The organism is Spirosoma aerophilum, from assembly GCF_054782495.1.
The window spans coordinates 57672-114945 of record NZ_BAAGSJ010000027.1 but is presented as its reverse complement, the minus strand read 5'-3'; the positions used below and the strand labels follow the sequence as shown (position 1 = coordinate 114945).

General features: G+C 50.6%; 50 protein-coding genes and 1 tRNA gene (1 of these 51 running past the window's edge). 27 read left to right on the top strand and 24 right to left on the bottom strand.

Annotation, left to right across the window (positions count from 1 at the left end; translation table 11 throughout):
* On the top strand, positions 1 to 209 hold a 209-nt coding region (locus tag ACYVK4_RS26705), incomplete at its 5' end, for a hypothetical protein (protein ID WP_461130626.1).
* Positions 164 to 2455 carry a GH92 family glycosyl hydrolase gene (locus tag ACYVK4_RS26700; RefSeq protein WP_461130625.1) on the top strand — a complete coding sequence of 764 codons (2292 nt, stop codon included), beginning with the start codon at positions 164 to 166 and terminating at the stop codon, positions 2453 to 2455. The genes ACYVK4_RS26705 and ACYVK4_RS26700, both read left to right, overlap by 46 nt.
* 233 nt (positions 2456 to 2688) lie before the next feature.
* Here ACYVK4_RS26700 and ACYVK4_RS26695 read toward each other — a convergent pair whose 3' ends face one another.
* On the bottom strand, positions 2689 to 3240 hold the full coding sequence (locus ACYVK4_RS26695; RefSeq protein ID WP_461130624.1) for an LOG family protein: 552 nt from the start codon (positions 3238 to 3240) through the stop codon (positions 2689 to 2691).
* 55 nt (positions 3241 to 3295) lie between these two features.
* On the bottom strand, positions 3296 to 4657 hold the full coding sequence (locus tag ACYVK4_RS26690) for a UDP-N-acetylmuramate--L-alanine ligase (protein ID WP_461130623.1): 1362 nt from the start codon (positions 4655 to 4657) through the stop codon (positions 3296 to 3298).
* A 262-nt stretch (positions 4658 to 4919) separates the two neighbouring features.
* Here ACYVK4_RS26690 and ACYVK4_RS26685 point away from each other — a divergent pair, with 262 nt between their 5' ends.
* On the top strand, positions 4920 to 6404 hold the full coding sequence (locus tag ACYVK4_RS26685; protein ID WP_461130622.1) for a type III PLP-dependent enzyme domain-containing protein: 1485 nt from the start codon (positions 4920 to 4922) through the stop codon (positions 6402 to 6404).
* Between the two features lie 374 nt (positions 6405 to 6778).
* Here the strand turns inward: ACYVK4_RS26685 and ACYVK4_RS26680 are convergent, their stop codons facing one another.
* Together ACYVK4_RS26680 and ACYVK4_RS26675 are read right to left on the bottom strand one after the other, a co-directional pair.
* On the bottom strand, positions 6779 to 7297 hold the full coding sequence (locus ACYVK4_RS26680) for a D-glycero-alpha-D-manno-heptose-1,7-bisphosphate 7-phosphatase (protein WP_461130621.1): 519 nt from the start codon (positions 7295 to 7297) through the stop codon (positions 6779 to 6781).
* 145 nt (positions 7298 to 7442) lie between these two features.
* Entirely contained in the window at positions 7443 to 10193 is a 2751-nt protein-coding gene (locus tag ACYVK4_RS26675) for a valine--tRNA ligase (protein WP_461130620.1), read from the bottom strand.
* A 154-nt stretch (positions 10194 to 10347) separates the two neighbouring features.
* On the opposite strand from ACYVK4_RS26675, the gene ACYVK4_RS26670 reads away from it, so the two are divergent.
* From ACYVK4_RS26670 to hisF, 6 genes are all read left to right on the top strand, one after another.
* Positions 10348 to 11274, top strand: coding sequence for a DUF72 domain-containing protein (locus ACYVK4_RS26670; protein WP_461130619.1), 927 nt, complete (start codon positions 10348 to 10350; stop codon positions 11272 to 11274).
* Positions 11275 to 11583: 309 nt separating this feature from the next.
* Positions 11584 to 12192 (top strand): transposase, encoded by a 609-nt coding sequence (locus ACYVK4_RS26665; RefSeq protein WP_461130618.1) that lies wholly within the window; start codon positions 11584 to 11586, stop codon positions 12190 to 12192.
* A gap of 181 nt (positions 12193 to 12373) precedes the next feature.
* A complete protein-coding gene (gene hisH, locus ACYVK4_RS26660) occupies positions 12374 to 12961 on the top strand; it encodes an imidazole glycerol phosphate synthase subunit HisH (protein WP_461130617.1) in 588 nt (195 codons plus the stop codon).
* Positions 12962 to 13082: 121 nt separating this feature from the next.
* Positions 13083 to 13805 (top strand): 1-(5-phosphoribosyl)-5-[(5-phosphoribosylamino)methylideneamino]imidazole-4-carboxamide isomerase, encoded by a 723-nt coding sequence (gene hisA, locus ACYVK4_RS26655; protein ID WP_461130616.1) that lies wholly within the window; start codon positions 13083 to 13085, stop codon positions 13803 to 13805.
* Entirely contained in the window at positions 13802 to 14224 is a 423-nt protein-coding gene (locus ACYVK4_RS26650; RefSeq protein ID WP_461130615.1) for a GNAT family N-acetyltransferase, read from the top strand. The genes hisA and ACYVK4_RS26650 overlap by 4 nt, the downstream gene beginning before the upstream one ends.
* Positions 14224 to 14979 (top strand): imidazole glycerol phosphate synthase subunit HisF, encoded by a 756-nt coding sequence (gene hisF, locus ACYVK4_RS26645; protein ID WP_461130614.1) that lies wholly within the window; start codon positions 14224 to 14226, stop codon positions 14977 to 14979. Before ACYVK4_RS26650 ends, hisF begins: the two co-directional genes overlap by 1 nt.
* A 74-nt stretch (positions 14980 to 15053) precedes the next feature.
* Here hisF and ACYVK4_RS26640 read toward each other — a convergent pair whose 3' ends face one another.
* Positions 15054 to 15956: a porin family protein gene (locus ACYVK4_RS26640; RefSeq protein WP_461130613.1), complete on the bottom strand. Its 903-nt coding sequence runs from the start codon at positions 15954 to 15956 to the stop codon at positions 15054 to 15056.
* 39 nt (positions 15957 to 15995) lie between these two features.
* On the opposite strand from ACYVK4_RS26640, the gene gldB reads away from it, so the two are divergent.
* From gldB to ACYVK4_RS26620, 4 genes are all read left to right on the top strand, one after another.
* Positions 15996 to 16985, top strand: coding sequence for a gliding motility lipoprotein GldB (gene gldB / locus ACYVK4_RS26635; RefSeq protein WP_461130612.1), 990 nt, complete (start codon positions 15996 to 15998; stop codon positions 16983 to 16985).
* 91 nt (positions 16986 to 17076) lie between these two features.
* The gene (locus ACYVK4_RS26630) at positions 17077 to 18882 is read left to right on the top strand and encodes an ABC transporter ATP-binding protein (protein WP_461130611.1); all 1806 of its coding nucleotides are present in this window, start codon (positions 17077 to 17079) and stop codon (positions 18880 to 18882) included.
* A gap of 71 nt (positions 18883 to 18953) precedes the next feature.
* Complete coding sequence (locus tag ACYVK4_RS26625; RefSeq protein WP_461130610.1) at positions 18954 to 19370, top strand: Fur family transcriptional regulator; 417 nt, start codon at positions 18954 to 18956, stop codon at positions 19368 to 19370.
* A 118-nt stretch (positions 19371 to 19488) separates the two neighbouring features.
* Positions 19489 to 21321: a MutS-related protein gene (locus ACYVK4_RS26620; RefSeq protein ID WP_461130609.1), complete on the top strand. Its 1833-nt coding sequence runs from the start codon at positions 19489 to 19491 to the stop codon at positions 21319 to 21321.
* Positions 21322 to 21669: 348 nt separating this feature from the next.
* Here ACYVK4_RS26620 and ACYVK4_RS26615 read toward each other — a convergent pair.
* A tRNA-Phe gene (locus ACYVK4_RS26615) sits at positions 21670 to 21745 on the bottom strand.
* A gap of 128 nt (positions 21746 to 21873) precedes the next feature.
* Between ACYVK4_RS26615 and ACYVK4_RS26610 the strand changes: the two genes are divergently transcribed.
* The 7 genes from ACYVK4_RS26610 to nadD all read left to right on the top strand — a co-directional run bounded on the left by ACYVK4_RS26610 (position 21874) and on the right by nadD (position 27357).
* Entirely contained in the window at positions 21874 to 23244 is a 1371-nt protein-coding gene (locus ACYVK4_RS26610; RefSeq protein WP_461130608.1) for a 4Fe-4S dicluster domain-containing protein, read from the top strand.
* 27 nt (positions 23245 to 23271) lie between these two features.
* The gene (locus tag ACYVK4_RS26605) at positions 23272 to 24072 is read left to right on the top strand and encodes a (Fe-S)-binding protein (protein ID WP_461130607.1); all 801 of its coding nucleotides are present in this window, start codon (positions 23272 to 23274) and stop codon (positions 24070 to 24072) included.
* 76 nt (positions 24073 to 24148) lie between these two features.
* The gene (locus ACYVK4_RS26600) at positions 24149 to 24646 is read left to right on the top strand and encodes a hypothetical protein (RefSeq protein ID WP_461130606.1); all 498 of its coding nucleotides are present in this window, start codon (positions 24149 to 24151) and stop codon (positions 24644 to 24646) included.
* A gap of 250 nt (positions 24647 to 24896) precedes the next feature.
* Positions 24897 to 25607: a sigma-70 family RNA polymerase sigma factor gene (locus ACYVK4_RS26595; protein ID WP_461130605.1), complete on the top strand. Its 711-nt coding sequence runs from the start codon at positions 24897 to 24899 to the stop codon at positions 25605 to 25607.
* A 131-nt stretch (positions 25608 to 25738) separates the two neighbouring features.
* Complete coding sequence (locus ACYVK4_RS26590) at positions 25739 to 25981, top strand: hypothetical protein (RefSeq protein ID WP_461130631.1); 243 nt, start codon at positions 25739 to 25741, stop codon at positions 25979 to 25981.
* Positions 25982 to 26081: 100 nt separating this feature from the next.
* The gene (gene gmk / locus ACYVK4_RS26585) at positions 26082 to 26681 is read left to right on the top strand and encodes a guanylate kinase (protein WP_461130604.1); all 600 of its coding nucleotides are present in this window, start codon (positions 26082 to 26084) and stop codon (positions 26679 to 26681) included.
* A gap of 103 nt (positions 26682 to 26784) precedes the next feature.
* Positions 26785 to 27357 (top strand): nicotinate (nicotinamide) nucleotide adenylyltransferase, encoded by a 573-nt coding sequence (nadD, locus tag ACYVK4_RS26580; protein WP_461130603.1) that lies wholly within the window; start codon positions 26785 to 26787, stop codon positions 27355 to 27357.
* Positions 27358 to 27435: 78 nt separating this feature from the next.
* Here nadD and ACYVK4_RS26575 read toward each other — a convergent pair whose 3' ends face one another.
* From ACYVK4_RS26575 to cysS, 3 genes are all read right to left on the bottom strand, one after another.
* A complete protein-coding gene (locus tag ACYVK4_RS26575) occupies positions 27436 to 27816 on the bottom strand; it encodes a hypothetical protein (RefSeq protein ID WP_461130602.1) in 381 nt (126 codons plus the stop codon).
* Positions 27817 to 27871: 55 nt separating this feature from the next.
* A complete protein-coding gene (locus ACYVK4_RS26570; RefSeq protein ID WP_461130601.1) occupies positions 27872 to 28900 on the bottom strand; it encodes a M28 family peptidase in 1029 nt (342 codons plus the stop codon).
* Positions 28901 to 28981: 81 nt separating this feature from the next.
* A complete protein-coding gene (cysS, locus tag ACYVK4_RS26565; protein WP_461130600.1) occupies positions 28982 to 30466 on the bottom strand; it encodes a cysteine--tRNA ligase in 1485 nt (494 codons plus the stop codon).
* 221 nt (positions 30467 to 30687) lie between these two features.
* On the opposite strand from cysS, the gene ACYVK4_RS26560 reads away from it, so the two are divergent.
* Positions 30688 to 31884 carry a hypothetical protein gene (locus tag ACYVK4_RS26560; RefSeq protein WP_461130630.1) on the top strand — a complete coding sequence of 399 codons (1197 nt, stop codon included), beginning with the start codon at positions 30688 to 30690 and terminating at the stop codon, positions 31882 to 31884.
* A gap of 96 nt (positions 31885 to 31980) precedes the next feature.
* Positions 31981 to 32901, top strand: coding sequence for a PfkB family carbohydrate kinase (locus ACYVK4_RS26555; RefSeq protein WP_461130599.1), 921 nt, complete (start codon positions 31981 to 31983; stop codon positions 32899 to 32901).
* An 85-nt stretch (positions 32902 to 32986) separates the two neighbouring features.
* Here the strand turns inward: ACYVK4_RS26555 and ACYVK4_RS26550 are convergent, their stop codons facing one another.
* Together ACYVK4_RS26550 and ACYVK4_RS26545 are read right to left on the bottom strand one after the other, a co-directional pair.
* A complete protein-coding gene (locus ACYVK4_RS26550; RefSeq protein WP_461130598.1) occupies positions 32987 to 33796 on the bottom strand; it encodes a ferritin-like domain-containing protein in 810 nt (269 codons plus the stop codon).
* Positions 33797 to 33810: 14 nt separating this feature from the next.
* The gene (locus ACYVK4_RS26545) at positions 33811 to 34545 is read right to left on the bottom strand and encodes a ferritin-like domain-containing protein (RefSeq protein ID WP_461130597.1); all 735 of its coding nucleotides are present in this window, start codon (positions 34543 to 34545) and stop codon (positions 33811 to 33813) included.
* Between the two features lie 469 nt (positions 34546 to 35014).
* Here ACYVK4_RS26545 and ACYVK4_RS26540 point away from each other — a divergent pair, with 469 nt between their 5' ends.
* Positions 35015 to 35713: an SDR family NAD(P)-dependent oxidoreductase gene (locus ACYVK4_RS26540; RefSeq protein ID WP_461130629.1), complete on the top strand. Its 699-nt coding sequence runs from the start codon at positions 35015 to 35017 to the stop codon at positions 35711 to 35713.
* Positions 35714 to 35720: 7 nt separating this feature from the next.
* On the opposite strand, the gene ybeY is transcribed toward ACYVK4_RS26540, so the two are convergent.
* Together ybeY and ACYVK4_RS26530 are read right to left on the bottom strand one after the other, a co-directional pair.
* On the bottom strand, positions 35721 to 36134 hold the full coding sequence (gene ybeY, locus ACYVK4_RS26535) for an rRNA maturation RNase YbeY (protein ID WP_461130596.1): 414 nt from the start codon (positions 36132 to 36134) through the stop codon (positions 35721 to 35723).
* A gap of 56 nt (positions 36135 to 36190) precedes the next feature.
* On the bottom strand, positions 36191 to 36712 hold the full coding sequence (locus ACYVK4_RS26530; RefSeq protein WP_461130595.1) for a GNAT family N-acetyltransferase: 522 nt from the start codon (positions 36710 to 36712) through the stop codon (positions 36191 to 36193).
* 76 nt (positions 36713 to 36788) lie between these two features.
* Here ACYVK4_RS26530 and ACYVK4_RS26525 point away from each other — a divergent pair, with 76 nt between their 5' ends.
* Positions 36789 to 37811, top strand: a complete 1023-nt coding sequence (locus tag ACYVK4_RS26525; RefSeq protein ID WP_461130594.1) for a zinc-binding dehydrogenase — start codon at positions 36789 to 36791, stop codon at positions 37809 to 37811.
* 203 nt (positions 37812 to 38014) lie between these two features.
* Here the strand turns inward: ACYVK4_RS26525 and ACYVK4_RS26520 are convergent, their stop codons facing one another.
* Positions 38015 to 38200, bottom strand: coding sequence for a hypothetical protein (locus ACYVK4_RS26520; protein WP_461130593.1), 186 nt, complete (start codon positions 38198 to 38200; stop codon positions 38015 to 38017).
* Positions 38201 to 38524: 324 nt separating this feature from the next.
* Here ACYVK4_RS26520 and ACYVK4_RS26515 point away from each other — a divergent pair, with 324 nt between their 5' ends.
* Positions 38525 to 39094: a DJ-1/PfpI family protein gene (locus ACYVK4_RS26515; RefSeq protein ID WP_461130592.1), complete on the top strand. Its 570-nt coding sequence runs from the start codon at positions 38525 to 38527 to the stop codon at positions 39092 to 39094.
* Positions 39095 to 39241: 147 nt separating this feature from the next.
* On the opposite strand, the gene ACYVK4_RS26510 is transcribed toward ACYVK4_RS26515, so the two are convergent.
* Both ACYVK4_RS26510 and ACYVK4_RS26505 read right to left on the bottom strand, forming a co-directional pair.
* The gene (locus ACYVK4_RS26510; protein ID WP_461130591.1) at positions 39242 to 39997 is read right to left on the bottom strand and encodes an alpha/beta fold hydrolase; all 756 of its coding nucleotides are present in this window, start codon (positions 39995 to 39997) and stop codon (positions 39242 to 39244) included.
* Between the two features lie 95 nt (positions 39998 to 40092).
* Entirely contained in the window at positions 40093 to 43560 is a 3468-nt protein-coding gene (locus tag ACYVK4_RS26505; protein ID WP_461130590.1) for a carboxypeptidase regulatory-like domain-containing protein, read from the bottom strand.
* 794 nt (positions 43561 to 44354) lie between these two features.
* Between ACYVK4_RS26505 and ACYVK4_RS26500 the strand changes: the two genes are divergently transcribed.
* Positions 44355 to 45542 carry an aminotransferase class I/II-fold pyridoxal phosphate-dependent enzyme gene (locus tag ACYVK4_RS26500; protein ID WP_461130589.1) on the top strand — a complete coding sequence of 396 codons (1188 nt, stop codon included), beginning with the start codon at positions 44355 to 44357 and terminating at the stop codon, positions 45540 to 45542.
* Positions 45539 to 46159 (top strand): dethiobiotin synthase, encoded by a 621-nt coding sequence (bioD, locus tag ACYVK4_RS26495; RefSeq protein WP_461130588.1) that lies wholly within the window; start codon positions 45539 to 45541, stop codon positions 46157 to 46159. Before ACYVK4_RS26500 ends, bioD begins: the two co-directional genes overlap by 4 nt.
* 314 nt (positions 46160 to 46473) lie before the next feature.
* On the opposite strand, the gene ACYVK4_RS26490 is transcribed toward bioD, so the two are convergent.
* From ACYVK4_RS26490 to fusA, 8 genes are all read right to left on the bottom strand, one after another.
* Positions 46474 to 47325, bottom strand: coding sequence for an aminotransferase class IV (locus tag ACYVK4_RS26490; RefSeq protein ID WP_461130628.1), 852 nt, complete (start codon positions 47323 to 47325; stop codon positions 46474 to 46476).
* Between the two features lie 80 nt (positions 47326 to 47405).
* Positions 47406 to 48647, bottom strand: coding sequence for an aspartate kinase (locus ACYVK4_RS26485; protein ID WP_461130587.1), 1242 nt, complete (start codon positions 48645 to 48647; stop codon positions 47406 to 47408).
* Positions 48648 to 48754: 107 nt separating this feature from the next.
* Positions 48755 to 50689 (bottom strand): 1-deoxy-D-xylulose-5-phosphate synthase, encoded by a 1935-nt coding sequence (dxs, locus tag ACYVK4_RS26480; RefSeq protein WP_461130586.1) that lies wholly within the window; start codon positions 50687 to 50689, stop codon positions 48755 to 48757.
* Positions 50690 to 50946: 257 nt separating this feature from the next.
* Positions 50947 to 51873: a rhomboid family intramembrane serine protease gene (locus ACYVK4_RS26475; protein ID WP_461130585.1), complete on the bottom strand. Its 927-nt coding sequence runs from the start codon at positions 51871 to 51873 to the stop codon at positions 50947 to 50949.
* 2 nt (positions 51874 to 51875) lie between these two features.
* The gene (locus tag ACYVK4_RS26470; protein WP_461130584.1) at positions 51876 to 52655 is read right to left on the bottom strand and encodes a rhomboid family intramembrane serine protease; all 780 of its coding nucleotides are present in this window, start codon (positions 52653 to 52655) and stop codon (positions 51876 to 51878) included.
* Positions 52656 to 52690: 35 nt separating this feature from the next.
* Positions 52691 to 54739: a DNA mismatch repair endonuclease MutL gene (gene mutL / locus ACYVK4_RS26465; RefSeq protein ID WP_461130583.1), complete on the bottom strand. Its 2049-nt coding sequence runs from the start codon at positions 54737 to 54739 to the stop codon at positions 52691 to 52693.
* A gap of 180 nt (positions 54740 to 54919) precedes the next feature.
* Positions 54920 to 55225, bottom strand: a complete 306-nt coding sequence (gene rpsJ / locus ACYVK4_RS26460; RefSeq protein WP_012930032.1) for a 30S ribosomal protein S10 — start codon at positions 55223 to 55225, stop codon at positions 54920 to 54922.
* A gap of 109 nt (positions 55226 to 55334) precedes the next feature.
* Positions 55335 to 57274, bottom strand: partial view of an elongation factor G gene (gene fusA, locus ACYVK4_RS26455; protein WP_461130582.1) — the 3' portion only. The gene runs 175 nt beyond the window's last position; 1940 of the gene's 2115 nt are visible here — the last part of the coding sequence; its start codon lies beyond the right edge, outside the window; the stop codon is at positions 55335 to 55337.

The window sequence follows — 57274 nt, the reverse complement described above, 5'->3', positions numbered from 1 at the left end:
AACAGCGGAAGCTGGCACAAAAGCCGTTAACTGAAAAGTTGACGGCTTTTTGCGTTTTATACATGTCTGCAATTAAGACTGACTTAAGCAAGGCATCAGTAGATCGTGTATTTTTGCGGCTTAACTTTCTTATTCAAGCTAAACAAGCTTCCCCTCTCCTTAAATGCGCTCTTCTTTTCTCACGCTGGCCTATTTCTGCTGCACGCTGATTACTGCTTTCCCGCAATCAATCCAACAAAAAATCGATCCGGTCGATTTGATTAACCCGCTTATGGGAACGGCCTCCAAGCCAAGTTTATCGACGGGTAATACGTACCCAGGCATCACACTACCCTGGGGAATGAACTGCTGGATGCCACAAACAGGTAAAATGGGCGATGGATGGGCCTACACCTACGATGCTGATAAGCTTCGGGGGTTCAAGCAAACGCACCAGCCCAGTCCCTGGATCAATGATTATGGCCAGTTTGCCATTATGCCTATTACCGGCAAATTACGGTTCAACGAAGATGAACGCGCCAGCTGGTTCTCGCATAAATCAGAAGTTGCCCGGCCATATTATTATAAAGTTTATCTGGCTGATCACGACGTAACAACTGAAATCAGCCCTACTGAACGAGCGGCCGCGTTGCGATTCACCTTTCCACAAACAGAGGATGCATATGTGGTTATCGACGCTCTGGACAAAGGCTCTTACGTAAAAATCATCCCCGCCGAACGTAAAATCATTGGTTATACGACCAAAAATAGTGGTGGTGTGCCGGCTAATTTCAAAAACTACTTCGTCATACAATTCGATAAGCCGTTCGCCAATACTGCTGTATGGCATGGAAAAGAGCTGGAAATAAAACAGCTCGAACAAAAAGCAGATCATGCCGGGGCAGTAGTGGGTTTCAAGACTAAAAAGGGTGAGCAAGTGTATGCCCGTGTCGCTTCCTCGTTTATCAGTCCGGAACAGGCTGAACGTAACTTAACCGAGATTGGCAGCGATTCATTCGATACTGTAAAGGAGAAAGCTAAAGCTGTTTGGAGTAAAGAACTAAGCCGGATAACGGCTGAAGGGGGTACAGATGACCAATTGCGTACGTTCTATTCCTGCCTGTACCGAACCATGCTCTTTCCCCGCAAATTCTACGAGCTGGATGCCAATAAGAAGGTTGTTCATTATAGCCCTTATAATGGCGAGGTTTTACCGGGTTATATGTTCACCGATAATGGCTTCTGGGACACGTTTCGGGCTGCTTTTCCTCTCTTCAACCTAACGCAGCCAACCATGAACGCCCATATTATGGAAGGGCTGGTGAATGCTTACAAAGAGAGTGGGTTTTTGCCAGAGTGGGCTAGCCCGGGGCATCGGGATTGTATGATTGGATCAAATTCAGCGTCGATCATTGCCGATGCGTATTTAAAGGGGGTCAGAAACGGTGTTGATATCAATACGCTCTACGAGGCCATTTTGAAAAATACGGAAACGGAAGGACCGTTTAGTTCCGTTGGTCGTAAAGGAGCGAGTTATTACAACAAGCTGGGGTATGTGCCCTACGATGTGAAGATCAATGAAAATGCTGCCAGAACGCTGGAATATGCTTATGACGACTTCACAATTTATCAATTGGCGAAAGAACTGAAGCGGCCTCAGGCAGAGCTGGACCGCTTTGCCAAACGCTCCCAGAATTACCGAAATCTGTTTGACCCGAGTACCAAGCTCATGCGGGGAAAAAATGAAAATGGGACCTTTCAAGCCCTGTTCAATCCTTTCAAATGGGGTGATGCTTTTACGGAAGGTAATAGCTGGCATTATACCTGGTCCGTTTTTCATGATGTACAGGGACTTGTTGACTTAATGGGCGGACGTCGGGAGTTTGTCAAAATGCTCGACTCTGTTTTTGTGGTACCGCCCGTTTTCGATGATTCGTATTACGGCTTCGTTATTCATGAGATTCGCGAAATGCAGATCATGAATATGGGCAATTACGCTCATGGCAACCAGCCAATTCAGCACATGATCTATATATACAATTATGCTGGTCAGCCCTGGAAAACCCAGTATTGGGCGCGCGAAGTGATGAATCGGATGTACCAGCCTACGCCCGATGGCTATTGTGGCGATGAGGACAATGGGCAAACGTCAGCTTGGTACGTGTTCTCAGCTATGGGTTTCTACCCTGTTTGCCCCGGTACCGATCAGTATGTATTGGGAGCACCGCTTTTTAAGAAATTAACATTGAAGCTGGAGAACGGTAAAACCCTGACTATAAATGCGCCCGCTAATAATGCGCAGAATCGGTACATTAAGGGGCTCAACGTAAATGGAAAGCTCTACAACCCGAACTGGCTAAGTCATAAAGAACTGATGAAGGGGGCAACTCTTGATTTTCAGATGACAGACAAGCCAAATACGCAGCGGGGAACAGAGCCGGGAAGTTTTCCGTTCTCGTTTTCTTCGGCAAAATAACGTGAACAGTAGGTTGAACTGATCAAAAGTGGGCTTATACAGGCTCTATGCTAATCAGTTTAGTGAAAAGACTAATTCAACCACAGAGGCACAAAGCGCACAGAGGTCTATAGAGGGAGTGAGTACCCTAAAAGACCTCTGTGCGCTTTGTGCCTCTGTGGTTGAATTAGTCCTGAATTGATCTGTTTTCACTGTATACAGTTAACTAAGAAACCAAAACAAGTAGCTGGGAACTAGATGTTATCCCAGAACTCGCTGATCATTGTCAATACCTCGTCGACTGTGTCTGCCACAAGCAGAATAGAGCGGTTTTCAGCTTTGAGAAAACCATCGGCAACCATCCGATCAAGCTGTTTGAGCATCAGATCGTAAAAACCGTTTGTGTTAACAATCGCCACAGGGCCATCATACAGTTTGAGTTGCCGCCAGGCCAGTATCTCAAAGAGCTCATCCATTGTTCCGTAACCACCCGGCAGGGCGATCACGCCTTTGGATAGCTGCACCATTTTAAATTTCCGTTCGTGCATGGTCTCCACAAAATGGAGCTCGGTGAGCGTCTGGTGGGCTACTTCAAGATCGGCAAGGAAGTTTGGAATAACGCCCGTTACTTCACCCCCGCTCTTTAACACAGCATTGGCCACATTACCCATGAGACCAAAACCACCCCCGCCATAAATAAGCCGAATGTTGTTGGCTGCCAATTTCTCCCCGAGTTCAGCAGCAACTTCGTTATATATCGGGTTCACGCCGAGACTCGACGCACAGTAAACGACTATACTTTGCATAAATAGTACAGACTTGCGTCTGCTTATGGTCTTTCGTGATGGGTAAATATCTGCGTTACATGAGTTGGTCGGCCAGCGAATTCAACGCCATACCACCAAAATTACCCGAGCTTAGCAAGAGAAAAACACCGGTCTTGTCGCGTTGCTGAAGAAGATAGTCCTGCAACTCATCAGGCTTACTAAATACCTGTAAATCCGCTTTGCCAAAGGCCGCTACCACATCTTTGGCCGTAATGGCGTCTGGATTGATCGCTGTTGCATTTTCATCCACATAGATGGCAAAATGGTCGGTGGCATCCAGCGTGTCTTTATACTGCGTTAAAAACGCTTTGGTCAGGCTACTGAACGTATGCAACTCCAAAACCGCCGTCAACTTTCTGTTTGGATACTGGTGTTTGACAGCCTCCGTTGTTGCTTCGACCTTGGCCGGTGAATGAGCTGAGTCGAGGAATAGAATCCGCTGGCCGGATTCTGCCAGTTTTTCCAGCCGTTTCGATACGTTCTTAAACGTCGGAATCGCTTCGTAGAATTGATCTTCCGTAATACCGATTCGGTCACAGACAGTCATAGCCCCGGCAATATTTTTCAGGTTATGCTGACCAAAAATCTGCACGGGAACACGAGCTCCTTTTTTGGTTAGCAGGATAGTCTTGCCTTCAACCGTCGTGCTTGGATGCGGCAGGTAAGGGATTTTGGTAATGCCCGGCCGGTCTTTCTGCCCGATCACATCGAGCATATCATCCGACTCATCGAAAATCAGAATTCCCGCTTTGGGCATGGCTTCGGCCAGAGATTCGAACGCGTCGACATATTCATCCCAAGTAGGGTAAATATTAACGTGGTCCCAGGCAATACCGCTGATCAAAGCAATGTGAGGTTGATAAAGCAAAAACTTAGGGCTGGAGTCAATTGGCGAGGCTGGATACTCATCCCCCTCCAGAATAATAACCGGTGCATCGGGCGTGAGCTTGGCCATTGTCTCAAAACCATCAATCTGTTCGCCAACAAGGTAGTCGAATTGGCGGTTATGGTATTTCAGGACGTGCAAAATCAGGGCCGTTATGGTCGTTTTGCCGTGGCTGCCCGCAATCACTACCCGCTGTTTGTGCCGACTTTGCTGATACATGAACTCAGGATACGAATAAATGGGTATACCCAGCTCCTGCGCTCTCACAAGTTCAGGGTTGTCCTTTTGAGCATGCATTCCGACGATAACAGCGGTTAAATCCGTCGTAATTTTTTCGGGAAACCAGCCCAGCTGAGCCGGTAACAAACCGTGCTGCTGCAGGCGGGATCGCGATGGATCGTAAATTTCATCGTCGGAGCCCGAAATGGTATGGCCTTGTTGGTGAAGCGTCAGAGCAAGATTATGCATGGCGCTGCCGCCAATCGAAATAAAATGAATAACCTGAGACATTCGGTAAAATTAATCTGTGTCGAGTGACAAAAGTAGACGTTCTTTTTGGTTTGAAGAAAGAAGATAATTTACCGGGTAGAGTACTATGTTTCGGTAGTATTAATTTTCTGTCATTTCCGAATCAAACCCCCTACTTTTTCGTTGACTATCGTACGAATAAACTTTACTTGGAAAGCCCATTTTTCCGGGTGAAATTCGCGACTGTTTTTTTCAACACAACCGCTTTTGCGGACTACCCCCATTTTATGCGTCGAACGTAGGGATGAAGACATACTATGATCTGATTGACCAGACATTTGAGTTCCCAACACGGGAGTTCAATGTCGAGAACAATGAACTGATGTTCAACAATGTACCTCTGATGGACATTGTCAAGGAGTACGGTACGCCCTTGAAACTGACTTATTTACCGAAAATCACGGAGCATATTGACCATGCAAAACTGCTGTTCAAAAATGCCATGAAGCGGTATAACTACAAGGGAAGTTATACGTATTGCTATTGTACCAAGTCGTCGCACTTTCGGTTTGTACTCGACGAAGTTCTGAAGAACAACGTACATCTCGAAACCTCGTCAGCGTATGATATTCAGATCATTAGAGAGTTATACAAAGCTGATAAGGTCAACAAGAACACATACATCATTTGCAACGGGTACAAACGGCCGCTGTATACCCAATACATCAGTGAGCTCGTTAATGAAGGATTTGTCAATTGCATTCCGGTTCTTGACAACCTGAAGGAAATTGAGGCTTACGAGAATTCCATAACTGCTGATACGGTCAATTTTGGTATTCGGATCGCTACCGACGAAGAACCTAATTTTGCGTTCTATACCTCGCGTCTGGGCGTTCGTTATAGCGATGTGAATGAGCTGTACCGCAGCAAGATCCAGCCGAACGAGAAGTTCAAGCTGAAAATGCTGCACTTTTTTATCAATACGGGTATCAAAGACAGCGCCTATTACTGGAGCGAATTGAGCCGGTTTATGTACAAATACTGCGAACTGCGCAAGATTTGTCCGGATCTCGACTCTATCGATATCGGTGGTGGAATGCCCATCCAAACGTCGTTCCAGTTCACGTACGATTACCAGGCCATGATCGACCAGATTGTGGAAAGCATCCAGTGGATTTGTAACAAGAGCAACGTACCGGTACCGCATATTTTCACCGAATTCGGTTCGTATACCGTTGGCGAAAGTGGCGCGGTAATTTATAAGGTAATTGACCAGAAGTTGCAGAATGACAAGGAGTTGTGGTATATGATCGACGGTTCGTTCATTACGCAATTGCCTGACTCGTGGGGACTTGGACAGAAGTACATCATGCTGTCGGTCAACAATTGGGATAACCCCTATCAGAAAGTTAACCTCGGTGGACTAACCTGCGATTCGCACGATTTCTATAATACAGAAGCCCACAGCGCTGATTTGTATCTGCCCATTTTTGATCAGGATACCGAAGATCAGTACATTGGTCTGTTCCATACGGGTGCCTATCAGGAGTCATTGGGTGGTTATGGAGGGATCCAGCACTGCCTGATTCCGGCACCACAGCACGTTATTGTCGACAAAGACGAAGAAGGTAACCTACGGACCCGTTTGTTTGCGCCTGAGCAAAACAGCGAAGTGATGCTCAAAATTCTGGGCTACGGTGGTGCTGAACCCGGCATGACGGAGCTGGAAGCGACCGAAGCCGCCGAAGAGCGTGAAGAAGAAGCCGAGCTGTTAAAGGAAGAGAATTAGCGCTTACATTTTGTCATGTTGACCAAGGAAACAGCTTGAAGTTCCTTTATTACTTCAGGGGATCATCTTAGGTACTTCCTTCGTCAGCATGACAAAAAATTAGCCAGCTGTACATTTTTTGGCACTATATTCGTTTATGAATCTGAAGGTTAGAGCTAAAAGGAACAATATATTCATGAAAAAATTACTGATACTTGGTGCGGTACTGGCGACATTGTCGCTCGGATCTTGTTCGCGCAAGGCAAACTGCCCTGCTTATGGAAGTGTGCAAAAGCCTTCGTCGGGACAAATTCGGGCGTAAGCGAAAGACATTTACATAAAAAAACCTCTGGCCTTTTCTGAAAAGGCCAGAGGTTTTTTTATGTAAGACCACATTAAGCGTATTCCAAGACGAAGCGGGAAGCTTCCAGCAAGCTGGTAGCAATACCATCACATTCGGCGGTGATTTGAGGTTCGTGGGCAATACGAACGGTTCGTACACCAACACGCTTACCGGCCTGCATATCGCGCAGGGCGTCGCCTATCATCCAGGAGCTATCGGGTTCAATATCGTATTTTGCCATCGCTTTTTCCAGCATCAATGACCCCGGCTTCCGCGTGAGCGATTCTGTATCGTATTTCGGGTGGTGGGGGCAGTAATAAATATCATCAATGAGCTGTCCACATTGCTCCTGCAAGTAATTGTAACAGGCCATCACATCATCACGAGTGTAAAGTCCACGCGCAATACCCGCCTGATTGGTAATGACGATGAGCATATACCCCGCGTCTTTCAATAGACGAAGTGCTTCGGGGACACCATCAGGAATAATAAAATCCTCGACTCGATACACATAGTCCGTCCGGTCTTCATTCAATACACCGTCGCGGTCTAGAAAAATGCACTTGTTCATTGATGTCATAGGTGATGGTACAGAAGGCAATAATACAATTATTTGCTTAAATAATTGTATTATTGCCTTAAAGTTTGTGTTAAATTTATGAAGTGGTCCCAAAGGTTCCATTCACATTCCTTGACCAATTCAAGGTATTTACACTCTATACGCCCATATCCTGTAATCGTTGCTCCAGTGCCTGAATTTTGGCATCGGCATCTGCCAGCTTCTGACGTTCACGGTCAACCAGTTCAGGTTTCGCATTCGCTACAAATTTCTCGTTCGAAAGCTTTTTGAGCGTCGATTCCCGGAATCCAAGATTGTATTCCAGTTCTTTACGGGTGTTGGCGATTTCCTGCTCAACGTCGACTTCACCGGCAATGTTTACAAAAAATTCATCGCCTTTAATCAGAAACGAAAGTGCCAGTGAAGAGGAGTTTGCCGTTGATTCGCTACCCGCTTTCTCATTGACGTAACTGATCGCTGACACATTGGCCATTTTCTTCACCAGCGTTTCCAATTTACCGAATCGCTCCGGCGTCGTGGTTTTGATGGCCAGCGGAAGTTCTGTTTTTGGTGAAATCTGCTTGGCGTTGCGAATATTCCGGACATTGGAAATGATCTCGAACAATGTCTCGAAATCGGTTAACGTTTGTTCGTCAATGGCGTCGGCTTTCGGAAAAGGTGCGATACAGATGCTATCCCCTTCGTTCCGTTCGCGAATATCCTGCCAGATTTCTTCAGTAATAAACGGCATGAACGGATGCGCCAGCCGCATCAGCCGCTCGAAGAAATTGATCGTGGCCTCATACGTGACTTTATCAATGGGCTGTGATGTGCCAGCTTCAGTATCAAACGGGGGTTTGATGAGTTCCAGATATTGCGAACAGAAATCGTCCCAAATCAGCTTGTAAACGGCCTGCAACGCATCCGAGATGCGGAATTTGCTGAAGTCATCTTCAATCTGAATCAGCGTAGCATTCAGTTTTGATTCAAACCATTGGATGGGTAATGATGGTGTTTCTGATGTGGTTGCTGGCGAATCGGCCACCGTCCACCCTTTTACCAGCCGGAATGCATTCCATACTTTGTTGCTGAAATTTCGCCCCTGTTCCACCAGCTTCTCGTCGAACATAAGGTCGTTCCCCGCTGCCGAACTGAACAGCATACCCGTCCGAACACCATCCGCCCCGTACTGGTCGATGAGGTCGAGCGGATCGGGCGAATTGCCCAGTGATTTGGACATTTTACGACCCAGCTTATCGCGGACGATACCTGTGAGGTAAACGTTTTTGAAAGGAGCTTCACCGCGATACTCATACCCGGCAATGATCATCCGGGCCACCCAGAAAAACAGGATTTCGGGAGCCGTGACGAGGTCGTTGGTGGGATAGTAATAGTTTATATCGGCGTTGTTGGGGTCTTTCAGCCCGTCAAATACCGAGATGGGCCAGAGCCACGACGAGAACCAGGTATCCAGTACGTCTTCATCCTGTGTCAAATCAGCCTCGGTCATGGCGAACAGCAGTTTCTCGTGCTGCACTTTCTCCAGAGCTTCATGCTTGTTTTTGGCCACGATGACCGTACCATCCTGCATGTAAAAGGCTGGAATTCGCTGGCCCCACCACAATTGGCGGCTAATACACCAGTCATGAACGTTCTCCATCCAGGACCGGTACATGTTCTTGAACTTCGGCGGAACGAGTTGAATGGTGTCGTCCATCACGTTCTTCAACGCGGGCTTCGACAACTCGTCCATCTTCAGAAACCACTGTAAGGAAAGTTTGGGCTCGATAACGGCACCCGTCCGTTCTGAGGTACCAACGTTCGATTTATAATCTTCCGTTTTCTCCAGATTACCCGATTCTTCCAGTAATTTGATAATGGCTTTCCGGGCGGCAAAGCGATCCATGCCGACCAGAATCTGTGCTTTCTCGTTCAGCGTGCCGTCGTCATTCAGCGTGTCCAGCACCGGTAGGTTATGCTTGATACCCAAGGCATAGTCATTTGGGTCGTGGGCGGGGGTCACTTTCAAGCCACCCGTTCCGAAATCCATCGTCACGTATTCATCCGTAATGATGGGAATCTCACGGTTGATCAGCGGGATAATCGCTTTCCGACCGTGCAGATGCTTGTACCGTTCGTCGTTGGGGTTAACGGCAATGGCAGCATCGGCCATGATCGTCTCCGGCCGAACGGTAGCAATAACAATGTAAGAAGGGGAAGGAAGGGACGAGGGGGAGGATGTAGTTGAATATGGGAGGTTCTTTTCCTCCCCTTCTTCCCTTTCCTCCTTTTCTCCTTTTATCTCATACCGGATATAAACCAGCTTTTGCTGAATCTCCTTCGTGATAACTTCCTCGTCCGATACGGCGGTGCGGCCTTGTGGGTCCCAGTTCACCATGCGAACACCCCGGTAGATTTGCCCCTTTTCATAGAGGTCAACAAATACATCAATAACGGAGTCGTACAAGGGCGGCTCCATGGTAAAGCGCGTACGGTCCCAATCGCAGGAAGCGCCGAGTTTACGCAACTGCGATAAAATAATGCCGCCGTATTTATGCGTCCATTCCCAGGCGTATTCCAGAAACTCCTCGCGGGTCAGGTCTTTTTTGCTGATACCCCGTTCTTTGAGCATCGCTACCACTTTGGCTTCGGTCGCAATGCTGGCGTGGTCGGTGCCGGGTACCCAACAGGCATTTTTGCCTTCCATACGCGCCTTCCGGACCAGTACATCCTGAATGGTATTGTTGAGCATGTGGCCCATGTGCAGTACACCCGTCACATTTGGCGGGGGAATAACAACGGTATAAGGCTCACGCCCATCTGGCGTTGACTTAAAAAATTGATTATCAAGCCAATATTGATACCACTTGGCTTCAATCTCCTGGGGGGCGTATGTCTTCGAAATCATAAATCAGTTGAAATGTCGGTTCCCGAAAGCCCAAAGGGTAAAAAGCGATGGTGAGGGACGCCGATAAAAAGCAAAATTAACTAAATTGGGTAGGGCGAAAAAACGAAAGCCACTGTTTGGCAGTTTTACGTCTACACTTCATGAGTAAGCGAATATGGAATTCGGAAAAATACATAACCTTGAGACCGTTAATTTTAAGCTGCCACCCGGTGCTGCTTTTAACGGTCGTATCTGGGCCGCTGTTGAACCGTTACCCGTTAGTGATCGGTATAAGCCGTCGGTTTTTATTGGCGGCCCTGTCTGGGCAAACAAAGATTATGTGGGAAAAGTATACCCAAGTCACGCCAAAGAGAAAGATTTTCTGCATTACTATACCCGGCAGTTCAACACCATCGAACTAAACTTAACGCATTACCAGATTCCAACACTGGGCATGATTGAGAAGTGGAAAGCCGAAGCTACGCAAGGATTTACCTACTGCCCGAAGTTTCCGCAGGCCATCAGTCACGAACGTCATCTGATTGGCACGGAGACGCTGACGGAAGAGTTTGTTAATGCGGTACTTAGTCTGGAAGAATACCTGGGCATGGCATTTTTACAACTGCCCCCCACCTTCAGCCCCGACAAATGGCCCGTTCTGGAAACGTACCTGAAAGGTTTACCCGACGAGCTTGATGTGGCCGTCGAGTTTCGTCATCCCGATTGGTTCAGTAAAGCCGCTGTCTGGCAGCAAACCCTCGAACGACTGTATAATTTACATCGGCATGTGGTCATTACGGATGTGGCCGGTCGGCGGGATGTGTTGCACATGGGACTGAGCAGCCCCGTTCTGACGCTTCGGTTTATTGCCAACGAAGGCCACCCCACGGATTACCTGCGTGTTGACGCGTGGGTACAACGACTGAAAACCTGGTTCGATAAGGGTCTCCAAAAAGCATATCTATTCGTTCACGGTGGTGGCGACAACGATACCGCTCCCGAACTGATTCTATACTGGGTTCGCGAATTGAACAAACACTGTGGCCTTAACCTGCCCGAGCCCGTGCTGCAACCGAAAGTAGTGCAGGGAAGTTTGTTTTGATTTACAGGGCTAACGGTTTACCTTTGTTTCATGACTTCACAGACAACAACTCATCGGCATCACCATTCTGAGCGGTAACGCAGCAGAACGAGTTGCTCGTGTTTGTGAATTTGGATAGATATTCCTGATTACCACAATATACAAAGCCCGGTTCTGCCAAGGAACCGGGCTTTTTTTGATGTACAACGGAGTGGTACTCCGTTGAGCCGTCAGGCTAACAGAATGTCCTTATAAACAAAGCCTTTTGAACAAAAAAAAGTTAGCCTGACGGCTCAACGGAGTACCACTCCGTTGTACACAACAGAAACAGTGGAATACTACCGAAATCTGCCTCACTTTCATCCGCTCGAATCTGTGTTTTTTATTACGATTCGGCTGGCTGGCAGTTTACCGGTAGCAACCGTTGAGATGTTGAAAGAAGAACAGGAATTGGCGTTAAAACGACTGAGCCAGCAACCAGATGAATTTGTTAATCAAAAGAAACGCTATTTCGCTCGTTTTGATGAGTTTCTAGATGATCCGCAAAATGGTCCCTATTGGTTGGCAGAAGCGGAAATTGCAAATGTCATCATCGAAGCTCTGCAGTTTCGGAATAAACTTGATTACATATTGATCGCCTACTGCCTTATGTCAAACCACATTCATTTTGTCATTGATACACGGGAGGCAAAAGATATGGATAAGCCACTGTTTCGCGTTTTGCAGTCATTTAAACGATATACAGCCCAAAAAGCCAATCTGTTGTTGAACAGAACGGGAGCTTTCTGGCATGCCGAAAGTTATGACCGCATAGTACGTGACAGTGTTGAGTTGAAAAAGATTATCTGGTATGTACTTCAAAACCCAGTGAAAGCGGGCCTATGTGATGAATGGATGAATTGGGCCCATTCGTATGTAAACGAAGAGTACTTGGTTTGATTTTGCTAAGTTAAGTTGCTTTTGATGTACAACGGACGGGGCCGCCCGCGCGGAGGTTTTCCGTTAAGCCGTCAGGCTAACAAAGTGTCTCGTTATAAACGATTTAATTAACAGAAAAACTTAGCCTATCGGCTCAACGGAACGGGGCGCCGGAGCGATACCTTTCCGTTGTACAAGAAATATGAAAACGGTTATTATCAAATACAATGCGGGGAACGTTCAGTCGGTGATGTACGCGCTGGAGCGGCTGGGAGCCAGTTACCTGCTGACCGACGACGAAGCCGAAATCCGCTCGGCCGATAAGGTCATCTTTCCCGGAGTAGGCGAGGCTAGTACAGCTATGGCGTACCTGCGGGAGCGCGGGCTCGACAAACTGATTCCCTCGTTGAAACAACCGGTGTTGGGTACCTGTGTAGGCATGCAGCTCATGTGCCGCTATTCGGAAGAGAACGACACAACCTGCATGGGTATTTTTAATATCGACGTTCGGCGGTTTCCGAACGACGCTGGGCTGAAAGTGCCGCATACGGGCTGGAATAACATCCATACGCTGCGTGGACCATTAACGGAAGGGTTGGACGACAACTCGTACGTCTATTTCGTACACAGCTACGCGGCCGATGTGTGCCCCGAAACAACCGCCGTTTGCGATTACGTCCGACCATTCAGCGCGATGCTGCACCGGGATAATTTCTATGCCGCTCAGTTTCACGCCGAAATCAGCGGGAATGTTGGGCAGCGGATTTTAGAAAACTTTCTGACGTTGTAGTGCCGGGCGTCTCACCCGGAAGAAAAGTGAACAAGTGTCTTTGAAACGATTGATTCGTTGACGCAAGAATCGGTACCAGAACTTACGACCATAGCCGGGCGGGACGCCCGGTGCTACAGAAATGCATATTATTCCCGCTATTGACCTTATTGACGGCAAAGCCGTTCGGCTCACCCAGGGCGATTACAACCAGAAGAAAGAATACAACGCCCGGCCACTCGAAGTGGCCAAACAATTTGAAGACGCCGGTCTGACCCGCCTGCACCTGGTCGACCTCGACGGGGCTAAAGAGAAGAAAGTCATTAACTGGAAGGTGCTTGAGTTGATTACCTCAAAAACAAGCCTGCACGTTGATTTTGGCGGGGGCGTTCAGTCCGACGAGGACCTGCGCGTGGTGTTCGAATGTGGTGCCAAACAAGTGACGGGTGGCAGCATTGCCGTAAAAGACCCGGATCAGATGGAGCGTTGGTTGTCGCGGCTGGGTTCCGAAAAGTTGATTCTGGGCGCTGATGCCAAAAACGAAAAGATTGCCGTCAGTGGCTGGGAAGAGGGTACCGATGTCTGGATTTATGACTTTCTCCAGAACTGGGTCGAGAAGGGGATAAAATATGTCATCAGCACCGACGTAGCGAAAGATGGTCTGTTACAGGGCCCTTCATTCGATCTATACCGGAACATGCAGGATCAGTTTCCTGGCTTAAATATCATTGCCAGCGGGGGCGTCAGCAACATGGCCGATATTGAGACCCTAGCCGATATGAACGTCTTCGGCGTCATTGTCGGCAAAGCGATTTACGAGGGACGCGTGACGTTGAAGGAGTTGCAAAAGATCAGTGGCCAATGAGTTCCGATTATACCATCAGCGATGACAAATCGAAGCTCAATCTGGCCGTGATTCACCGCTTTTTGAGTCAGGAAGCGTATTGGTGCAAAAATATCCCGATTGACATTGTTCAACGGTCCATTGAGCATTCACTTTGTTTCGGTGTGTATCTGGGCGACGATCAGGTTGGCTTTGCCCGGGTTATAACCGATCAGGCGACCTTCGGCTATCTGGCCGATGTGTTCATACTACCCGAGCACCGGGGCCAGGGGTTATCCAAACAACTGGTGGCCTTCATTATGGCCTATCCGGCTTTACAGGGCTTACGCCGACTCATGCTGGTTACCTTCGATGCCCACGGTTTATACGAACAGTTTGGCTTCAAACCCATTGACATGCCCGAAAATACGATGTCTATTAAAGCTTTTACCGAGTACTGATGCTGACAAAACGAATCATTCCCTGCCTCGATATAAAAGACGGCCGCACCGTAAAAGGTACCAATTTCGTCAACCTCCGCGATGCGGGCGATCCCGTTGCTCTGGCAGCTGTTTATGCCGAACAGGGAGCCGACGAACTGGTTTTTCTGGATATTACGGCTACGGTCGATGAACGTAAAACGCTTATCGAACTCGTGCGTAATGTGGCGCATACGATCAACATACCGTTCACGGTGGGAGGAGGCATCTCATCCGTCGCCGATGTGTCGGCTTTGCTCAATGCCGGTGCGGATAAGATTTCCATCAACTCGTCGGCTGTTCGCAACCCCGACCTGATCAACGAACTGGCGCTGGAATTCGGCAGCCAGTGTGTGGTGGTGGCCATCGACACACGTTTTGTAAACGACGAACACATCGTTCATACGCACGGCGGACGCAAACCCACCGAACTCCGGACCATTGCCTGGGCCAAAGAAGTGGAGGAGAGGGGAGCGGGCGAACTTCTGCTGACCTCCATGGATACCGATGGCACCAAAGCCGGTTTCGCGCTGGAATTGACTGCCCGGATTTCGGGAGCGGCCAACATTCCGGTCATTGCCTCGGGTGGAGCCGGTACAATGGATCACTTTGTGGATGTATTTACCACCGGCAAAGCCGATGCTGGCCTGGCCGCCAGTATATTCCACTTCAAAGAAATTGGAATTCCTGAATTGAAAGGGTATCTGCGCAGCAAAGGGATTGAAATGCGGATTTGAAAGTCTGGGCCAAGCTCCAGCTTGGCCCGTCAAATTTGCTTTGGCCAATCCAGAGATTGGCCCAGACATTCACATTAAAACTTAAATCCCAAATCCAGCGAAACAACCCGGTTTTTAGACGTTAGCTCATTGGCCCTTGCCACGTTGATCAGACCGCGCTGGTAGCTCATGCCAATATTAAATGCATTGTTCTGGTTGATTCGGTACTGGACACCCGCACCCAGCAGCAATTCAACATCCGCAAAACCATATTGCCGACGAGTGCCGCCACTTTCGGCCATGTAGAGGCCATTACGGGCGGGCTCAATGGCGTGTTCAGCCAGTTTGATGCTGATCAGTCCACCGGTTTGCACATATAGACGCATGTTGGGGCCGATGTTGTTGGCAAACAGTTTTACCGTAGCCGGCACCTGTAAGTACTGCAAATTGTAGATAGACTCCTTCTCGGGAGCGCCCGGATTCCAGACAGCCTGTCCAAATGAGCCGGGCATCTGAAACCCCGACCGCTTGATGGTGTAAAAAAGACCGGTGCTGAAGGCGTAACGATCCTTAAAGAAAAAGTAATCCAGCGTGGGGCCAACACTCATGCGAACCCCCGCGCCGTTGTTCCGAAAACCGGCATACGTCCCGACTCCTTCGGCTGTGTTGATGTCGAGGGAGGGGGCAAACCGAATGCCCATTTCGATCAGGTGACTGGGCCACTGATAATCGGGGCCGGAACCATAGCCGTTGTTATCGGTCTGGCCGTTGGTTGTCTGCTGTTGTTTCCGCCGACGGCGCTTGCGGTCGTCGTCATAGTCCTTACGATTCTTGTCTTGACCGTCGTAATTATCGCCCAAAATTTTCCGGAATCGCTTCTCCGTAGCGGCTGATTCCTTCGTTCTCATTTGGTATAAGGCGGGTGATGTGGATTGCGCCCAGCTGTAGCTGACAGACATCATGACCAAAATCAATCCGAACCCTGCAACTTTTTTCATAATTTTGCACGTTTTCTATATTGAAAACACGTGATTTTCATGCGAATACAATCGGCCATCGTCGGCCTTTTTTGCTTCTTTTTACTGACTTCGTGTACTAAAAACGAAGATGTTACGCTTATCCGGCTCGACCAGCAACTTTTCCCCGGTAAATCGCCCGATAGTGTTCAGGCTATACTCAACCGGAATCCGGCGGTAGCTCAATTGTACTTTAACGCGAACGGAGCCGGAAATGATACAGCACTCGTCCGGGAATTGACCAACCGGGTCGCTAATCCGGCCCTCAACGAGCTAAATAAGCAGGTTCAGGCTGAATTTGGTGATATGGCCGATCTGAAAAGTCAACTGGCCGAAGCCTTTACCAACATAAAAAAAGACTTTCCTGATTTCAAGACGCCCAAAGTCGTTACTGTTGTTACCGGCTTCATGGGTCCTGACTTAGTCGTTACGGATAGTTTGATTGTGATTGGTCTCGATTATTTTGTTGGCCCTAAAGCTAAATTTCTGCCGCCCGCACAGGAGTACCCGCAGTACATCCTTCGCCGGTATCAGAAACCGTACATCGTTCCGGCCATCATCTTCGCCATTTCCGATAAATACAATGCCGCCAACCGCGCCGACCAAACCATGCTGGCCGATATGGTCTATTATGGTAAAGGGTACGTGTTTACCAAGGAGATGTTGCCCGAGGTAAATGGCGAACCGGTTGCCGATAGTCTGATTATCGGATACACAGACAAACAACTAACCGAAACGTTTAATGCGCAGGATATAGTTTGGGCGCATTTTATTGATAATCAGCTTTTGTACCAAACGAGTTCGGCTACAAAACAGCGCTATTTGAACGAACGGCCCTTTACCGCCGAAATAGGGCAGGCTTGCCCCGGCGCAATTGGTCGCTGGGTCGGCTGGCGAATTGTGGGCCGCTACCACGACGAACATAGTAATGTTAGCATTCCTGAATTAATGCGAAACGCCGACGCCCGACAAATTTTCGAGCAGTCGGGATATAAAGGACAGAAAGAATAGTGAATTAGTGATAGTAGTAAAATAAGTGCGGTAAGTCCTCCAGTGAAAACTTACTGCACCCAATCACCTACTACACCATTCTACCAAAACAATGGCAAAAAGGGGAAGAAGTTTTGGCGAAGAAGCCAACGAAGAGGACAAAAAGAAATTCAGCCGGGAAGGGTTCAAGAAAGCCCTGAACATATTCCGGTTTGTGAAGCCCTACCGGCTTCAGTACATCATCGGGTTCGTATTCCTGATTTTGTCGACGGGCACCACCATGAGCTTCGGGTTACTCATTGGGCAGATCACGAGCGTTATTCAGGGGAAATCAGCTTTTACGCTGAATCAGGTAACTCTGTTTTTTGTAGGCGTACTGGTGGCGCAGGCCATTTTCTCGTTTTTTCGTATTTACTTTTTCTCGCAGGTGAGCGAACGGGCCATGGCCGACGTGCGCCGGGCGGCTTATAGTAAAATCATTACCCTGCCCATCACGTTCTTCGAGAAACGGCGCGTAGGCGAACTGACCAGCCGCATCTCCGCCGATATTTCGCAGCTTCAGGACGTGCTGACGCTGACGGTAGCCGAACTGTTTCGGCAGGTGGGTACGCTAACTATTGGTACCGCTATCATCTTCTATGTTTCCTGGAAGCTGACGCTGTTTATGCTGGCAACCTTCCCGGTCATCATCGTTGCGGCTATGGTCTTCGGGCGGTTCATTCGTAAACTGTCGAAGAAGGCGCAGGACTTGCTGGCCCAGGCCAATATTATCGTTGAGGAAACGCTTCAATCGGTGAATGTGGTGAAGGCGTTTACGAACGAAAAGCTGGAAATTAATCGGTATAGCAACGCGCTGCAACTGGTTGTCAACACGGCGCTGCATGCGGCAAGGTTCCGGGGTATATTCGTGTCCTTTGTCATTTTCGCCCTTTTTGGGGGCATCATCGGCGTGGTGTGGTACGGTGGTTCGCTCGTCATGTCGAACGAAATGCCGTTTGCCGACCTGCTGACCTTTATTGTTTACACGACCTTTATTGGCGGCTCCGTAGCGGGTATGGGGGATTTATACGCTCAGTTGCAGAAAACGATCGGCTCATCAGAACGGATTCTTGAAATTCTGGAGGAGCCATCTGAGGTTGATGCGGCTGAGGAAACGCCCTTGTTTGTACCGGTGCTTGGCCATGTGGAGTTCAAAGATGTTCGCTTTTCGTACCCATCCCGTCCGGATGTGCCCGTGCTGAAAGGCATAACGCTCAATGTAGCGGCTGGCCGTAAAATTGCCCTGGTGGGCCAGAGTGGAGCCGGTAAATCGACGATCGTTCAGTTGCTGATGCGGTATTACCCCATTGGCAGCGGTCAGATCACGGTTGATGGCCGGGATCTGTCGGGCTTCAACGTGACCGAACTTCGGAAAAATATTGCCGTAGTGCCGCAGGAAGTGATGCTGTTTGGCGGCACGATTCTGGAAAATATTCAATACGGTAAACCCGGTGCGTCGGAAACGGAAGTGCGCGAAGCCGCCCGGAAGGCCAACGCGCTTCAGTTCATCGACTCTTTCCCCGAGGGTTTACAAACCATTGTGGGTGAGCGGGGCGTTAAACTGTCGGGTGGTCAGCGGCAACGGATCGCCATTGCCCGCGCTATCTTGAAAGACCCCGCCATTCTAATCCTCGACGAAGCCACCAGCTCGCTCGATGCAGAGTCGGAGCGGCTCGTTCAGGAAGCACTGGATATTCTGATGCAAAACCGTACAACGATCATCATTGCTCACCGGCTGGCCACCATCCGGAAAGTGGATCGAATTTACGTGATGCGCGAAGGCCAGATTGCCGAAGCCGGTACCCACGATGAACTGGCGACCCAGGAAGACGGTATCTACGCGAACCTGGTTAAATTGCAGTTCGAAACAATAGAGTAATGGTATTCGGTTGGCTGACGCACGTGTTGCTTTTGCGACAGCCAACCGAATACTGTAAACCAAACCTTATTATGTCTGCGGCCGCTAAAACCCTGAAAGACTTTAACCTTCGCCATACCAACGGCCGGGAGGAAGTCCTTGATTTGTTTCTGAATGCCGGTCATGCACTGGCGCATAACGACGTCGAAAACGGCCTTGGTCCCGACCACGACCGCGTAACGATTTACCGGACACTTCGGACATTTCTGGACAAAGGGCTGCTGCATAAAGTGCTGGATGATGAAGGGGGGACGAAATATGCCCTTTGCCGCGACAACTGTTCGGAGGGTCATCACCATCACGACCATGTTCATTTCAAGTGCGAAACCTGCGGTCAAACGACCTGTCTGGATAAAGTCAGTATTCCGTCCATTGCCCTGCCCGAAGGCTACAACCGCAAGGAAATGAACCTGCTCATTCAGGGCGTTTGCCAGGATTGTAACAAGTAATTGATTGTTTTTGTCATGCTGGAACGCCAGCCCGTTGACGAAGGAAGCATTTAACGTTAGCAAGACTAGATGTTGTGCTCTCGAAGATGCTTCCTTCGTTATCGTTATTCACTACCGAATGCCCCCTGAAACAACATTTCTCGAACGTCAGCAGGAATTCAGTCAGAAAGAACAGGCTGCTCAGCGCAAACACAATCAATTGGCCTTCTGGCGGCTTGTCTGGTTTGTGGGGAGCGTAGCTGCCGTTTGGGGACTTGCCCGGCTCGATCAGCAACTGGCGGCCGTTGGAGCCTTACTGGTTGGCCTGATTGGTTTTCTGGTGCTGCTCAAAATACACCAGCGCGTTAAATACGAACGTGACCTGAACCACCAGCTGGTGTTTGTGAATCAGGATGAAGCCGCCCGACTAAAACGTCAGTACTTGCGGCCCGAAACCGGAGATCAGTTTACGAGCCCCACCCACTATTATGCCGGTGATCTGGATGTTTTCGGCAAACACTCACTCTTTCGTCTTCTGAACCGGACCCATACCTACGGTGGCCAGAAACGGCTCGCTGCGTGGTTGAAAGCACCGGCCTCACCCGATTCCATCCGACTACGTCAGGAAGCCGCAGCGGAGCTAAATCCGCAAATCGAATGGCGTCAGCAGTTCGAAGCACTGGCGTATGTCGAACCGACCGTTAACCAATCGCCCGATGCGTTACTGAAATGGGCAAATGCCGCAACGTCGCCCTTACCGGGTTATCTGGCTATTGTTCGATTTGTTTTCCCGGCTTTCACATTGGGTTTGTTTGTGGCCTGGCTACTGGGTTATGCGCAGGGGGCTGCCGTTCTGCTGGCGTTGGTGGGTCATGCGCTGGTACTGACACAAACCTCGGCAAAGGCCAAAGACCTTAGTGAACAGACTTTTGAAATATCAACCGCGCTCAAGGCATATCGGGCGCTGTTCCGGCAGGCGGAGCAGCTGAAAGGCAAAACGATTCGCTTACGGGCCATTCATCAGGCCTTAGCGGCTGAGAAACAGTCAGCTTCCGAGGCCATCGGGCAATTGGGCCGGTTGACGGAAGGCTTGAACTTCAGGCGAAACCCTTATTTCTTTCTGCTCTTCGGCATTGCCACCCTGTGGGACATTCACTACCTGCTTCGTCTGGAGCGCTGGCGGCAAACCTATGGACCGTCACTCAGCCATTGGTTCGACGCACTCGGTGAACTGGAAGCGCTGAATAGCCTGGCGGGTTTCTCGTACGCCCATCCCGCCTACGCCACTCCCGATATTGTCGATGATGAGTTCATGCTGGAATTGACATCGGCCGCGCATCCGTTGCTGGCGCAGAACAATAGTGTTGCCAACTCCCTGATCATGCGGGGAGCCGGTAAGACCATTCTGATTACGGGATCCAATATGTCGGGAAAAAGCACGTTTCTGCGTACGGTAGGTACGAACGTCATTCTTGCATTAGCAGGAGCCGTCGTGCGGGCCGATCGGTTCTGGTGCTCTCCGGTACAGGTATTTACGAGTATGCGGACACAGGACTCGCTGGAAGAAAGCACCTCGTCGTTCTATGCCGAATTAAAACGCCTGCAAACGCTAATTGGTCTGACAAATCCGGCAAAAACAACAGAAGTCTCCTCGCAACGGCGCCTGCCTGTCCTGTACTTTCTGGACGAAATTCTGAAAGGGACGAACTCGGCTGACCGCCATCGGGGGGCGGAGGCTCTTATTCGTCAGCTGCACCACACCACGGCATCGGGTTTTGTATCGACCCACGACCTTGAGCTGGGTCAGCTTACGGATGCTGACGGCTTTGTGCGTAACTACCACTTCCAGTCGGACCTCGTTAACGGCGAGCTTGTGTTCGACTATAAACTTCGGGATGGTATCTGCAAAAGTTTCAACGCCAGTCAGCTGATGCGGGCCATTGGTATCGAGATGGATGGCGTGAAGGAGTGAGTTTCACTTTTCACTTTGGCTTATAGTCTAATTCAATTTGAGGAAGTAGAATGATGTACAGCGGGCGGCCCCGCCCGTTGTACATCATCTCACTATAACAGCCGCTCGCGAGGGTGGCTACTTTTTTATGCAGCCATTCGTGGAGTTATATAGTCCTGTCTGCTTAAAAACCCAAACAACCCCTTTAACCTCTTGTTAGATATACCGAAAGCAGTATATTTGCCGTTAGGATAATAGTATGCACGCATACTATTATTGGTATGTTTAAGTAGATGGCAATGAAGCGCACCCTTTTGAGAGTACAAAACATAAAAAAAGCCTTCCCGATTGGGAAGGCTTGCGTTAGGGTGGTGGTGATGGACGGAATCGAACCGCCGACACAAGGATTTTCAGTCCTTTGCTCTACCAACTGAGCTACATCACCCTGAAACGTGGGTGCAAAAGTACTTATTCATCGGCTTTTTGCAAGCATATCTTGTAGAATATTTTTTGTGAAGTACAGGCGTCTGTGTCAATTCATTGATTACCAGACGAAATAAGTCCCTTAAACGAATGGAAATTTTTCAACAAATTTTATTTGTCGCGGCTTTAGCAGTCGTGGCCTGGTACATCACCAAGCGAATTCAGCTTATTTCCCGGGCTATCAAGCTCGGTCGGGCCGAAGATCGGACGGATCATCCAGACGAACGACTGAAAATAATGCTACTGGTTGCCTTCGGTCAGAAGAAGATGTTTGCCAATCCGCTGGTGGGTGTCATGCACTTTGTCATATATGCCGGGTTTATTATTATCAACCTCGAAATACTGGAGATCATTCTGGATGGCATTCTGGGTTCACACCGGTTGTTTGCGCCCTACATCACGCCTGTTTATCCCTTTCTGATCAACGTATTTGAACTACTGGCCTTTGGCGTGCTGGCCGTTTGCGTAGTGTTCCTCTGCCGTCGTTTTGTCGCGAAAGTAAGCCGGTTTCAGCCGGAGCGCCACCGCGAAATGGCTCGCTGGCCTCAGGCCGATGCCGCGATCATTCTGATCGCTGAGATTTTGCTCATGATCGCCTTCCTGACCTGGAATGCCTCCGACAGTGTGCTGCGCGACCGGGGTGTTGGGCATTACGGTGAGCTGCAGGGCATCGTGCCGGACTTTATCATTAGCCAATACCTGAAGCCGCTCTTTGCCAACTTTAGCGATACGGGGCTGGTAGCGTATGAACGCATAGCCTGGTGGCTACACATCCTGGGTATTCTGGCCTTCGCGGTGTATGTGACCTATTCCAAGCACCTGCACATCGCACTTGGCTTCCCCAATGTTTACTTCTCCGACTTGCAACCCAAAGGCGAGATGCAGAACATGCCCGAAATCACCAAAGAAGTACAGTTGGCTCTTGGGCTGCCACTCACAACAGATGCTGACGGCTCGCAGACGAATGATAATGGCGATCAGCCGGCTGAGATTGGTCGTTTTGGAGCGAAAGATGTGCAGGATCTGAAGTGGATAAACCTGATGAACGCCTATAGCTGCACCGAGTGCGGGCGTTGTACATCGGCTTGTCCGGCCAATATTACCGGTAAAAAATTATCGCCCCGCAAGATCATGATGGACACCCGCGACCGGCTCGAAGAGATTCAGCAGGGCTGGAAAACGAATGGACCGGATTACCGCGATGACAAATCACTGCTGAACGATTACATCACGGCCGAAGAACTCAACGCCTGCACCACCTGTCAGGCCTGCGTGAACGCCTGTCCGATCAATATCAATCCGCTGGACATTATTCTTCAGTTGCGCCGGTATCGCGTCATGGAGGAATCGCAGGCACCAGCTTCCTGGAATGCGATGTTCAGCAATATCGAAAACAACATGGCTCCCTGGAAATTCTCACCCAGTGACCGATTCAACTGGGCCGATCAGGTGAATGACTAACCCCTCCAGGAAACTAGGATAACTGAAATGACGACTGAAAAAACATACAAAGTACCGACAATGGCCGATATGGCTGCATCGGGCGAAGAACCGGAAATTCTGTTTTGGGTGGGTTGCGCAGGCTCGTTCGACGACCGCTACAAACGCGTAACAATTGCCTTCGTTCGCATTCTGAACCACGTCGGTATCAAGTTCGCCGTGCTGGGCCCCGAAGAGGGCTGTACCGGCGACCCGGCGCGTCGGGCCGGAAACGAGTTTTTGTTTCAGATGCAGGCAATGTCCAACATTCAGGTGCTGAACGGCTATAACGTCAAGAAAATCGTGACGGCCTGTCCGCACTGCTTCAACACTTTAAAGAACGAGTATCCTGAACTGGGTGGCAATTATGAGGTTATTCACCACTCGCAGTTTTTGCAGGGCCTTATCAACGAAGGTCGCGTTCGGGTAAAAGATGGCGAGTCGTTCAAAGGTCGGCGGATCACGTTTCATGACTCCTGCTACCTGGGCCGTGCCAACAAAGTATACGAAGCTCCCCGTGAGGTTCTGGCCGCGCTGGATGCAGATCTGGTCGAAATGAAGCGTGTTCGGGCAAACGGACTCTGCTGCGGTGCGGGTGGTGGCCAGTACTTTAAAGAGCCGGAACCCGGTAAGAAAGACGTGAATGTTGAGCGGGTAGAGGAAGCGCTCAGCACCGGTGCCGATACCATCGCTGTTGCCTGCCCCTTCTGCATGACCATGATGTCGGATGGTGTTAAGAACAAGAACAAAGAAGATTCCGTCCGCGTCTACGACATCTCGGAACTGATTGCGCAAGGACAGGGGTTGTGAAGAAAATATAGGATGTATGATATAGGATATATTTTTGCACATCATACATCAAATACCCTACATCATACATAAAACCATGTACATTGACTTTGACAAGCTGCCCGATACGGCCCGGGTATGGGTGTATCAGGCAAATCGTGCGTTGACCGACGGCGATGTGAAAACGATTGAGGAGACGTTACGGCCTGCGTTAAGTCAGTGGGCAGCGCACGGGCAGCCGTTGCTGGCGTCAGCGCAGGTTGCCGAGAGTCGATTTCTGGTGGTTGGTGTCGATGAGGGGTATTCGCTACCCAGCGGCTGCTCGATCGACTCATCCATGCGCACAGTGCAGGAAATAGGTCGTCAGCTTGGCGTTGACTTCTTCGACCGTTCGGCAGCTGTACAAACGGCTGAGGGATCGGTTCAGACGTTTGCTTTGCCAGTCATCAAAGAAGCTGTGACGAACGGACAGCTAACGCCCGATACATCGGTGTTTAATACATTGGTTAAGACAAAAGCGGAATTCCTGTCAGACTGGCGGATTCGGGCTGCGGACTCGTGGCTGAAGCGTTATTTTAAGTCCATAACCGCTTAAAAAGGCTTAATAAGTAGATAAAGCCGGTCAATGACTATTCTATAAGGATAGTCATTGACCGGCTTTAACGTTGACAGATGATGAATCGTTCACTGCCAAATCGTCATATTAGCCTGATTTTAAACCTTTTTTTTGAACAAAGGATTGATTTTTGTAGTCAACCTGAGATAAGACTCGGCGAATGGGTTTTTCATAATTATCGAATTCGTTGAGTTGGCCGACGGTACAACGGCAATTTACTCTTACTTTTATGGCGACTATACCCGAAGTTATGTCAGATACGCCAACTCGTGATGACCAGGACCGCATTGGCGGGCCAACTGGTTCGGACCAATTGTTACCCGACGGAGACTCCGTTGAACAGCCATCGGCTGACACACCCGCGCGCCGGTATACCGACGAGCAAAAATATCAGGTTTTCAATAAGGAGTTCATGCCCCACATTGACTCCATGTACAATTTTGCCTTTCGCCTGACCACCGACGAGGACGACGCCAACGATCTGGTGCAGGATACATATTTGAAGGCATTCCGGTTTATTTCATCGTTTGAGCAAGGAACTAACGCAAAAGCGTGGCTGTTTCGGATACTGAAGAACAGCTTCATTAACGATTATCGGAAGAAAAGTAAAGAGCCAGCCAAAGTAGATTATCAGGACGTTGAAACGACCTATAACTCTGAAGACGCTGAATCTGAGCATACAGTCGACCTGCGGGCCGAGTCTGTTTCTGACTTGATTGGCGATGAAGTGGCAACAGCCTTAAACTCGTTGCCCGTTGATTTCCGGACGGTTATTATTCTGTGTGATATCGAAGGATTCACCTATGAAGAAATGGCCAAAATTCTGGACATCCCAATAGGAACGGTACGGTCCCGTTTACACAGAGCTCGTAACCTGTTGAAAGAAAAATTGCGCGATTACGCATCTTCAATGGGTTATAAAGAAGAAAGTGAAGAATAAACCGAACTTTTTCTAACACTGTATTGGTTCTACTAATAACTTAACGTATTATTATTCTTGGAATAAATAAAATTTTTCCAATGCAAACGTCGTCATCACTATCATCTTCTTCATCAGACTCCAAGCCACAGATGAAAGAACATTGCGACCATCAGGTCGACTGCTTGAAGATGATTCAGTTGATCCTGGATGGAGAAGCTACAGATCAGCAACTCGCCCGATTAAAAGATAATCTGGTATCCTGTCAACCGTGTATCCAAATGTATCACCTCGAACAAGAGGTAAAAGAGTTGTTAACGAAGCGAATGGAAAAGAGATGCTGCCCTGAACAGTTGGTGGCAACGATCAAAGCCAAGATCCTGACGTTTAGCTAATTCACGAAGACATTTGATTGGGGTAATTAGGGCGACGCTTCCGAAGCTAACCTTAATTACCCCAATTTTATTTATTGATTCAACCAATCGAAATCCTGCCGTGGACGGTAAACTGATCATTTTTTCTGCCCCATCCGGTTCGGGCAAAACGACTATTGTCAAGCATTTGCTGGCCGAGAATAACAATCTCGGCTTTTCTATTTCGGCCTGCACCCGCGATCGCCGGGGACGCGCCGAAGAGAATGGCAAAGATTATTATTTTCTGACGCCGGAAGAATTCAAGCAACGAATTGATAACGACGAATTCGTTGAATGGGAAGAGGTGTATGTTGGTGCCTTCTACGGTACATTGAAATCGGAAATCGAACGACTCTGGCAAAGCGGCAAGCATGTGCTGTTCGATGTGGATGTGCAGGGCGGCCTGAAACTCAAAGAATATTACGGCGACAAAGCGCTGGCAGTTTTCGTAAAAGTGCCCAATGAGGAAACCCTTCGCCAGCGGTTAATTGGCCGAGGCTCAGAAACCGAAGAAAGCTTGTCGAAACGCCTGTTCAAAGTGCATTTCGAGATGAGCTTCCAGGATCGCTTCGATGTGGTTCTGGTGAACGATGACCTGGAAACATCCCTGCAAAAAGCCCAGACGCTGGTTGACGATTTTGTCAGAGAAAACAAGGTACCTGAGAAGGGGACGGTTATTTAATAGTATGTATTAGGAGTGAGGAGCGAGGAGGGAGAATAGCTGACGCAACTCTTTATACTTCGCGTCAGCTATTCTCTCTCTTCGCTCCCAACTCCTCACTCCCATGAAGATTGGTTTATTCTTTGGCTCTTTCAACCCGATTCACATCGGGCACTTGATTATTGCCAATACGATGGCGACCACGACGGATCTTGAACAGGTTTGGTTCGTGGTATCCCCCCAGAATCCGTTTAAGAAAACGAAAAGCCTGCTGCACGAGTTTGACCGGCTCGACATGGTGGAGCGCGCCATTGCCGATAATAGTCGGTTGAAAGCGACCAACATCGAGTTTTCGATGCCGAAACCCAGCTATACCATAGATACCCTCACCCGGTTAGGCGAAAAGTATCCGCAGCACACCTTCCGGCTCATCATGGGCGAGGATAACCTGGAGCAGTTTGCCAATTGGAAAAACTACGATAAGGTTTTGGAATACTACGGTCTGTATGTATACCCCCGCCCCAAGAGCAAGGAAAGCGAATTCAAGCTACATCCAAACGTGCGCTTAGTCGAAGCCCCCCTGTTAGATATTTCCGCTACGTTCATTCGGGACAGCATCCGGGCCAACCGCTCCATTCGATACATGGTGCCCGACGTAGTAGAGGAGATGATCGAGCGGAAGAAGTTTTATTTGTAATGTACCCACGGGTTTTAACCCGTGATCAATCATAGAAACATCAATTCCGGAAACACGGACTAAAGTCCGTGGGTACATTCACGGAATACCGTTCTGAAACGTGATCTCCGTGGCCAGACCAATCGCACTCATGCGGATGGCTACCGAACGGCTCATGGATTTCTCCACCGGGAAGTTACACTGAGGCCCTTTCTCCAGAAAATAAATATAGAACTTCTGGTTTCGGTCGGCGATCTGATTGACGTCGGGACGCCCTAGTAAATCGCCGATGGTATTGGCCGTTTTACCTTTCAGATTCTGAATCTCAGCCCTGAAGTCTGGTTCCAATGTGGCCCGTACGCCATTACAGCCGCCCCGGTCACCCCGCCATTTATTAAGATCGAGCTTGCCAAACTTATCGGGAGATGAGTAGCAACCGCTGACCAATACTGTTGCGAACAGCACGTATAAAAACTTCATAAACTTCGATTTTACCAAAAAGGCGGCATTTAAATGCCGCCTTTTTGGATAGTGATTATTGTTCGTTGTAAACTACTTGCAGCAGCGTTTGGCCAACAGCCTTTAGCGTACCCCGGTCAATATTGCTCATATTATCGTCGGCGGTGTGCCAGGCAGGGAAGAAGCCGCCTGTCCCGATGTTCGTATGGATGATGTCGATCATCGGAATTTTGGCAATGGTATTGGGCGCTACGTGGTCGTCGGTGATCTGACCGCCGGGGGTATCTACAAAATACTGGCTATAGCCTGCCCGGCTGGCCGTTTGCCAGACATTGTTGACAACCGTAGGGGCAAACTGCATCGACAGCCCTTCTTTGGCAAATGTGGCTCCTTTGGCGCCAACCATATCCAGGAGAATACCATAATAGGCCGAATAACCCGGCTTATGCAGGTTTTTAGCCCAATAGCGGGAGCCCAGACAGAAGCCAATGTAATCGAACTGGTTGCCGCTTTCCTTTTCAAAATCGTTACTGGCTTTTTCACCATTGCCCCAGTCTTCAGCATCGAAGAAAATAATATCGATACCTACATTGGGCTTTGTCTGGCTTTGCTGAATGGTGCGGGCCAGTTCCAGCAAAACACCAACGCCACTGGCCCCGTCATTGGCGGCCGTAACGGGTTTGTTCTGGTCGGCCTTGTCAGCGTCCTGATCGGCGTGAGGGCGCGAATCCCAGTGCGACGCCAGCACAATGCGCTTGGTCGCTTTGGGGTTGATGCTGCCAATGATGTTACGGGCATTCAGTTTCTTGCCATCCCAGGTGGTAGCCACAAACAATTGCTCCGTCACCTCACAACCAAACTGCTTTAATTTAGCGGTCAGGTAATTGCCGGTTTGCACGTGAGCGGGTGTGTTGGGCACCCGCGGCCCAAACGCTACCTGCCGATCTACGTAACTGTAGGCCGAATCGGCGTTGAAGGCTGGGGCCGACACCATAGCCGGTTGTTCGGTGGTCTGCGTCGTATCAGACTGCGATTGTTTGGTTCGGCAGGCACCCGCCGTCAATAACAATAGCGCCGGAACTAAGAGGAATGAAGATTTAGTCATTGAAGTAAGTCTGGGCTAAGCTCCAGCTTGGCCCTGATTCATTATACCGGGCTTGGGCCAAGCTGGAGCTTAGCCCAGACACTATTCTTCGTAGGCCCAGTCGATCTGGTGCTTCATGTCTTTGATCGCCAGACCCTGCGCCTTGAAGTACGAACGAATCTGATCGACCTTGTCGTATTGCCGCTGTTCTTTATACTCCCGATAAAGCGTCAGCAACCCCTCCAGAACGGGCTGGTTGTCGGTGCCCTCTTCGAGGAGTCCGAGTACATCCTGCATGAACGTAACAAACGATTCTTTGAGCAGAGTAAACACCTCTTCGCCCAATACCGAAGCCTGAAGCTGGTTGAGGTAGAGCATGTTCACGTACTTCAGCAGCGTAAAAAGCTGGGCAATGGCAACGGCCGTGTTCAGGTCGTCGTTCATGGCCTCGTAGAACTGCTGAACCGCCTGCCGGATATCCTTCTGTTTAGCTTCGTCGATAGCGCCTTCGCCGGGTTGGTAGGTCATCGTTTGAATGACCCGCAATCCGTTTGCCAGCCGACGATACCCTTTTTGAGCGGCCTTGAGCGCATCATTCGAGAAGTCGAGCGTGCTGCGGTAGTGCGATTGCAACATAAAAAAGCGCACGGTCATGGGGCTGAACGCCTGTTCGAGCAAATGGTGGCTACCGGCAAACAGTTCGGCGGGGAGGAACGAGTTACCCAGCGACTTCGACATTTTTTGTCCGTTTACCGTTAGCATATTCGAGTGCATCCAGTAACGAACCGGGTCGATGCCGGTCAGGCCGTCGCCCTGCGCAATTTCGCACTCGTGGTGCGGAAATTTCAGGTCCATACCGCCCCCGTGAATATCGAACTGCTTGCCCAGATACTTCGTGCTCATGCAGGTACATTCGAGGTGCCAGCCCGGAAACCCTTCGCCCCAGGGCGAGTTCCAGCGCATCAGATGTTCGGGCGAGGCATTTTTCCAGATAGCGAAATCGAGCGGGCTACGCTTCTCCGACTGACCATCCAGCTCACGGGTTTCGTTCAGGAGGTCGTCCAGAATCCGGCCCGACAGTTTGCCGTAATTGCCCCCCCGCTTGTTGTATTCCTCAATATTGAAGTAAACGGATCCGTTCGATTCGTAGGCCAGTCCCTTGGCCAGCAGCGACTGAACGGCTTCGATCTGCTCCATCATGTGGCCGGTAGCGGTGGGTTCAATGCTTGGCGAAATGGTGTTGAACTGCGCCATCACCGTATGAAAATCATTCGTAAAGCGCTGTACGATTTCCATTGGCTCTACCTTTTCCAGCTTGGCCATCCGGCCAATTTTGTCTTCGCCCTCATCGCCATCACCAACCAGGTGGCCTACATCAGTCAGGTTGCGCACATAGCGAACTTTGTAGCCGATAAAGGTCAGATACCGGTAGAGGGTATCGAAGGTCAGGAACGTACGGACGTTGCCCAGGTGAACATAATTATAGACCGTAGGGCCGCAAACGTACATGCCCACATAAGGGGCGTTGAGCGGCTCGAAGAGTTCTTTTTTGCGAGAGAGGGTATTGTATACCTGAAGTGGCTGCATTCTGCTTATTGTCATAGCTCCCGTCGGCCAATTTGGCGAAGGAGGAGTCTTTTTGTCTTGAATTGGCAGTTGCCGTCGGTTTCTTTTCAGGCAAACCGCCTGCGTATCTACCTGCCAAAAACGTGCCCAAAGTTAGGGATTGTTCGCCGGAAAACGGTAGCCCGGCTGGTTTTGGCTATATTCGCATTTTGTTTTCTAAATTGATCCGCTCAGGTTCTGTAATGCAGGTAGTTGAGGTAGGCGAGAACGCCCGATATAAGAAAGAGTTTATTCAGTTTCCCGTACGTCTCTATCGTGCTGACGCCTGCTGGATCAGACCACTGGATGCCGACGTTGACGAAGTGTTCGACCCCGTCCGGAACAAGCGGTTCGAGCATGGCGAATGCGTGCGGTATTTGCTGCTGAACGATAAAGGCGAAACCATTGGTCGGGTAGCGGCTTTCATCGATCGTGAAATTGCCAACCTCGATAACGATCAGCCAACCGGTGGACTCGGCTTTTTTGAATGCATCGACGACCAGGCTGCGGCTTTCATGCTGTTCGATGCGGGTAAAGCGTGGCTGCAAAGCCGGGGCATGGAAGCCATGGATGGCCCCATCAACTTCGGCGACCGCGACCGCTGGTGGGGGCTACTGGTTGACGGGTTCGACCGGGAGCCTAATTACTGCATGCCCTATACCAAGCCGTATTACATCCCCTTCTTCGAAAGTTACGGGTTTAAGGATTATTTCAAGCAGTACACGTTCGGAATTCCAACCACCTGGTCGAAACTGACGGAAATGTCGCAGGCGGTAAAAGACCGTGCTCAGCGCATTTACCAAAACCCGGAATATACGTTTCGGACCATTGATAAAAAGCAACTTCCGGCGGCCGCCGAACAGTTCCGGCATATTTATAATGCTGCCTGGGGCGGGCATAGTGGTGTAAAAGAAATGTCGGCGGCACAGGCGCAGCTACTGATGCAGAAGCTGAAACCCGTTATTGACGAAAAAATTATTTATTTCGCTTATTACCAGGATGAACCCGTTGCGTTTTTTGTCTGCTTACCCGAACTAAATCAGGTATTCAAATACGTAAATGGCAAACTTGATCTGGTGGGTAAGCTGAAATTCCTGTGGCATATGCTGCGGAAAACAAACCGAAAAGCCTTTGGCGTTGTGTTTGGCGTAGCCCCCGAACATCAGGGCAAAGGTGTCGAGGCCGCCATTGCGCTCCGCATGCCCCACGAAGCCGATAACAACCCGAACTTTCAATATACCGAGCTGGAAATGAACTGGGTGGGCGATTTCAACCCCATCATGGTTCGATTTGTCAGCCAGCTAGGGTCCAAAATCGTTAAGACGCACGTTACGTACCGTAAGTTATTCGACGAGACAAAACCATTTAAACGGTGCCCCGTCATTGGGCGGAAGAAATAAATGTCTGGACCAGGCCGCTACGGCGGACCGTTCTCGCCTGATCCATTAACTACAACTCCGACGGGCCAAACGGGAGCTTGGCCCAGCTAAAAAACAATGAGTTTATTAACCGTTGGTTCCGTGGCATTCGATGCGCTGGAAACCCCTTTTGGCAAAACCGACAAGATCATTGGCGGTGCCGCTACATACATCACACTATCGGCTTCATACTTCACGAAAGAAAACAATCTGGTGGCCGTTGTAGGCGACGATTTTCCACAAACCATGATTGACGATCTCAATAAGCACGGGATCAATACCGATGGGCTGGAGATTCGGGTAGGGGAGAAGACCTTCTTCTGGTCGGGGAAATACCACAACGACATGAACAGCCGCGATACGGTTGAGGTACAGCTGAATGTCATGGAGAATTTCGATCCGATCATTCCGGCGTCGTACCAGAACTGCGACTACCTCATGCTGGGTAATACGGCCCCGGCCATCCAGCAGATGGTGATCGAGCGATTGCACAAGCGCCCGAAGCTGATTGTGCTCGATACCATGAACCTCTGGATCGAAATCGCCAACCCCGACCTGATGAATCTGCTGAAGCTGGTCGATGTGCTGGTTGTCAATGATGAGGAAGCCCGTCAGTTGACCCGTGAGTATTCATTGGTTAAAGCAGCGGCTAAAATCCGGTCGATGGGACCACAAACGGTTATCATTAAAAAGGGGGAACACGGTGCGCTTCTGTTCAGTGAAGGCCAGATTTTCTTTGCCCCGGCATTGCCGCTCGAAGAAGTATTTGACCCAACCGGCGCGGGTGATACGTTTGCCGGTGGCTTCATCGGTCATCTGGCCAAAACGGACGACATCTCCTTCGAAAATATGAAGCGGGCCATTATTTATGGGTCGGCTATGGCGTCGTTCTGCGTTGAGAAATTCGGTGCTGAACGGATCATGAACCTGACACAGGATGAAATTCAGGCGCGGGTTAGCGAGTTTGTTACGTTATCGGCATTCGGGTTGGAGAAGTAAAGAGACCTTCTGTTCGTCAGTTATCCGTAAAACAAAACGGCTTCCGGTGATTCACCGGAAGCCGTTTTGTTTTACGGATAGTTAATTATGCCAGGAAAGGCTTAACCAGGGCAAGAACGGCATCTTTTGACAGCGGCTCGTCGAACGCCTGACTAACCATATCAGCCGTGATGCGGTTATCGCCAGCCAGAGCTGTGGCTAGATTAACGCCCGCCTGTGTCAGATTTTCTTCACCGGCATAGTTACCTTCTACGACCAAAGGAAGACCCTGTAGCGCAGCCGTGCCACCCGTAATCCATCCTTTCTGACCACGCATGTAGCGTACGTTAGCTGCGTGAGCGGCTTCAGTTGCGTGAATCTGAAGAGCTACCTGCAAAATAGCGGGTGCTGGCATCAGATTCGCAGCCTGACCTTTATAGGCCCGAACACCCGTATCTTCGAGGGTCTGGGCAATGGCCGAGAACGTAGCAAAGTTGCTGAACGTATCCGTAAATGTTCCTTTCGCCGAGAAATCAAACTTGGGCTCAGCTACGGCTTCGGAACCAAGAACAGATTTCAACAACCGAACGTGTACCTGCTCGTGCTGACGAATCAGTTCGAACGCAGCTTTATAGTTATTCGGAATCATGGACAGGTTGCGTCCTGCATCGTAAAAACGATATTCCAGATACTCCAGGGTAAGCGCAAAGTTAAGAACGTCCTTCACGCCTTGTGGCAGTGCGCTCGACTGGCCATAGGCTTTCGTCAAGGCCGACGCCATGATAGCGGGGGCTGCAACAGCAATGGTTTTTTTGGTCAGCGAGCTAAATAAGCCCCGACGAGAAACGTGAGCTAAACGGTCGAAAATTTCGCCATCCACTTTCTCAATTTCACCGAGTATGTTTTGTAAGTTCATTGGAATTGAGTGGTTTATGCGAGGCTGGCTGCTAATGCGCTTGCGTCGATGGTTTCATTAATGTATTTCTGGGCAATTGGCAGAACCATCGTGGGTTCATATGCAAGGTGCAATCCTGTATCGCTCGTAACGATGGTTGGGCCTGCAAAAGCGTCAGAATAAGGGTACTGCAGCTCGCGCAGGATTGAGTGGTGGCGAGTTTCAACCGATACGATTTTACCAGCCAAGGTCAGGTAATCCGCATTCTTGATGTACTTACCAGCTCCGTTGTAGGCACCAACACCTGTTTTCTCAAGGGCTTCAGCAGTGCCAATTACATTTGCACGGTCGTTGAAGTCGATGCTGGAGAAATTGAATGTCAGATCGGGTACTGCGCTGCCAACAGCGGCTTTGAACAGGGCGCGGTGAATGATTTCGTGACCGCGGATATCTGACCATAGCTGCATGTCAGACGAAGACATATTTGGATAAGGCTTAGCCAAAACCATCTCGTAGAAAGCGGCTTCGAGCTGTTCCAGAACATACGCGAAGGCCAGAATACCGACATCGCCGGTTGGTAATGAAACTGTTTGGCCAATAGCGCGGGCACTACCAACACTACCTGGTTGAACAGTCATTTGATCTGCATTAGAGCAAGCTGTCAGCAAGCCACCAGTTATGGCCGCTGCTCCCGCTACCCGTAGAAACGATCGGCGGCTGGCTGCTGCCTCCGAAGCTGTCGTTTCAGGTTTTTCTGTAACGTTTTTCATTGAGCAAGAATAGTTAAGTGATTAACGCTCTGGTTATTTGTCAACCAGGATGCTATACCTACGCGGGTGTAAGAAATTAAGATTTTTAATAAACAAAAAACATGTTTAAGTACTATAGGACTTTATGCTAATACGTTGATAATTAAGCGATCATGTTGAGTTTTATTTGCAAACTGTCAGGAAAATTACAAGATTGGGTATTGATAAAAGAAGGAGTAAGCCGCCTTGTTTCCACTCATTTTTCGCAGGCAACCGTAGTCTGGAGATAGTCAGGCCTGATCATATTCTGGGTGACAGGCGAGTGCAGGTGTGGGTAATTGATTTACCGCGAAAGGCGGGTAAACGATAAAATCGTCTTATTTTGGTCCGTGCTAACCTAACTGAAATTGCATGTGGAACTTTACGAATCAGGTAACTTTTATTACCGGGGCCGGCTCGGGCATTTGCTAAAGCTGGTGCGCACGTTGTTATTGCCGAAATAAACGAAGCGAACGGTCGGGAAACCGTCAAACTCATCGAACAGGACGGCTTTGCCGCCTTATTTTTACCGTGCGATGTGGGCTTTCCTGACCAGATAGGAATGGCCATTCGTCAGACAGTCGATGCCTACGGCCGGTTGGATATTGCGATCAATAACGCGGGTATTGGGGGTAAATATGGTCGAATCGTAGATCAGACGCCTGAGGACTTTGACCGCATGATGGCTGTAAACGTAGGGGGCGTTTTTTATGGCATGCAAGCCCAGATTCGTCAAATGCTGCTTCAGCAGAAAGCCGAAGAGTTGGCTGGTGGGGGCGTCCGCACCGGGACTGGGGGCCGAATTGTGAATGTGTCGAGTATTGCCGGGGTGCGGGGCATGCCGATGGGAGCGCCCTATAGTGCCTCTAAACACGCCGTTATTGGGTTGACCAAAACGGCTGCGCTGGAATATGTACGGCAAAATATTCGCATCAATGCGGTTTGCCCGGTATATACCCATTCAACGATGGTGGATGAGCTGATCAGCACGGCCCCGGCCATGGAAGAACGAATGCGCCGGATGATTCCGATGGGTCGGTTTGGCCAACCGGAAGAAATAGCCCAGGCTATTTTATGGCTCTCCTCCGAGGAAAATGCGTTTTGCACCGGGCAAACGCTCCAACTGGATGGAGGCATGACGGCAGGCTAAGGCTAGCCTACAGGCGGCTTAACCACTCATCTTCTTTGCGTCGCATTTCGGCAGCTTCTTCTTCTGTCTTATCGCCATAGCCGCATAAATGTAACAAACCATGCGCTAATACCCGTCGCATTTCCTGCTCGGCGGTGGTGGCTAACTGGGTGGCATTATCCGCAACCCGATCGACGCTAATGAAAATATCACCTTCTAGTTTACCCTCCTCTTCGCTCTGGTCAAACGAAATGATGTCTGTGTAATAATCGTGCTGGAGGTAATCCCGGTTTACTTGCAGAACGTGCTCGTCAGAACAAAAAATATAGTTCAAATCCCCCACGACATACCCCTCCGCTTCGGCCTGTTGTTTCAGCCATTGGCGGGTTGCCTGCTTCTGCGGAAGCTTGTAGGGCACATCTTCATTAAAAAAACGAATCATACGTACGTTAAATGTAAAATTAGCTGGTCGTTCGCCGGGGGTTGCCTCCCGGTCACTCAAAGCAAAATGGTTATATCAGGCCACACATAACGGCAGGCATTGGAGTGGTCGCCATCCGGATTTTTCAGCGACTGGGTTTCGTGATTGGTCGCTCCCAGTCCGTCGTAAAATTTCCGGGCAGGGCTGTTTTGCTCCAGTACCCATAAAAAGAAGCCTGATGAGGGTCTTTTTTCGTATGACCAGCGAGCTGCCGATTTGATCAGATGCGTGCCGATACCATGTCCTTTCTGATTTTTTAGAACATGCAGATTGTCGAGTAACGTTCCCCAAACGGGGTCACTGTCGGTATAGGCGCAGGCAAATCCGCAAAGTTCATTGTCGGATTCTGCTACAAGAATGTACTGGTTCGGAGCCGGTTGGTTCAGTCGATTTTGCCAGACGGCCCGCCTGTTTTCAAGAACATGGTCGTTTAAAAAGTCATCTCTCCAAATACCTCTGTAGTTTTGCTGCCAGCTGAGGCTGTGCAATTGAGAAATTTGCTCGGCATCGTCGACCGTTGCCTCTCTGTATCGAATCATAACTTATTCCGAATGGTTGACAAATATAGACGCCCGGTTAGTCAGCTACAATGCTAAACCCAACAGCCAGTAACGTATGAAAGCCATTTTGCTTGCCGAAAAAAATCAGCCGGTGCAATTGATCGATGCACCTGTACCCACCGCCGGACCGGGTGATGTACGCATAAACGTAAACGCTGCGGCCCTGAACCACCGCGATGTATTTGTACAGCAGGGGCTATATCCCGGCATTAAGCTGCCGACTATTCTGGGGTCCGATGGGGCGGGGGTGGTCGTGGAAGTAGGCGAAGGTGTCGATCGTGCCTGGCTGGGGCAGTCCATTATTATAAACCCGGCTATGCACTGGGGCAGTAACCCTCATTTTTACGGCCCTGATTTCCGGATTTTGGGCATGCCCGACAACGGCACCTTTGCCGAATACGTCGTGGTTGGGCAAAAATACATTCATCACAAGCCCGCTCATCTTTCGTTTGAACAGGCTGCGGCACTGCCCCTGGCGGGTCTTACTGCCTGGCGTGCGTTGATGACGCGCGCGGCTTTGCATACCTCTGGCTCATCCGAAAAGGTTCTTATCACCGGCATTGGCGGTGGGGCTGCCTTGTTTGCCTTACAATTTGCCGTAGCGGCCGGCGCTGAAGTCTGGGTAACATCGGGGTCTGAAGAGAAATTGGCCAAAGCAAAAGAACTAGGGGCAAAGGGCGGTGTTAACTACCGCGATCCAGACTGGGCAAAATCACTCATGACGCAGACCGGTGGTGGCCGGGGCTACTTTGATGTGATCATCGACAGTGCCGGGGGAGCGGGTTTTGCCAAGCTGATCGATGTAGCCGCATCGGGCGGCCGCATCGCTTTCTTTGGCGGAACGACCGGCAACATCACGGATATTGTACCCCCCAAAGTGTTCTTCAAACAACTGTCTATTTTCGGCACAACGATGGGTACCGAGCATGAATTTACGGATATGCTTTCGTTTGTGGATGCCCACAAAATAGTGCCTGTTGTGGATGAAGTTTTTTCCCTGACCGACATAGAAGAGGCCATGAAAAAGATGGATACCGGCAAGCAGTTTGGCAAAATTGTCCTTAAAATAAACGGATGACACGTTAAAAAAGTCCGGCACCGGCCGTTCGGAAAGCCATCATGCCATCCCTGTCGTATTACAAGTTCAACCGTGTTCATGGTGAGAGACACGTTCCAGCTCTTTAAAAGATCAGTTGGACAGGCTCATTCAGGGATAGAAGCTGATGTTGAGGAATGAACTTGTCGGACTATGTCGTCATAACGATCAACCGTTCCTTGAACTTAGGCATTTTCTTCCCGCACAATATCGAGTATTTCTTCGGCCAGTGTTTGAATCCGTTGCTCTATCACTTGTACGGGTTGCCCCGTTTCTTTAGCAATCCGCTCAGCTTCAAGTTGTTCGAGAACCCGTAAATGGGCCTGCGTTACCAACAGCAACTCCCTTAACTCTAACAAATCCAAACGCATGTCTTTTAGGGTTTAGTTTACAGACAGCAAGATAAAGGACGGTTCCGTAATACAGCGAAGTGGTTAGTAGCTGTATTCATCAATTGACACCTGGCTCTTCGTCCTGATTTAGGGCTTTACTTTGAAAATAGATAGATGTTATCTGGCAGGAAAAGGAAAAGCTGACCAGACTATGCAGCCTAATTACCTCCGTCAGTAGCCCATTACCCGATGACGGAGACAACCACATTTTTCACTATCTATTGATCCAGACTCCTCTCCCGACTTAAAAGTTGTTGGGGATAATGCCTATATTTCCAAACCTAATTCTAAAGCCTTCCTTTTATGAATCGCAACATTTTGATCGTTACCGGCGATGGTGGCGAAAGTTACGAAACCCTCTACGCCGTTCACCGTTTTCAGGAAGAGGGCGACTCTACCCAGATTGCCGCTCCCAGCAAACGGCGACTTAACCTGGTTATGCACGATTTTGAGCTGGGCTGGGATACCTACGTCGAGCGGCCCGGCTATTGCCTGGCCTCAGACCTGACCATACAGGATGTCGTCGTAGACGAATACGATGCGATTTTACTGCTGGGTGGCCGCGCCCCCGAATACCTGCGCAACCATGCCACTCTGCTGGAGGTTGTCCGCGAATTTGACCGGCAGGGTAAATGGGTCTTCGCGATCTGCCACGGGATTCAGATTCTGGTTACGGCGGGTTTGGCGACTAACCGAACGCTAACGGCTTACGAGCATGTACGCACTGAAATTGAGATGGGGGGCGGCACGTATTCGACCCAACAAGCCGTACGGGACAGAAACATGGTTACGGGCCAGACCTGGCAATCGCATCCCGATTTTTATCGGGAGGTATTTGCCTGCCTCAACGAGGTGGAACAGGTAGAGAAATAAAGGATTTTACAAGCCAATGATTTTTCACTAGTTGTCCAGGCTGGGCCGTTCCGGTAATGGGGCAGACCAGCCTGGATTAGTATTCTGACCAGCCAGACTCAGTCAGGCGCATATGTCCCTTGAGTGGCTTCTTTCGGGGTTACCTTTTTATTGATCCAGAACGTTTACCAGCGGCATAATGGCAGACCACTGTGGGTTGTGGTCGGAGGTTAGCTGCACCACAGGCCATCCACGCTGTCTGGCCCGTTCGGCATGGATCGCAAAATCATCATTCTTTGGATCTTTACCGGCTTCAACCGTCAGAATGTAGCGGGCAGGCAATTGTCGGGCGGCCGGGTTTTTCAGAGAAACCGGCTCGGTCAACGTCTTTAACGACTGCGGAACATCCTTGGGCGGCTTCTGATCAGCCTTTACCCAAAAGGGTACCACAAACCCATCTTTAATCATATCCTTTAGCGCAGACGGCCCGGAGCCCGATATACTCAAAACACTTTCGCCGTCATTGGGTACCAGGGCATCCAGATAAACAACCTGCCGAACACGGTCGGCAACACGGTCAGCTACGCCCGTAATGACCATGCCGCCATAGCTATGGCCTACCAGAATGACATCGTGTAAGTCTTCGAACAAAATGGTGTTCACGACATCGTCGATGTGCGTACTTAGCCCTACTTCTGTCGACGCCAGGTGCACCCGTTCGCCCTGCCCGGTCAGTGAAGGCCGGTAAACCGTGTAGCCCCGGCGGGTCAGGATAGAATCTACTTTTTTGAATGCCCAGCTACCACCCCACGCACCGTGAACGATGACCATGGTGGGTTTGGGCGATGTAGACTGCGCTATTGTCTGGTACGAAGCGAACAGGATCAGGCAGGTAATGCTGGTAGTAAATAGTCTGAGAGTCATGAAGATCATGTAGTTATAGGGTGAGTCGCTCTTTGATTGATCAAGTTACAAATAGTTGCGTAATGTCGATCATTGTTTTACTCTCAGCACAAACCTCACCGTAGGGGTAGCTCGAACGTATAATGAATAGGCACTCCTTCGCTGGTTAAACCCTGCACCACAAGCCGGAGCCGCCGTGCCTGGTCACTGAGGGGAAAATTTAACCGGGCCTGCCCGTCTTGGTCACTTTGCCCCAGCGGCTGCCAGAATAATACGTCGCGCCGGTCGGTGTGGGCGGCTTGCTCGGGCAGTTCGTAACGGGGGGTATAATACTGGCTGGGTGGAGCCAGCCCCCTGACCAGGGTAACCGCCCCAGATAGTCCCCCCACCAGATCGCTCCCTCCTTTGCGGGTAAAAATAGCAATTACCCCATTGGCACTCCGCGCTCCGTAGATGGCCGCCGTGCCCACATTTTTCAGTAGTTCAATCCGACTGACCTGACGGGGATCAAGCTCTCCTACCGTTTCTGCATCCGTATAAACCCCATCCAGTATATACAGAGGGGTTGGATTGCCATGAATAGGTCCTCGTTTTAGTTGATAGATACCAGGCACCATTTTCAGCAGCTCACCCATGTTGGGGGCCGACAAGGCCGAGCTGTTCCCTTCAACGACCAGCGTGTTATCTGCCTCCTGATGCAGGCTGGCCCCCACAACGTCAGGGGAGCGTTCGCTTTCCCGAAGCCTGGTCGCCCGCACCAGCACCTCCGCCAGTTGGCGGGCCGTCGAATCCCGGTACAGAGCCGGCCACTCAGCTTGCCGAATAACTGCTTCCTGTGTCCAGCGAGCCAGGGCTGACCAGTCGGGAGGGGCTAGAAGCGGAGTTGCAAAGGGCTTTCCCGGTGAATCGAAGCGGATTATCGATCCGTTTACCCTGGGGGTCGATGCCCGCACCTGTATGGTGTCAGTCAGCAGCAGCCCCGTAAGCCGGAAAGCACCCTGTGCGTCGGTCGTTAATCGCCGTACCAGTTTCACGCCCCGGTATTCCAATAATAGACTCACTACTTCGCCCGTCAGAGGCCTACCCCGGCTATTCAATACCCGCCCGCTCAACTGCCATCCACCCGTTGTGTCAACCGGTTCCTCCGCAGCTGGTAGCCGACGCCAGCCCTGAGTAAGCAACAGGTTGTCCAGATCACCCGCGTTCTCAGGCACCAGGTAGTGAGCCGGCGACTCAATAGGGCCTCTTAAGCCCCCTGTCAGCAGTAGCCATGTGCGCAGGTCAGCCCCGATCGTATCGGCGGGTAGTTGGTCGGCGTCCGTCACAGCTGCCGACCAGGTAGCTACTACAGGATAGTTTTCCGGGTCACGGAACTGCAGGCTGATTGCCACCGGTTCACGGGGGGCGTAGCGGGCCTTGCCCATCAGCACCCGCATCTGAACGGCACCGGTTCGCTCAGGTATGAACACCAGCCGCTCCGCCCGGGCCCGGCCGGTGCTATCCCACAGGGTCAGCCGAAACACGCCCGGTCTGAGGTTACCGGTGGGTAATCCGAACCGGGCTTCGCCCCGGCTTAGTTGCCAGGCCTGGTTATATACCAATTGCCCCTGATTTTGCAGGGTGACAAAAACCGGCTGATTCTGGTAGCGTCCCGTCGCCCGTACCCTGACCAGCAATCGGGCACTGTCGGAGAGCGCATCCGCCCCCAACGCCCAGCCTTCCGGCTCCGCTGCTGGCAAAGCAACTACCTGCTCCCGGTTGCCAGGCCGGGTAGCAACGCGCGCGGTGTAATGTTTGCCCATCACCGGCGTCAGCGTGACCTGCCCCATGCCCAGGGCGTTGGTGGTAAATGAGCCCACCGCTTGCCCGTTCTCATCGACGATATGTCCCTCCACCGCTTGGCCCCGCCCGTTGGGTTGCACAACCTTTACCCCCAGCCGCCCGGCTACGCCCACCAGCCAGCGCCCTCCTTCGGGCAGCAGCTGCACATCCAGCGAATCAGTGGTCATTGGGCCCGCCAATGGCGCAACTGCCGAACCATGGTTGAGGGGCAACCGACTGTTATATACCGTCAACATTCGCTCAAAGCCGAGTCCACTGGCCAGAGGGTCCGTGTCGGTGTAGGCCCGCAGGCGATAGGTTCCGCTCGTCAGTGAATCGGATAGCTGAAAGCGTCCCCCGGCCCGTCCTTCGGCGAACGGTAGCCATTGATGATCCACGGGCCGACCCCGTGGATCGATAAGGTCTACCTGTAGGCTTGGCTGGCTGGAAACCGTCAGGGGTAGCTGACGGGCAGGATCGAGCACGTAGGCACTGAACCAGACGGGGTCGCCTGTGCTGTAGAGGGATTTGTCGGTATGGATAAATACTAAGGGGGGCATGCGGCTTAACTGCCGCTGCAGCCCGCTCTGGAGCGAGTCGATCCGCCCACCGGGGCGCAGGGGCCGCCCCGCCAGTATTTCAGTCGGGGTTAGGGCTCTGCGGTCCGTTGGGACCCAATCGGCGGGCAGCAGTGTGGCCAGCCGGTCCTGTCCCAGGTAACCCCGGGCATCCAGGCCCTGTCCCTGGGTAATCCACCCGTCGGTTGTCATCTCGAAGCCTTGCTGGGGCAACAGCAGCATCGAATACGCGTAGGGTGAGTCCTGGTAGGGCGAGTTTCGGGCATAAATTCGGTTGTAGTAGACCTCCAGCGGCTGGGCAGATACCAACCGGCGTTCGAAGGGTAGTTCGCCGGGCCGGAACAGGGCCAGTGCCTGCTGGGCTCCGATGGGCTCCCGCTCGGCCAGGCGGATCAGGGGTAGGGCCTGATTACCCCCGCCATCGGTCACCAGCGGGCTGCGGTACACCGTAAAACCTTCCTGGCCCTGGGTACCCATTAGCAGACTTGCCAGTAAATGACGGAGTGAACCGCGATAGGCTTTGAGCCGATTGGCCTGCCAGCTGGCTCCCTGACGGGCACTGGCGGGCGTCAGGGCCTCAAAGCGGCAGTCACCGGCAAAATTCATCCGGCCCCGGTAAAAGTCGAAGTACAGTAGCGTGTAGTGCAGCCGGTAGCCCAGGGCCAGGTTGTCGATCAGCAGAGGCTCGCTGGCCACGGCTTGTAAATGGCCGTTCTGCTCGGTAAACTGGAGTACGCCGGGATTCGTGATAGTTGTAAACCGGGCGGGGGGGCGGTTGCCTAATAACTCCCGGCTGAAAGTCCGGAACTGCCGCTGCCAGGGGCCACTCCGGCGGGCCGTGACGGTGATTGCCGACAGATCCTTACCCGAGGGCTCGAGCTTCAGGTCGAGCTGATAAGGACGGGCTTCACCCAGCTTCAGCGTTTGGTGAGTGGTTGCATAGCCTAGCACAGAGCCAACTAGCTGGTGAGTGCCCAGGGGCAGGTTGGTTAGCCGATACAGGCCGTTCTCATCGGCGGTCGTGCCACGAGTGCTGTTGTTGAGGTAGATGCTGGCAAAGGGCAGGGGTTTGCCTGTTCTGGCGTCGATGGCCTGACCGGTGAGACTAGCCGATGGTGTCTGGGCAACCAACCCCTGTAGGAGTAGCCCATTGAGGAGTAACCCCCGTAAACAGTTCCATTTCATACTTTATCCTATGAATAGCAAAGTCATCAATCACATTATAGGAGGGCATTTCCGAACATTCGCCTGCTTATTCTCCGATTCGGGGTACGATCAATCTCTGCCTGTACCTCGGGGGCTACCGACACCTACGTTTGTCAGAGGAGTCGTCGAAGCATCCGTTGGCAAATGGCTGCCTCTACAAGTTGACAACGCTGACTTCCTGGCATTCCTAAAATCGCGTTCTGGCGCTTAAGCCTGAGTACCAACAAACATTGAGTCCGTTTAGGGTCATTGCCTGGCAGAAAAGTAATAAATTTAATCAACTTAATAATATTTCTTCGGGCTGTAGGGTGCTACGGGCGTTCGTTTTGGAGAGGCTAATGTGGCTCCGGCAACTCTACGGTGCGCTGTTGACACGGCCATAAGTTTTGTTCTAAGAGATTGATCAGGAGTTGATACTGGTGACGTTCCTGATGCAGGCGTGGGAGTTCCTCCCGTGAAGCGGAGGGGCCGATGAGAGTAGGCACGCGCCTGAGCAGGTGAGGATAGCCTTCAGCATTCTGGCAATCGCAAAGCGGGCCGCGGGTTATTTTCCTGTCGTTGGGACATGATTTTTCGAGCCATGGCGGTTTTCCGGGAAGGCCGGTTTCGCATTAATTTTCTATCCTGATTCACATACATTTTGTCTGTAAGTATTTCTTTAATTAATAGTTATCCACATAGAGATTGTGGATAACTCAATACTTACACACATTTTACCAATTGATGGGTAAAAGGTAGGGGCCTGTCTGACTATGTGTTCTACCTTTGCAACTATGGTAACAGTAACACGCTCCGTCGCCCAAACGCTAACCGATCGACTGGCTATTCACCAGCAGCAAGGTTTGTTACGGCAGCTGCGAACGGCTGATGAATTCGTTGATTTCTGTTCGAACGATTACCTGGGTTTCGCTCGATCAACAACCCTTAAAAAAGCCATTTATCAGGCCGATCAACAGCATGCTGATGCGCGTACGGGCGCAACGGGCTCCCGATTGTTGGCGGGGCAGACCCGGCTGGCGAACGAGGTAGAAGAGGAGCTGGCCCGGTTTTATAAAACCGAAGCCGCTCTTATTTTCAATTCGGGCTATGATGCCAATATTGGCCTGCTGGCCTGTCTGCCCAAAGCGGGCGACACTCTCCTGACCGATGAACTGATCCATGCCAGTATGATCGACGGGGCACGGCTCAGCTATGCCGCCCGGCATCGCTTCAAACACAACGATCTGGATGATCTGGCCGCTAAACTTCACCAAGCATCGCAGCAGCCGGGGCAAATTTTTGTGGCCGTCGAATCGGTATATTCGATGGATGGCGACACGGCTCCTCTGGTCGAACTGGCTGCTCTCTGCGATCAGTATGGGGCCGCTCTTATTGTCGACGAAGCGCATGCCACGGGCGTCTATGGTTCCGGTACGGCGGGCGAACAGGGCGAAGGGCTGGTTGTTGCGCTTGGGTTACAGGACCGGGTGCTGGCCAGAGTGCATACTTTCGGCAAAGCGCTGGGCGTTCACGGGGCTGCCGTCGTGGGTCCGGCTGTTCTTCGTCAGTATCTGATCAATTTTGCCCGTCCGTTCATTTATACCACGGCTTTGCCACCACACAGCCTACAGGCTATTCGGTGTGCTCATGAGCAACTTAAACAGCATCCGGAGGGATACCATCAGCTTCATCAGCAACTTACTTACTTTCGTCAGCGGGTTGGGGAAGTGTTGCCCGGTTCCACCTGGACCAACAGCCACTCGCCCATTCAGTGTTTGATCATTCCCGGCAACGAACAGGCTCGGGCCGTGGCTGCCGAAGCACAACGAATTGGGCTGGATGTGCGGGCTATTCTGAGCCCGACAGTGCCGGCAGGGCAGGAGCGGCTGCGGCTTTGCCTCCATGCCTTCAATACAACCGAAGAAATTGATAAACTGCTGGCGGTTTTACGCATCACGCTGGCCAGCCATCTTAACGTATGAATCACAAACAGCTAATTGTAGCGGGCATTGGCACCGAAATAGGAAAGACCGTAGCGTCGGCGGTAGTTGTCGAAGCCTTACAGGCCGATTACTGGAAACCCATTCAATCGGGTGGGTTGGATGATTCCGACACCGATACCGTGCGCCGACTGATCAGTAATACCCGATCGTTTTTCCACCCAGAGGCTTACCGGCTCACGCAACCGATGTCGCCCCATGCCGCTGCAGCCATTGACGGTGTCACGATCGAGCTTGATAAGTTGATTGTACCCCAGACCGAAAACGCACTGGTTATTGAACTGGCCGGTGGGTTGATGGTACCCCTGAATAACCAGGATCTCATGATCGATCTGGTCAAAAAGCTGGGCTTGCCCGTTGTGCTGGTCTCGCGGAATTATCTGGGAAGTATCAACCACACGCTGTTATCGGTCGATGCCTGCCGGAGCCGACATATTCCGTTACTGGGTATTCTGTTCAATGGCCCGGCGGTGCCGTCAACCGAAACGTTTATTTTGAGCTACACGGGTTTGCCCTGCCTAGGGAGAATAGGGCAGGAGGAGGTTATGACAAAAGACGTCATTAAAAAATACGCTGACTCGTTAACACTAGACCTGTAAGGTAAGTCTGTTTAAACTTTTACTTTTCTAGGCTTTTTGGCCCCTAAATCCCCTGAAGGGGGCTTCGTCTGAGTAGAGATTAAGTGATTTAGGGGCCAAAAAACTTAATTTATCTATAGCGTTATGACGTAAATAATTACTGTATGTATCTTGAATGGAGCTTGTTAAGCAGGACCGTCTCTGTGGTTAAAAAATGATCTATCAGCTATGCTTATCAGCTAAATTTTGATCGAGATAATCCCTCATTCACGTTGTTATGATGTAGATGAAAAAGTTTAAACAGGTACGGTCTCAAGAAACCTTATAGATCTTTATTACCAGGTTTTGATCAACTCATCGAAGCGCTCCAGTAGAAAACGGGATTTGGGGCCGACGTAGCCATCACCAATCGTTAGATCACCAATTTGGGTAATTGGCATTACTTTTTTGGTCGAGCTGGTCGTAAAGGCTTCTTCGGCGTCGTACAACTCCGACAGCAGAACGGGCCGTTCATCGACCTCAAAATCACTCTGGGCTAGTTGAATAACGGTTTTACGGGTAATGCCGCGTAGTATGTGCCGATCGGGCGTGATAAGCCGATTGCCTTTAACGATAAAAAAATTGCTTCGGCTCAGTTCACTGATTTCGCCCCCTTTCTGATAGAGCAGGTCAGACGCACCGGCCGCCCGAATGGCTTCGGCCATAAGAATAACGCGCTTGTAATCGGTGCTTTTGACCTCTGCCATATCCCGGACATAATCATCGAGAATGACCTTCATCCCCTGTTCATATTGAATCAGGGGTACGGCATGGGCTGTTTCGGTCAGGATGAGGAGATTGGGCTTGACAACACTGATGCTATCGGGCGAATAGCCACCGGTCAGCACAAACCGAAAGGCTATGTTCTCGGGGTTTGCCAGGCCATTCTTATAGCTTGCTTCCTGACAGCGGTCAATAAGCTTCATAACAATGGCGTATGTTTCTTCCTTGCTGACCGGCAGCGGCAGGTGCATGCGGGTGGCCGAATTCTGAAACCGCTCCCAGTACCAGTCCCACTGAAATGGTCGTCCGTTGTAGGTCAGGAAATAATCGAAGAGCCCGTACCCCCGCAGCAGGCTGAGGTCTGTGATGCCAACCGCGAGTTGGTCGGAGGGGGCAATGGTACCATTGAAATAGCCGTAATGCATGGAAAGTTCGTTGGGGAAGCTCATGGCCAAAGATACATGAAATGGCCTTATCGACCTGAATACGGGGCCAAAAGGCTATTTTATCCTAAGTCTTTCACCACCAGTTGAACCGTATAGCGGCTTTTTTGTTCCAGCAGCAGCCGCTTGTTGGGCAGTACCCGGTCTATGGTTCCCTGATCGTAATACCGAATGGTGATCAGCTCCAGATTATCGTTGTAGCTCACCCTGAAATCATCCCGCAATAACGCAATCAGAGCGGGTACCCTGTCGGGGTTGTTATCCACCACGACCGAAAAGCTGATGGCCGTATTCTGCATCAGGTTAATTTTAACCCCAGCCTGCGCAAACCGGCCAAAAATCCGGCTCAGGTTATCTTCGGCGATAAAGGAGAAATCGTTTGGGTGCAGGGAAATCAGTACCTGGTTGACCTTGAAAATAAAGGAGGGCACCGTCAAATGCCGCTCATAATTTCCGATTACGGTTCCGGGGGCTTCCGGCTTCAGAAACGACTTTACATACAATGGAATACCCTTGTTCTGAAGCGGCTTGATCGTCTTTGGGTGAATGACCGTAGCGCCGTAGTAGGCCAGTTCAATGGCATCCTGGTAAGTTAGCTTGTCCAGCAACACGGTATCGTCGAACCATTTGGGGTCAGCGTTCAGTACGCCCGGCACGTCTTTCCAGATCGTAACGCTCTCGGCATTCAGACAATACGCAAAGATGGCTGCCGTATAGTCGGACCCCTCACGGCCAAGGGTTGTGGTGCGGTTGTCGGCCGACTGACCAATAAACCCCTGAGTTATACAAACGCCTTTTTTCCTGACCGCACTGTTAATTTGTCGACTTGTGGTATCCCAATCGACGCGGCCTTCCCGAAACGTTGAGTCGGTTCGAACAACTTGCCGGGCATCGATCCAATGGGTTGCCAGGCCTGTACTAGTCAGGTGAGCGGCAATAATCTGGGTGGACAGAATCTCGCCTACCGAAACGATCTGGTCGTATACCTCATCATAATGGTCACGTACTGGACTTTGGAGGTAGTTTTCAAGCTGGGCAAACGTTTGATGGACCTGGCTGAAGTCGCCGGTCAGCTCGTTCATGATATTCGTATGATAACTCTTCAGGCCCGCCAGTTGAGCCTGAAGCGCATCTGGTCGCTTATCGACATAAGCCCGAACGAGACTTTCGAGAGCATTGGTCGTCTTGCCCATAGCCGAGACGACTACCACAACATCCTTGCCCTGTTTTTTAACGATTTCGGCTAAATTACGAACACCGGCGGCCTCTTTAACGGAAGCACCGCCAAACTTGAAAACTTTCATACTGGTAAAAATAAGCAGAACGCGGATTAAACAGATTGAGCGGATTGAAACGGATTTATTTATCCGCAAAAATCCGCTCAATCTGTTTAATCCGCGTTCCGGTGTTTTTAGACCGCTATTGTCCGGCCTGTGAAGAGTAATTCACGTACGGCATCGGCAATTCCCTGAGGGTCGAAGCCGCACTCGTGATGAAGTTCAATCTGTTCCCCATGTTCAATAACCGCATCCGGAATACCCAGACGCTTCACACGGGCCATGTAGCCATGATCGGCCATAAATTCCAGTACGGCACTGCCAAAACCACCCATCACACAACCATCCTCTACGGTTAGTACCCGGTCGAAGCGGCTGAAAATCTGATGCAGCAAGGCTTCGTCCAGTGGCTTCACGTAGCGCATGTCGAAGTGGGCGGGGCGAATGCCTTCTTTTGCCAGCATTTGTGTGGCTTCAACGGCATAATTACCAATGTGACCGATCGTTAAAATGGCGACCTCTTCGCCATCGCTGACAAGGCGACCTTTGCCAACAACCTGTTTTTCGAGCGGTGTACGCCAGTTCGGCATAACACCTTCGCCACGCGGATACCGGATGGTGAACGCCTGTTTTCCCTGTTGAATGTCGTCCGATTGCGCCGTAAACATCATGTTTCGGAGCTCCTGTTCGTTCATGGGGGCTGCCACGATCATGTTCGGGATACAGCGCATGTAGGCCAGATCATAAGCCCCGTGGTGCGTGGGACCGTCGGCGCCGGCAAAACCAGCGCGATCGAGACAGAAAATAACGGGAAGTTCCTGAATACAGACGTCGTGAATGACCTGGTCGTAGGCCCGTTGCATGAACGTCGAATAGATATTACAGAAAACAACCTCGCCCTGCGTCGCCATACCTGCCGAGAAGGTAACGGCATGTTGCTCGGCAATACCTACGTCGAAGGCCCGCTTGGGCATGGCCTTCATCATAATGTTCATCGACGAACCCGAGGGCATAGCGGGTGTTACGCCCACAATACGGGGGTTCTTTTCCGCCAACTCCACTAATGTATTGCCAAACACGTCCTGATATTTGGGCGGTTGTGGCGTGTCGTATACTTTTTTCTGGATAACGCCCGTCACTTTATCAAACAGACCCGGCGCGTGCCATTTGGTCTGGTCTTTCTCGGCGGGGCCGTAGCCTTTCCCTTTTACGGTCAGAATGTGCAGCAGCTTCGGGCCGGGAATATGCTTAAGGTCATCCAGCACACTCACCAGATGATCGATATCATGACCGTCGATAGGTCCGAAGTAGCGAAGGTGGAGCGATTCAAACAGATTACTCTGCTCCAGCAAAGAACTCTTGATTCCCGACTGCACCTGCGACACCAGCTCCTGAGCGGTTTTGCCCAGCTTATCCATTTTGCCGAGCAAGTTCCAGACTTCGTCTTTTACCCGGTTATAGGTCTGCGAGGTGGTGATATCGGTCAGGTATTCGCGCAGGGCTCCTACGTTCGGGTCGATGCTCATGCAGTTGTCGTTCAGAACAATCAGCAGATTGCTGTCCGTGGCACCGGCATGGTTCATGCCTTCAAAAGCTTCGCCGGCCGTTAGAGCACCATCACCAATGACCGCTATATGATTACGTTGCTGGTTGCCCTGTAGCTGCGACGCTACCGCCATCCCCAGGGCGGCCGAGATCGAGGTGGAAGAATGCCCGACACCAAACGAGTCGTACTCGCTTTCTTTCCGTTTTGGAAAGCCGGACAAGCCTTTATAGAACCGATTGGTGTGAAATTTTTCGCGACGACCGGTCAGGATTTTATGGCCATAGGCCTGGTGGCCCACATCCCAAACCAGCTGGTCGTCGGGCGTATTGAACACGTAATGAAGCGCGACGGTTAATTCAACCACCCCAAGGCTAGCCCCAAAATGCCCGCCATATACCGACACATCATCGATAATGAATTGACGCAATTCATCGGCAACCTGGGGCAAGCGGGATTTATCGAGTTTACGAAGATCTTCAGGAGTATTAATCGTGGCAAGAAGGCTGCCAGGGGTAATCAGCATGGTGGTAGCAGATAAGCGTCTGTCTTACAACAACACACGTACAGAAACCTTTGTTCTATTGACAGTTTGCCAACAGCATTTAAGAAGCGAATCTACTACAAAATTTAATAATTATAAAAAATCTAAGCCTTAAGCTGCCTGTATACTTACGTTGGCAGATAAGGCTTAGATTTTTATGAGAACCAGTATGTGTTTATTTGCGCAATTTATCGGGCAAAAAACAGATAGAACCCCGATTTGTCAATAAGGACCGTTGGCTAATTGCGTTGGCTGGCGCGGAAAAGTTTTTGTTTTTCTTCGCGGGTAAGGCTTTCGTAGCCAGAGCGGGAGATTTTATCTAGAATGTTGTCGACCTCATCCTGATCCGGTGTAGAAGCCGAAGCGGAAGACGCACCAGCCGAAGCTACATAAGCGCTGGTCTGGGCGCTGGCATTGCTCCGCTGCCGGTAGGATACTTTGATGGCTGGTTTTGGTTTGAGCAGATTGCTCCATCCGTCAGCCAGCCAATAGATCGGGCGGCCAAGGTCGGTTCCGTTCTGCAGCAATTTGACATAGGCAAACCCCATGAGCGCTCCACCCAGGTGCGCAAGGTGGCCACCGGCATTCGACCCGGCTGATTGAGCAACGGACAGAATGATAAAAAAGAAAACGATGTATTTGATCCGTACCGGACCAAAGAACAACAGATGAAAGGTGTAGTTCGGCAATAAGGTAGCTGCACCCACGGCTACAGAGAAAGCCGCAGCCGAGGCCCCCAGCATCGGGCGGCTATCGGCCTGATTTTGGAAATAAGGAACCAGGTTGTACATGGCCAGAAACAGCAGGCCACCGGCAATACCCCCCATGATGTACAGGCCCATGAGACGGCGATTGCCCAGGTACTCGTCGATCAGCCGACCAAACCAGTACAAAAACAGCATGTTGTAGAGAATGTGAAAAATCTCTTCATGCGTAAAAAAGTACGTAAACAGCGTCCAGGGTTTATGCAGAAAGGCATTGATATTACCCGGAATCATTAACTGACTTCCGATGTAAGTATACAAGCCTGTGTTTTCGGCCATTGTCAGACTAACTTTAGTCAGCAACAGGACCAGAAACACGACGACATTAACCAGTATCAATTGCACCAACGTATTGTTGGGCTTATTGAATTCGCTCCGAAAATCATCGAACAACCCGCTCATTCTTAATAAAACGTTTTTCGTTGTGAACCCCAGTATTTCACTAATATAAATGCAAACAACATGCCGCCGATGTGGGCGAAATGAGCAACGTTGTCGGTTTGTGCCCGATAGACTCCCGAGTAAAGCTCTAACGCCCCGTAGAAAATAACGAGATATTTAGCTTTAACCGGTATAGGTGGAAACAATAAAAATAGTTGAGTGTTCGGAAATAATAGTCCAAACCCCATAATAACACCAAAAATTGCCCCGGAGGCACCCACCATTGGTTCATCGACCTGATTGGTAAATATTCGATTTACGATACGAACACTGTCCTGCAGGTTGTTACTGTCTGTTGGGTAAGCCTTGAACTTTTCAATGAACGGTACCAGCCCGTCGTAATAAGAGCTTGCGTGTACATCAACGAAGCCCAGAAAACTATCATAACCTGGGTCTGCCCTGTAGGTCTGAACCATTTCATAGACGTCGTGCATCTCAAAATAGTTAATACCTGAAAACAGGAGTGCCGCGCCCAAACCGGTGAAAAAGTAAAAGAACGTAAACCGGCGAGGACCCCAGTAGCGCTCCAGCATAGGACCAAACACAATCAAACCAATCATGTTACTGAAAATGTGGTTAAAACCACCGTGCAGAAACATGTGCGTTAATAACTGAATCGGGTTGAATTTATCTGATAAAAATGAGTGGAGGCCAAACTGCTCGATGATGTACTCATTTGTAACAAAAAATACCAAAACGTTTATTATTAACAGAACGCGAACAACTGGAGAAAGTGAAAACATCTTATATTCACAAGTTATGCTGATTAACTCAATAATCAGCGAAAAAGTCCCGCAATCTTATCCAACGACAACACAACCGTTACCGGCTCTCCGGTAGGCGTGTAGCTTGGATTTGCTGACGCAAATAATTGATTTACTAATGCCTTTCGCTCCGTTGCACTTAACCGGTTCGTGTAGCGCATGGCCGACCGCCGGGCCAGCGACCGGGCCATCGATTCGATCCGGTCCAGCTTCAGCCGACCAGTGTCGGCCCGCAGCTGTGCCAGCAGATTGGCAAATAACTCTTCTTCATTTTCGCCCATAATCAGCGCCGGTACGCCCCGAATAACAAACGTATTGGCTCCCAACTCGTCAAACTCAAATCCCAGGTTCGTCAGATCGTCGCGCAGGTCGAGGGCCAGCTGAAAATCGACGGGCATCAGCGTAATCGTTTTAGGAAATAAAAGCTGCTGAGAAGCCCCGTTTCGCTTTGTCAGCGATGCCTGAAATTGATCGTAGAGAATCCGTTCGTGAGCCCGTCGCTGGTCGATCAGCAGCATTCCAGACTTGACGGGTGCCAATAGGTAACGATTCTGAATCTGAACGATGGTATCATCATCAACCAATACCGGCACATCTTGTTCCTGAGTTGCCAGATCGACCTGCAATTGATTGGCCCGGCTTCCCATTGTAATGGGCTCATGTTCGACGGAACCCGGCTCAGGGGAGTTGGGCGTTGCCTGCCGGACAGCGCCCAGCCAGTCGCCTTCCTGAGGAGCACCGGCGGCCTGGGCCGGATGATCGCCGGTGCCGGTCGAAGCTACGCCCTCATACAGCGTCTGCCAATTGTTGACCGAGGGCCGATCCGGCTTTTTGGGCATATCGAAGCTGCGTCCGGCGGCTTTGTCCAGTGACTCATTCCGCAGTGAACTTCGCTCATTAACGGGCTGTGGAGCACTTGATGCCCAGGTTGGGGTAATAGGCCGGGCACCGTTTCGCTCCGGTGGACTTGCCGACGCATCCGCCTTAACATCGGTGGCAGGAGCTTTGGACGTTCCCGGACGAACACCGGCCAGGAAATTAACGTCCGAGTCGAAATCCAGCGAAGGCGACAGGTTATAGAGGCCCACCGCTTTCCGAACAGCTGCCATCATAATGGCGTATACCGACCGCTCATCGTCAAACTTTATCTCCGTCTTGGTCGGGTGAATGTTGATGTCGATGTGCGACGGGTCAATGTCGATAAACAACACATAGAAAGGATGGCTGCCTTCGGGCAATGTTCCTTCGTAAGCACCCACAACCGCATGATGCAGGTAATTGTGCTTGATAAATCGGTTGTTGACAAAGAAAAACTGTTCGTTGCGGGCTTTCTTGGCCGATTCGGGTTTGCCGATGTAGCCATGTACCGTCACATAGGGCGTTTGCTCTTCGCAAAAGTTCAGCTGCTCGCGGTAACTCTTGCCGAACATATCGACGATCCGGCGGCTGAGTTTTCCGGCGGGCAGGTTATAAATTTCCTGATCGTTATGAAAGAGCGAAAAGCCAACTTCGGGGTTAGCCAGAGCGACCCGCTGAAACTCGTCGATAATATGACGCATCTCCACCGAGTTCGACTTGAGGAAGTTGCGCCGGGCGGGGACGTTAAAAAATAGGTTTTTGATGAGCAGGTTGGTGCCCGGCAGGCAGGAGATCGACTCCTGCGCTTTAATGTCCGACCCTTCAATACGAATCAGGGTACCCAGTTCCTCTTCGGCCCGGCGGGTACGCATCTCGATCTGAGCAACGGCCGCAATAGATGCCAGCGCTTCGCCCCGGAAGCCCATGGTCCGAATACGGAACAGATCGTCGGACGTTCGGATTTTAGACGTCGCATGGCGCTCGAAGCTCATGCGGGCGTCGGTTTCCGTCATCCCAACGCCATCGTCTACAATTTGGATCAGATTGCGCCCGGCTTCCCGAATAATAACCTGTACTGATTTCGCTTTAGCATCTACCGAATTCTCCAGCAACTCTTTCACCACCGAGGCTGGTCGCTGAACGACTTCACCAGCGGCAATCTGGTTGGCAATCGAATCGGGCAGAAGCTGGATAACGTTTAACATAACGGATAAAATCTCCTGGAACGGCGGGTTGCCGTCCTATACAATATACAAAAATAACCCGTTAGAAGTACTTATAATTCAACCGTAATACAAGGAAATTAGCCGGAATGCAAAATGCCGCAAGCAGGAAACGGTTTAGGTCTCTCACTTGCGGCATTTTAAGCCTTTGGCAGAAAATCGTTAGACTTTGATTTCTACGTCAACACCACTGGGCAGTTCGAGCTTCATCAGCGCGTCTACTGTTTTGGCACTGCTGCTGTAGATATCGACCAACCGCTTGTAGGTACACAGTTGAAACTGTTCCCGCGCCTTTTTATTGACGTGGGGCGACCGCAATACGGTATAGATTTCTTTGTTCGTTGGCAGAGGGATGGGGCCGCTGACGATAGCACCCGTCGACTTAACCGCTTTCACGATTTTCTCAGCCGATTTGTCAACCAGCATGTGGTCGAACGACTTTAGCTTAATGCGAATTTTTTGGCTCATTGTGTTTTGGTTCGTTATGTGAATATGCCGCCGAAAGAACCATTTACTCCAGCGACACAAAAAATGGGCAGTCGGTCAAATTGACCAACTGCCCAATATCCTGAAAGACTTATTTTCCTGTACCTTTTTCTTTCGCTACAACGCCGTCAGCAATGTTTTGCGGAACAACTTCGTAGTGAGCAAATGTCAGGTTAGCCGTAGCACGACCCGACGACATGGTGCGCAGATCCGTTACGTAACCGAACAGTTCCGAAAGAGGAACGTCGGCCTTGATCACCTGCGATCCGGCTTTCGTATCCATACCTTTCATAACACCCCGGCGACGGTTGAGGTCACCCGTGATTGGACCGGTATATTCTTCCGGTGTCAATACTTCAACGGCCATGATTGGTTCGAGCAGTTTCGGACCAGCCTGACGAGCTGCTTCCCGGAAACCTAAACGAGCGGCCATTTCGAACGACAGCGAGTCGGAGTCAACGTCGTGGTACGAACCGTGGAACAACCGAACTTTCATGCTTTCGAGCGGGAAGCCGGCTAACGGACCGTTTTTCAGCGACTCGTCAAAGCCTTTCTGAACGGCGGGGATAAATTCACGGGGAATTACACCACCTACGATACCATTAACGAATTCCAGACCTGGCTGCACAACACCGGTTTCGTCTTGTTCCCGTGGTCCGAGTTCAAATACGATATCGGCAAATTTACCGCGACCACCCGTTTGTTTCTTGTAAACTTCGCGGTGTTCAACGTTTTTCGTCAGCTTCTCTTTATAGGCTACCTGTGGCGCACCCTGGTTAACTTCCACCTTGAACTCACGACGCATGCGGTCGATGATGATTTCGAGGTGAAGCTCGCCCATACCACGGATAATGGTCTGGCCGGTCTCTTCGTTCGACTCAACTTTAAGGGTTGGGTCTTCTTCGATCAGTTTACCAATGGCTTTCGAGAAGTTATCCTGGTCGGCCGATTTCTTAGGCTCGATGGCATACCCGATAACTGGCTCGGGGAAAATCATCGACTCAAGAATGATTGGGTGCTTCTCATCCGACAGCGTATCGCCGGTTTTGATGTCTTTAAAACCAACTACGGCACCAATGTCACCAGCCTCCAGACGTTCGATCTGGTTCTGCTTGTTGGCGTGCATCTGGAAAATCCGGGAGATCCGCTCTTTGTTGCCCGAACGGTTGTTCAGGATATATGAGCCAGACTCCAGAACACCCGAGTACGAACGAACGAAGCAAAGACGACCAACGTAAGGGTCAGTAGCAATTTTAAAGGCAAGGCCAGAGAACGGTTCCGTCGTCGACGGTTTCCGGGAAATTTCGGCACCCGTGTCTGGATTGGTTCCTTTGATGCTTTCCTTGTCCAACGGCGATGGCAACAGGGCCATCACATAGTCGAGCATGGTTTGCACGCCTTTGTTTTTGAAGGATGAACCGCAAAGCATCGGAACGATTTTCATGGCGATGGTTGCTTTACGCAGAGCGGCCAGAATTTCATCTTCCGAGATCGACTCAGGATCTTCGAAGTATTTCTCCATGAGCTTGTCGTCGAATTCGGCAACAGCTTCCAGAAGTTTTTCGCGCCATTCGGTTGCTTCATCCAGCATATCGGCTGGAATGGGAACCTCCTGGAACGTCATACCTTTATCATCTTCATTCCACTGGATACCGCGGAAGTTAACGAGGTCAACCACGCCTTTGAAGTTCTCTTCTTCGCCGATGGGCAACTGAAGGGGAACAGCGTAGCTACCCAGCATTTCCTTCACCTGCTTGCACACGTTCAGGAAATCGGCGCCGGAGCGGTCCATTTTGTTAACGAAGCCCAGACGAGCTACGTTGTAATTGTTAGCCAGACGCCAGTTGGTTTCCGACTGTGGCTCAACCCCGTCAACGGCGCTGAAAAGGAACACCAGACCATCCAGTACACGCAGCGAACGGTTCACTTCAACCGTGAAGTCAACGTGACCTGGTGTGTCAATGATGTTAATGTGGTACTTATTGGCGCGGTAGGTCCAGTCAACAGTGGTAGCGGCAGAGGTAATGGTAA

Excerpts from the sequence above, each read along its gene's own strand:
- ACYVK4_RS26700 (WP_461130625.1), top strand. The coding sequence starts at position 164 with ATGCGCTCTTCTTTTCTCACGCTGGCCTATTTCTGCTGCACGCTGATT.
- ACYVK4_RS26695 (WP_461130624.1), bottom strand. The coding sequence starts at position 3,240 with ATGCAAAGTATAGTCGTTTACTGTGCGTCGAGTCTCGGCGTGAACCCG.
- ACYVK4_RS26690 (WP_461130623.1), bottom strand. The coding sequence starts at position 4,657 with ATGTCTCAGGTTATTCATTTTATTTCGATTGGCGGCAGCGCCATGCAT.
- ACYVK4_RS26685 (WP_461130622.1), top strand. The coding sequence starts at position 4,920 with ATGAAGACATACTATGATCTGATTGACCAGACATTTGAGTTCCCAACA.
- ACYVK4_RS26680 (WP_461130621.1), bottom strand. The coding sequence starts at position 7,297 with ATGAACAAGTGCATTTTTCTAGACCGCGACGGTGTATTGAATGAAGAC.
- ACYVK4_RS26675 (WP_461130620.1), bottom strand. The coding sequence starts at position 10,193 with ATGATTTCGAAGACATACGCCCCCCAGGAGATTGAAGCCAAGTGGTAT.
- ACYVK4_RS26670 (WP_461130619.1), top strand. The coding sequence starts at position 10,348 with ATGGAATTCGGAAAAATACATAACCTTGAGACCGTTAATTTTAAGCTG.
- hisH (WP_461130617.1), top strand. The coding sequence starts at position 12,374 with ATGAAAACGGTTATTATCAAATACAATGCGGGGAACGTTCAGTCGGTG.
- hisA (WP_461130616.1), top strand. The coding sequence starts at position 13,083 with ATGCATATTATTCCCGCTATTGACCTTATTGACGGCAAAGCCGTTCGG.
- ACYVK4_RS26650 (WP_461130615.1), top strand. The coding sequence starts at position 13,802 with ATGAGTTCCGATTATACCATCAGCGATGACAAATCGAAGCTCAATCTG.
- hisF (WP_461130614.1), top strand. The coding sequence starts at position 14,224 with ATGCTGACAAAACGAATCATTCCCTGCCTCGATATAAAAGACGGCCGC.
- ACYVK4_RS26640 (WP_461130613.1), bottom strand. The coding sequence starts at position 15,956 with ATGAAAAAAGTTGCAGGGTTCGGATTGATTTTGGTCATGATGTCTGTC.
- gldB (WP_461130612.1), top strand. The coding sequence starts at position 15,996 with ATGCGAATACAATCGGCCATCGTCGGCCTTTTTTGCTTCTTTTTACTG.
- ACYVK4_RS26630 (WP_461130611.1), top strand. The coding sequence starts at position 17,077 with ATGGCAAAAAGGGGAAGAAGTTTTGGCGAAGAAGCCAACGAAGAGGAC.
- ACYVK4_RS26625 (WP_461130610.1), top strand. The coding sequence starts at position 18,954 with ATGTCTGCGGCCGCTAAAACCCTGAAAGACTTTAACCTTCGCCATACC.
- ACYVK4_RS26620 (WP_461130609.1), top strand. The coding sequence starts at position 19,489 with ATGCCCCCTGAAACAACATTTCTCGAACGTCAGCAGGAATTCAGTCAG.
- ACYVK4_RS26610 (WP_461130608.1), top strand. The coding sequence starts at position 21,874 with ATGGAAATTTTTCAACAAATTTTATTTGTCGCGGCTTTAGCAGTCGTG.
- ACYVK4_RS26605 (WP_461130607.1), top strand. The coding sequence starts at position 23,272 with ATGACGACTGAAAAAACATACAAAGTACCGACAATGGCCGATATGGCT.
- ACYVK4_RS26600 (WP_461130606.1), top strand. The coding sequence starts at position 24,149 with ATGTACATTGACTTTGACAAGCTGCCCGATACGGCCCGGGTATGGGTG.
- ACYVK4_RS26595 (WP_461130605.1), top strand. The coding sequence starts at position 24,897 with ATGGCGACTATACCCGAAGTTATGTCAGATACGCCAACTCGTGATGAC.
- ACYVK4_RS26590 (WP_461130631.1), top strand. The coding sequence starts at position 25,739 with ATGAAAGAACATTGCGACCATCAGGTCGACTGCTTGAAGATGATTCAG.
- nadD (WP_461130603.1), top strand. The coding sequence starts at position 26,785 with ATGAAGATTGGTTTATTCTTTGGCTCTTTCAACCCGATTCACATCGGG.
- ACYVK4_RS26575 (WP_461130602.1), bottom strand. The coding sequence starts at position 27,816 with ATGAAGTTTTTATACGTGCTGTTCGCAACAGTATTGGTCAGCGGTTGC.
- ACYVK4_RS26570 (WP_461130601.1), bottom strand. The coding sequence starts at position 28,900 with ATGACTAAATCTTCATTCCTCTTAGTTCCGGCGCTATTGTTATTGACG.
- cysS (WP_461130600.1), bottom strand. The coding sequence starts at position 30,466 with ATGCAGCCACTTCAGGTATACAATACCCTCTCTCGCAAAAAAGAACTC.
- ACYVK4_RS26560 (WP_461130630.1), top strand. The coding sequence starts at position 30,688 with ATGCAGGTAGTTGAGGTAGGCGAGAACGCCCGATATAAGAAAGAGTTT.
- ACYVK4_RS26555 (WP_461130599.1), top strand. The coding sequence starts at position 31,981 with ATGAGTTTATTAACCGTTGGTTCCGTGGCATTCGATGCGCTGGAAACC.
- ACYVK4_RS26550 (WP_461130598.1), bottom strand. The coding sequence starts at position 33,796 with ATGAACTTACAAAACATACTCGGTGAAATTGAGAAAGTGGATGGCGAA.
- ACYVK4_RS26545 (WP_461130597.1), bottom strand. The coding sequence starts at position 34,545 with ATGAAAAACGTTACAGAAAAACCTGAAACGACAGCTTCGGAGGCAGCA.
- ybeY (WP_461130596.1), bottom strand. The coding sequence starts at position 36,134 with ATGATTCGTTTTTTTAATGAAGATGTGCCCTACAAGCTTCCGCAGAAG.
- ACYVK4_RS26530 (WP_461130595.1), bottom strand. The coding sequence starts at position 36,712 with ATGATTCGATACAGAGAGGCAACGGTCGACGATGCCGAGCAAATTTCT.
- ACYVK4_RS26525 (WP_461130594.1), top strand. The coding sequence starts at position 36,789 with ATGAAAGCCATTTTGCTTGCCGAAAAAAATCAGCCGGTGCAATTGATC.
- ACYVK4_RS26520 (WP_461130593.1), bottom strand. The coding sequence starts at position 38,200 with ATGCGTTTGGATTTGTTAGAGTTAAGGGAGTTGCTGTTGGTAACGCAG.
- ACYVK4_RS26515 (WP_461130592.1), top strand. The coding sequence starts at position 38,525 with ATGAATCGCAACATTTTGATCGTTACCGGCGATGGTGGCGAAAGTTAC.
- ACYVK4_RS26510 (WP_461130591.1), bottom strand. The coding sequence starts at position 39,997 with ATGACTCTCAGACTATTTACTACCAGCATTACCTGCCTGATCCTGTTC.
- ACYVK4_RS26505 (WP_461130590.1), bottom strand. The coding sequence starts at position 43,560 with ATGAAATGGAACTGTTTACGGGGGTTACTCCTCAATGGGCTACTCCTA.
- ACYVK4_RS26500 (WP_461130589.1), top strand. The coding sequence starts at position 44,355 with ATGGTAACAGTAACACGCTCCGTCGCCCAAACGCTAACCGATCGACTG.
- bioD (WP_461130588.1), top strand. The coding sequence starts at position 45,539 with ATGAATCACAAACAGCTAATTGTAGCGGGCATTGGCACCGAAATAGGA.
- ACYVK4_RS26490 (WP_461130628.1), bottom strand. The coding sequence starts at position 47,325 with ATGCATTACGGCTATTTCAATGGTACCATTGCCCCCTCCGACCAACTC.
- ACYVK4_RS26485 (WP_461130587.1), bottom strand. The coding sequence starts at position 48,647 with ATGAAAGTTTTCAAGTTTGGCGGTGCTTCCGTTAAAGAGGCCGCCGGT.
- dxs (WP_461130586.1), bottom strand. The coding sequence starts at position 50,689 with ATGCTGATTACCCCTGGCAGCCTTCTTGCCACGATTAATACTCCTGAA.
- ACYVK4_RS26475 (WP_461130585.1), bottom strand. The coding sequence starts at position 51,873 with ATGAGCGGGTTGTTCGATGATTTTCGGAGCGAATTCAATAAGCCCAAC.
- ACYVK4_RS26470 (WP_461130584.1), bottom strand. The coding sequence starts at position 52,655 with ATGTTTTCACTTTCTCCAGTTGTTCGCGTTCTGTTAATAATAAACGTT.
- mutL (WP_461130583.1), bottom strand. The coding sequence starts at position 54,739 with ATGTTAAACGTTATCCAGCTTCTGCCCGATTCGATTGCCAACCAGATT.
- rpsJ (WP_012930032.1), bottom strand. The coding sequence starts at position 55,225 with ATGAGCCAAAAAATTCGCATTAAGCTAAAGTCGTTCGACCACATGCTG.